A 52920-nucleotide genomic window follows, 5' to 3' on the forward strand; every position below is an offset into this window, starting at 1 on the left:
TCGCCGACCTGATCCACGGCTACCAAGTCATCGACGGAGGAACCGCGCTACCGTCAGGGCGATGACCACGACATCTCTCGCCCCCGAAGATGCCGCCCGGCAGGCCTGCGCCAAGCTGGACCTGCCCACACGAGGCCTCACGCCCGTACGGGCCCACGCCACCTCCGTCTACGCCCTGCCCGCCGCCCGGGCAGTCGTGCGAGTCAGCCGGGCGGACCAGCACGAACACATAGCCCGAGCCGTCACCCTGACCCGCTGGCTGGACGACCACGGCGTCCCCGTCACACAGCCCCTCGACGTCCCCCAGCCCGTCACCGTGCACGGCTTCACGGTCAGCTTCTGGCACCACTACCCGCAGCCCAGCGACGCCCCGGTACCTGACCCCGAACACCTGGCGCGGATCCTCCGCCAAGTCCACGCCCTGCCACCACCGCCCTGCACGCTGCCGACATACGAGCCCTTGTCCTCCCTGCGGACAACGGTCCGCGCCAGCACATCCCTCTCCCCCAGCGACCGCGCCTGGCTGCTCGACCGCACCGAGACACTCCTGGCGACCTACGCGGAGCTGGACTTCCCGCTGGGCCACGGCCTGATCCACGGGGACGCCTACCCCGGCAACACCCTGTGGGACGGCAAAGAGTCGCTGTCGCTGGCCCGTCTCGGCGACTGGGACGAGGCGGCCTACGGTCCACGCGAGCTGGACCTCGCGAACACCTTCCAGGGGGTGCGCTTCGGCCGCACTCCCGCCCAGCTCCGGGCGTTCTCGGCAGCGTACGGCTACGACCTCGCCCAGTGGCCGGGCACCACCACGCTCGTCGCGATCCGGGACCTGCACACGCTGGGGTCCTTCGTGCGCCGGGCCGACCGCGGGGATACGGAAGCGTCGGCTCAACTCGCCTATCGGCTGGGATCGTTGCAGACAGGGGATGCTGCGGCCAGCTGGCGCACATATTGAGCTTTGGTCATCAAAGACGCCGGAAATACTCCGGGTCCACGATCACGTCCTCGACCTGCCGGATGCGAGTCTCCACGCCCATGCCGTGCTGCTTGATCAGCTCGCACAACTGGTCCCCGTCGATGAGGTCGATGGGCGACGCACCAGCCCTGGTGGCCTCATCGCGCGCTTGCTGAGTGAAAGTCCCCGTCGTGATCAGCAGGCCCTTGTCACCCCGTCCTTGCATCGCTCCCCGGAAATTGCGCACGGCAGGGCTTCCGACACTCTCGCGATACCTCTTGCACTGAAAGAACACGGGGAAACTCAGCAACGAGAGCTGGTACACCCCGACACCATCGATCCCTTCGTCACCGCTTCTGCCCGTGACCTTGGTGTTCACGAAACCCGCCGCGCGCAGCAGCCGCTCCGCGAGCTGCTCGAAGGCGGCCGGTGTCATGCTCAGGAGCGTATCCAGGAGCACAGCGTGCCAGTCGGCGCCGTCTGCCGATGCCTCCGGTGAGTCATCTGGATCTGTGTCCGTTGGATCGGTGTCCGTATTCGGCTCGACCGTCGGCGTCCCGTCGGCTGACGGTTCACCGGAGTTCCGCCCTCGGCGCCCGCGCCCCGACCGGGAGGCGTAGTACTCCCGGTACAGGGGATCCATGTCCTCCGGCCGAGCCGTGATCCCGTCCTCGGTGACCGTCCAAGAACCGCGCTCCGGGTTGTCGATCAATCCGCCGTACTTCAGCACGGTCCGAGTCCACTCCAAGTGGTAGGCGATCTTCGTCTTGGGGCCATTGCCCTGGAGCACGCTCTGCTGCTCCTCCGAGTAACCCTCCCGCCGCACCGTTTCAGCGTAGATTTCTCTATTCGTGACGACACCGCCCAAGGCCCGCAGGCTGCAGAGCGTTGGCCACATGAGTTCCAGCACCCGGGGGATCGCGACCTTCGGGACTGTCGGTTCGACGGCGTCGTTGCGGGTCTCCCTCGCGGGGACATCATTCACGCTCATGCGGCTCGTACTCGTCTCCGGGTTCTCGCGCGGTGGTGAACGGCGCGGCAGCACTCGCCCTTCACGCCTGACCAATGGCGTTTCCGTCATCCCGCGGTCTGCCGATGCTTGACTCGCGAGGATGGGGCGAATCCCATCACGTCTTCCCGCCGAACGTCACTGGGGAGGTGGCTCACCAACTGCCCCGCGCAACTCCTCCGGCCCAGATCACCGAAGCCGCCCAAGCGCCCTGTCAGCGTTCGCGACGAAGCGAGATCCGTACGTTCTTGTCGTCGTCACGGGTGAGGAAGAGACCTGAGCCGTTCACGCCGGTATAGAAGGGAAAGTCGGTGCCAACGCCGAGGACCTTCGGCTCGCCGGTGGCGGTGGCGAGGTCGGCCTGGGCGACGACCGGCTCGGCGTCGCCAGCCGCGGAGTCCTCCTTGACCGCACCGTAGGCCGTGCCGTCGTCCTGGATGGAGGCGAGCACGATCGTCTTACGGTCCCCGTCACTCTGCAGGCAGATCCCCTTCTTCCGCTTCAGGTCGAAGGCGACAGGTCCGGCGGCGAGATAGCGGCCGGAGGGTGAGGTGATCACCGGGTAGTCACGTGTGGCGTCGGATTCGAACATGCCGGAGTCGGCTGTGCCCTTGTATCCGCAGCTCATGCTGGCCTGCGGGTTGCCCGTACGCAGGTCATGCACCGACCACATCGGGGCGACGTCCGCTCCATATGTTCCGCCCCGCTCCCACTGGGCCAGGAAGGAGCCGTCCGCGACGCCATACACCTCGCCGTTGGGTGAGTCGAGGACGCCGGTCTGTGCCGCGACCCCGGCGGGGCGCACGCCGTCGCTGAACCAGCGCCCCGGCACTCCGAAACCTCCCCCGCCCATCGCCACCAGCGGCCCGTCCGCGCCGACCGCCATGACCCGGCTGTCGGAGCAACCCGCCGCGTCCTCGCACTGGGGCAGCAGCTGGCCGGGCTCCTTGTACGCGGTGACCTTCCCGGTGACCACGTCCACCGCGTGCGAAGACTCCGGGTACATGCCCTCCTCGCCCCAGCCGACCAGCAGCCGCCCGCCGTGCGCGCTGACTTGCACCTCACCAGGGTCAGCGGACACCGGCACGTCGACCTCCCGCAGCGGCTTCACCGCGGAGCCCGAGGCATCCGCCGGATACACCGCGAGACGGACCACCTCCGTGCCCTCGTGCAGATCGTCCTTGCCGCGCATCCCGTGCGCATACGCAACGACATAGCCGCGCCCACCCTGCTCCACCCCCACCACGTCGAGGATCTCCGCGGCCTCCCCCTCGTCCGGGTCGCCCGCAGCGCCCTCCACCGGGGTCGGCGGGTTCCACGGGGCCGAGCTCCAGCGGACCTGACCGCCCCGCGCGTCCCTGGTCTTCACCATGTAACCGTCGGACGCGGCGTACATCATGGCAACCGACCCCGAGCGCGGCACCACCGCCACGGGCAGCGTGCCCACCGAATCCGGCACCCAGTTCAGGGTCTCGTCCCAGCCCTTCGCCCCGTCGTACGCCGCCGGCACGGCCAACTTGGCCAGCGGCTTCGCCGCGGAGTCCGCCTCAGGGGCCCCACCCTTGTCCTTGCCGTCAGAACCGCCCGAGCCTGAGCAGCCGACCACCATGGTGGCCACCACCACGACCCCAAGCATCGTTCTCGCCACCCGCATCTCCCGCACCCCTCCCCGACGATCAGTGTGCGCGGAGACTACCAACCACCAAGCCCTACAAAGGACTTGCGGCAGATTCCCTCACCTTTGCCGCCGTACACCCACCCTGTGCGCACCACCGGGTCGCGGCACACGGTTCCGGCCAGGTAACGGTCCCGAGCATGTCCGCCTCTTCGCCACCACCCTGCGCCACACCCCGACCGGGGCCAGGTCGGCTGGACTTCCCGCTGCACGGGCCCCGCCAGCCGTGGGCTGAATCACGCCACGCAGCCCTCAACCATGTTGCGCCTGCAACGCATTAAGGGAGAGTATGTTCGATACACTACGTGGCGTGAGTGGCGCATGTGGTTTCCGTGATGAGGGAACTTCCGCCGCGTACAACACAGTTCGGGGTTTCGGGGTGGGTTCATGAAGTTCGACATGGGGGACACGACCCTCGCGGTGCTGGGGAAGAGCACGACGGGATCGAGTGACGACCTGGGCACGCTGATCCATCTCCTTGTCCAGGCGGCCGAGCCGCTGGAGGGCAAGTTCAACGGGTCCGGCAAGGCGACCTTCGACTCGTTCAAGCTGCGTGCGGACGAGATCACCTCGGATCTGAACGGGGCACTGTCCTCGATCCTGGGCGGACAGTCGGGCATGGACACCGCGTTCGGCTCCGGCGATCAGGAACAGGCCGACAACGCCCACCAGAACATGGGCGCCGCCAACTTCGAGAGCGCCCGCTTCTCCGGCTGATCCGGCCGTTCACACCCGCTTCCCAGTTTTCCGTTTCAGGGGGATCTCTCGTCATGGCAGGAAACCAGGACCGCCGCTCCTACGACACCGGCGCCTCGGCCGACGTGCAGGGCGGACTGCAGATCATCATCGGCCAGCTGGAGCGCGTCCTCGGCGACCGCGACCGCGCGGTGAAGGCCGCGATGGCGGACTACCAGGCCGACGGCGTCTCGGACGAATACCACGGCAAGGAAGTCCGCTGGAACAAGGCCGCGAACGAGGTCCGCGACATCATCCGGCTCGTGCGCGACACGTTGGAGAAGAACGACGGCACCGCGCAGACGACCATCGCCAAGGCGCGGGCCGCGGTCGACAACATCGGCTGACCAGCACCGGGGGCCTGCAGGTGCGAAGCAACGGGGATTGGTAGGGGGTTTGGCATGCCTGCGTGGGACATCTCGCCGTCCGGGGTCGATTCGGTGACGTCGCTGGTGGGGCTCGCGATGGACGACGTGGCCAAGCACGTCAAGGCATACGGGACCGATGTGGAAAGTGCTGCCTCCTCGGCCGGCACCATCAGTTCCGGATACTGCGGGGCAGCCCCCGTCGGCCCGATCGGTGCGGCCCTCACATTGTTCGTGGAGAAGACCGCGGGCGACGTCCTCTTCCTTCGGGCACGGGCCGTCAAGTCGGTGAACGGCGCGATCGAGGCCACCAACCACTATGTGGCCGGGGATCTGGAACAGGCTGCGAACGCACAGGAACGGGCCGAGAAGGCGCCTGACGTGAAGGCTCTGCTGGCAGCGGCCCGCAAGAAGGGCGCCGACAAGTGAAGATGATCGAGCCCGGCGGGATACCTCAGTTCACCGGCAACTTCGAGCAGCTGGACAAGGACGTTTCCGGGCTGCGCGGCGACGCCATCGGAATCCGTAACGGCGGAGCCGATGTGCACTCCCGCTTCCAGATGCTGGGCGCCTACTACACCGCACCGGAAGCCGACGACCTGTTCGCCACCACGCAGCCGGTGATGGACAGGGCCGACACCTTCGCCACCGACCTGGAGACGGTGGCCGACGCCCTGGACACCTTCGCCGCCGAGGCGCGTCCGCTCGCCAAGAAGCTGGAGACGCTGAGGGACGACGCCCGCGCGTTCGCCGACAGTGTCGAAGGCGACGACGACTGGACGTACGACGGGGACAAGACCGACCGGAACAACGAGCTCGTCGACGGTGTGGCGGAGGCCGAGAGTGCCTTCCGCGCCGCCGAGCGCCGGGCCGCCAGCAAGATTTCGGCGATCGTGGGCGGTCCGAAGTTCATCGAGGACGACGGAAGCCACAAGTCGACCAAGAAGACCGTGATGTACGGATACGACGCCGACCTCCTCAAGAAGGCCAAAGAACTGCCCTGGGGCAGCCACGTCAGCGAGTCCATCCACGCATGGGAGATCCACCGGCACATCAAGCACTACGTGTGGGACGGCTTCATCATCGACGGCGGCCTCGCCACCCTCAAGGGCCTGGGCCCCCTGGTCGGCATCGGAGGCTCGGCCAAGGACGCCTGGAGCAACCTCGGGGACGTCGTCAGTGGCATCGGCCAGTACACGATGACCCCGATCGACTGGGCCCTGGACCACACGATCGGCCCGGACGACAGCTCCGGGGACAACAAGCAGAAGGCTGCCGCCCGCGAGTTCGGCAAGTCCCTGGTGGCCTGGGACCAATGGGACGAGAACCCGGTCCAGGCCGCGGGGACCACCACCTTCAACGTCCTCACACTGGGCGCCGGGCCACTGGGCGCGGCCGCCAAGGGGGGTGCCGCCGGCAAGGCAGGCATGGGCGCCAAGGCCGCCGGTATCGGCGCGAAGATCGGCACCTACGCCGACCCGCTCGCGGCCGGCCTCACGGTGGGAGGCAAGGCGATCAGCAAACTCCCGACCGTCGCCGACCTCACCGCACGGGTCCGGACCGGGGCCGGCGCCACACCCGATCTGCAGCGCGTACACAGCACCCTCGACTTCGAGGGTTCCAAGGTCGTCATCGAGGACGGCAAGTTCATCCGGGTCGACGCCGAGGGCAACCCGATCAAGGACACCGCCCCGAACGAGAAATCTGCCGCCGATCGGGCAACTCCCGAGGAAACCCCGTCCCGGCGGGAGGGCGACCTGGTCGGCGCCGGAGCCCGGACACCGGGGGCCAGCGCGCACGCAGGTGGGAACCTTCCGCCACAAGCTGGCCATGGAGTGCGCACCGATGGCGGTCGGGATTTCGGCGGCGGAGCGGAATCCAACGGCGTGGCGCGAGAGACTGGACATCATGGGGCAGGTGGCTCCGGCGCTGCGCACGGAGGTGACTCTGGGGCCCCGGCTTCCGATGCCAGTACAGGAGATACAACTGCGGGCGGTTCACACCACACCAGCCAACCGGATGGTGTCGGCACGGGCGGGGCCGACGGGCCTCCCTCCCGCGGGGCGGCAAGCAAATCCCACACGCAGGAAGTCATACGTCGACAGGTCGAGAAGGCCAATAATGACAAGGCCTGGTTCGAGAAGTACTACCGTCCTTCAGATGGGCACCGGCACAACGTCAAGGCACGAGACGAGAACGGAGACCTCCTCCCGGTCTTGCGTCATGTAGACCCCGATGATCCAACTAGCCCTTGGACAGCGGACAGAGCACCGAGAGAGCATGCAAAATACAAGTCCGAGGAACCGGTAATCGGGCGCCCGTCCACTGTTTCTCCGGCCTACATCGATGATCTGCAGGATGCCACCGCTCGTCGCGATACAGCGATCACGAAGGATCAGGCGGCACTCCACGATCTACTTGAAGCAAAAGAAGCCCACAAGGCGCTCAAATCACCTGAGACAGAAGCCGCCCTAGCTGAAGCCAGAGCAGCATACAAGCCTGCACACACGGAAATGCGTGACGCCGGCGAGGCGCTTGGTGAGAAATCTGCCGAGTTTCATGCAATTCGGGACCGATTCCCAGGTGCCAGGAAAGCGATACCCGATGAGTTGCTTCGCGGCAGCGGTCGATTGGACCAGATCTGGGACGTCGGCAAGGGAAGGATGGTCATAGTTGAAGCGAAGGCGTCTTCGGGCACCGAGTTGGGAGATCGCGCAATCTCCGGTGGACGTCGTGTCGAGCAAGGACATCCCGAGTATTTGGATTCGATCCTTGACGAAATGCGACAGCGTGGAGGCAAAGAAGCGCAAGTCGCGAGAGACATCAGAAGATCGCTGAGAGCCAAGAAGCTCACTTACATTTTGGTTAAAGCGAAGCCCAAGGGAGCCCAGTATGATGGCTATCTCATGTGGGACTTCAAGACAGCGGATTAGAGGAGCGGCAGAATGACTACGCAGGTGCCTCGACATGCACTAGCACGCGCCGACGATGATCTCGGCCTAGAGGCACTCGCTGAGGACGCCGACGAGTCGATCGACGACCTGGAAGAATCGCCGCGCATGTTCAACAGTGCACTCAGCGCGAATCTGACACTGGCCAAGGCGCGTTGCCAACTCGATTCGACAGCGGAACTCCTCCCCACCTGGGAGGCCTGGGTCGCAGCCATGCAGGTGGGGTCAGCCATGTTCGCGGCGGCGACAGCCACCGAGGAAACCGTGCAGTGCCGGATCGCCGACAAGGTACGGACGATCCCAGCGACAGGCCCCCAGTACTACACCGACGCCAACAAGTGGATCACCGCTTTCTGGCTCGCCATTATCTGCCGTGAGCAAGACCGGATGACCACCCTGGCCAACGTACCCATCAGCGCGCTGCGCGAGTCGGGGGCAGTGTTCGACGAGTACGTCTATGCATGGATTGAGACTCTGCAGACATGGTGGCTTCGCGGAGGCGATCTGAGTACCAGCCTCAAGGCGGCAATCGACGGAACGGCCCCTGAGGAACTGCACAACGCAGACCGCGAAGAGGTTCTACAGGTTCTTTACCCACCAATCAACCTGTTCTTCAGGTTTCTCCTGGGAGACCATCAACAATTCAACACAGAATTGCTGAAGACCCTCCAGTGGCACAAGGGCTACTGGACCAAGAACGAGGATCGAGCCAGCAGTAGCGCAGGGCTCGTCGCTCTCGGCCCTCTTGCCATCGCTTGCCTCGCCCACGATGCCGGGTTCCCCATCGAGGTTGAATCCGATTACCTCCCCGAGTGTCTGCTGAATCACAGCTGGCGGGGAGAGATCGACACGTGATCACCAGCACTTCCGCAGTGATCCGTGAGGCCAACTAGTGGCAGCCCAGGACTACGACAGCCAACTCCTGGAGTCGGTATCAGTCCGCCGCCGGCGCCTGCGCGACGCCCTGCTCTTCGGGGCGCAGCGGCAGCGGCGTTCTGTGGATGAGCGGTTGGGGAAGGTGTTCGCGGGGGTCGTGATCGCCGCGGTGTTGTGTGCCGGGTGTGTGGGGTGGTCGTTCATTTCCCACCGGCTCATCGGGAAGAGCCCGTACAGCTCTTCCGTGCCTTCGACCTCGCCGTCCGCGCCGTCTTCCTCGCCCTCCATGACCCCTTCTTCTCGATGATAGGTTCGAACGCGTGATATCTGCGGGGCCGTTGAGCCGCACGAGTGGGACGAGTCGTACGGCCTTGAGCCGGGTCACTCTGGTCGGCGAGCGGCGGAGGGTGGATCTCGTCCTCCCCTCCCAGGAACCCATCGGACTGCTGCTTCCCGAAGTGCTGCGGTTGCTGGACGACCACGTCGCCGCCCGGCCGATGGTGCGGCATCTGGTCACCGCGGACGGTTCGGCGCTCGCGCACGACAGCACGTTGGAGTCGGCCGGCGTGCCGGACGGCGCGGTGCTGCGGCTGGTGCGGGCGGAGGACGCGCCCTCGGCGCCGGTGGTGCATGACGTCACCGATGAGGCCGCGGGCGATCTGGACGTGCGGGCGTGGCGGTGGCGGCCTGCTGTTCGGCGGGTGGTGGCCGGGCTTGCCACCGTCGTCTGGGCGCTCGTCGCCGGAGTGTTGGCACGCGGTGAGTTCGAGCCGGTCACCGTAGGCAGTGCGCTGCTCGGCGCCGGTGCGGTGGCGTGCCTCGCCGGAGTTCTGCTGGGGTGGGCCCGGCGGTCGGGCCTTGCTGCCACTCTGATCGTGACGGCCGGGGGCCTTGGCGTACTGGGCACGTGGACGCTCGGCGATGCCCGTGCCCACGCCTGGTCGGGGGCCGTGCTGCTGGCGGGTACCGCCGTGAGTCTCGCGGTGGCGCTCCTGCTTCTGGGCTGGTTCTCCCCGCTGGGGCGCGGCGCCCTGATCGGTGCCGGAACCCTCGTGGGGTGCCTCGCGGCTTGGGAAACGGCCATTGCCCTGCAGAACGGCGCCTCGGCGGCGACGGAGCAGGCCCGGGTTGGCGCGTTGCTCGCTGTCGTGTCGGCGGTGGTTCTTGGTGTGCTGCCGCGGCTCGCGCTGATGGCTTCGGGGTTGTCCGGTCTTGATGACCGGCGTACGGGTGGAGCGTCGGTGAGCCGGTATCAGGTGGGTACCGCGCTGACCGCCACGCACCGCGGTCTGGCGATCGCCACCGTTGTCCTGGCGGTCTCAGCGGCTGCGGCCGGTGTGCTGGTGCTGCGTGACCCGACGGTGTGGACCGTGCTCCTCGCGGTCGTCACCGCGGTGGTGCTCTCGCTCCGGGCACGCGCTTTTCCTCTGGTTGCCGAGGTGGTCGGGCTGTTGGCCGCCGCCGCGGTCGTCACGGTCGCGTTGATGACGGTGTGGCTCGAGCGGTCGGCTGCCGTGGGTCCGCTGGCCGTGCTGGTCGGCCTTGCGCTGATTCCCCTGGTGGTGCTGGCGAATGAGCCTGCCGAGCATGTGCGGGTCCGGCTTCGTCGGATGGGGGACGTACTGGAGTCGGTGGGCGTGATCGCGATGCTCCCCCTGGCCATCGGGGTCTTCGGTGTGTACGGGCGACTGCTCGACACCTTCGCTTAGGGGTGCGCGGCATGGCTCAGGAAAGTGACTGGCAGCGGGATGTGCTGCGGGAGTTGGGGGCGAGCGACGGCACTGCGCTCGAACCGACGGCCGTACTGCGGGTGACGGACCCGGCCCCGGACGCGGCCGTGGACCCTGGAGCTCAGCGTCCGAGCATGCCTCAGCCCGCACCCGGCAGCGCCCACGACCCTCGTGTCCCCCTGCCGACCCCCGAGTCCGTACCGACCATCGATCCGCGCCTGGCCCACGCTCTGGGGCGTCCGCAGCACGGCGATTCCGCGGTGCGGCGCACCGGACGCTCCCTGCGCAGGCTGACCGCGTCGGCCGGACAGGAGGTGACCGAGCAGACGCGTCTCGCCCGTGAGGTGCAGCAGCCGGTCACCACCGGCCGCGTCATCGCCGTCACCTCGATCCGAGGTGGAGTGGGCAAGTCCACGGTCTCCGCACTGCTTGCCCGCACGTTCAACCACTACCGGCATGATCCGGTGCTCGCGCTGGAGGCCGACGCCGCCCTTGGCACGCTGCCGGTGCGTCTTGGTGCGGAGTCGGTGCGCTGGGCGTGTGCGGATCTGGCCCGGCTCCTCAGTCCAGCGATGCAGCTCACCGACGTCACCGGCTACCTGGTGCCGGTGGCCGACGGTGGGTGGCTGCTGCCCGCGGGACAGGGCCGGGTCGGCGCCCCGCTCGACGTGCCCACCTACCGGACCGTCACCCTCGCGCTGCGCCGCTACTTCGCGGTGACGGTGGTGGACTGCGAGACGTTGCCGGGCGAGGTGGCGCGCACCGCGATGGACACCGCCCACGCGCGCGTGGTGGTCGCCCCGATGACCGCCGAGGGCGTGAACGGCACCCGGGTGGTCCTTGACTGGCTGGCCCGGCTTCCGCATTCGGCGCTGGCCACCACGGTCGTCGCGCTGAGTGCGAACTCCCCCGATACGACGCTCGACTTGAAGACGGCCGCCGCACACCTGCGGGAGACGGGGGTCGCCGTAGTGCCTGTCCCCTACGACCGTCATCTGGCCCAGGGAGGCCCCATCCACACCGGCATGCTCGGCCAGGGCTCACGCGACGCGGCCGTCCACCTGGCTTCCGAAGCGATGCAGCGGGCGGTGCGTGTGCGATGACCCGACACCTCGTACACCGCCCGGCCCGCAGTACTCGCCCCCTTGCCACCACCCTCGAACGCACCATCGAGCCGCCGCCCAACCTGCCCGAGGGCAAGATGGGCAACGCGGCGACCGCCCTGCTGCCGATGGCCGGCGTCATGGGCTCGGTCGTCATGATGACGGTGATCCGCAACAGCCAGTTCGCCGCCGTCGGCGCGATCGTTCTCGTCTTCGCACTCCTTGGCGCGGTGGCGCTCTTCCTGTCCCAGCGCGGCAAGGCGCAGCGCACCCGGCGTGTCCAGCGCGAACGCTATCTGGAGTACGTGGAGGAACAGCGCGAGGAACTGGGCGCTGTGGAGCGGGAGTTGCGGCGGCGGGCGCGCATCCTCAATCCGCCTCCCGCAGCGTTGTACGACCTGGTGCGCGATCCGGCGCGGCTGTGGGAGCGGCGCCGCCTGGACGCCGACTTCCTGCACGTGCGGCTCGGCACCGGTGACGTACCCGTACAGACGCTGGCGATCGGCCAGAACTCGGCCGGTGGCGTGCTGACCCCGCCCGACCCGTTCATGCTCAACGAGGCACGCGCGCTGCAGCACCGCTTCACCACCGCGACCGACTTCCCCCTGCTGGCGCCGCTGGACCGGGCGGGCAACGTCAGCATCATCGGGGAGCGGGGCGACGTGCTGCGCGTGGCCCGCACCCTCCTGGTCCAAGCCGCGGTGACGCACGCGCCGGACGACGTCGCCGTCGCGCTGAGCGTGCCCGGCGACCGGCTGCCCGAGTGGGAGTGGGCCAAGTGGCTCCCCCACGTCCTCGACGCGCAGCAGGGCGACGGCCCGGTCGCCGCACGGCGAATCGCCGCGGACCTCGACGCGCTCGCCCGCCAGTGCGCCGCGGATCTGCGCCGCCGTGCCTCCTACGCGGCAGAGGTACGCCGCGGGCTCTCCGACCGGAACGCGCTGCGGATGTCCGACCGGCTGCTCGTCGTCAACGACTGCCACGGCCGTACGGCCGCCGAACTGCCGCGTCCGGACTTGGCTGTCGACCTCACCGGCATGGGCGTGACCGTGCTGCATCTGCTGGAGCAGCAGGTGCACGAGCCGGATCAAATCAGCATCCGCATCACCGTCGATGGTGACCAGGTCAGCGTCGAAGACCTCCGTGCCCCCGACGCACCGCCCGGCCACGGCGCCACCGACGCGATGAGCATCGCGAGCGCCGAAGGGCTTGCCCGCATGCTCGCCCCCCTGCGCCTGTCGGCCGAGTCCGCCGCCGAGGGCACCCCGATCTCCGGCCCGGTGGACTTCCCCGAGCTGCTCGGCATCGACGACCCGGCCGCGCTCGACCTGGAGAAGCTGTGGGCCCCGCGCGGCGAGCGTGACTTCCTGCGTGTGCCCATCGGGCTCGACGACCGGCACGAGCCCGTGCTCCTGGACCTGAAGGAGTCCTCCGAACTGGGCATGGGGCCACACGGGTTGTGCGTGGGCGCGACCGGCTCCGGCAAGAGCGAACTGCTGCGCACCCTCGTCCTGGCCCTCGCCGCCACACACTTCCCCCAAGACCTGGCACTCGTCCTGGTCGACTACAAGGGCGGCGCCACCTTCGCGCCGTTCACCGAGCTCCCTCACGTGGCGGGCGTCATCACCAATCTGGAGAACCAGGCCGGGCTCGTCGAGCGCGTCCACACCAGCCTGGCGGGTGAGGTCAAGCGCCGACAGCAGGTCCTCAAGGACGCCGGGAACATCGCCGACATCGGCCATTACGCCGCCCTACGCGAGACGCGCCCCGACCTTGAGGCCCTCCCCCACCTTTTCGTCGTCATCGACGAGTTCGGTGAACTCCTCACCGCAAAGCCCGACTTCATTGACCTGTTCCTCTCCATCGGCCGCATCGGGCGCTCGATCGGCGTCCATTTGCTGCTCTCCAGCCAGCGCATCGAATCCGGCAAGCTCAAGGGCCTGGAGACGTACCTCTCCTACCGGCTCGGCCTGCGTACCTTCTCCGCCGACGAGTCGCGCACGGTCCTGGACACGGTGGACGCCTTCCAACTTCCGCCACTGCCGGGCTTCGGGTATCTCAAGGTCGACACCTCTACGTACGAACGCTTCAAAGCCGGGTACGTGTCCGGCGCCTACCGCGGCCCGGCCCTCCGCGACCGGGCGGACGACGAGCCCCTCGCCTGGAGCTATCCCGCCTACAACGAGACGCCGGACGCGGAGGGCGCCGCGCCCGAGGAACCCGGCATGCGCGAGCGGGAGACCGGCCCGACCGTCCTGTCCACCATGGTCGAGCAGCTCTGCGCCGCCGCCCCTCCCGTCCGCCGGATCTGGCTGCCCCCGCTGCCCGACGCGATCACCCTCGCCACCGCCGCGGGCCCCGTCCAGGCATCCGAGCACGGCCTGCACCTCGCCCACCGGGACGAGGCGATGCGGGTCCCCTTGGGCGTCCTCGACGACCCGGCCAAGCAGTGGCAGGAACCCTGGATCCTCGACCTCACCGTCGCCGGTGGACACACCGCCGTCATCGGCGGCCCCCAGTCCGGCAAGACCACGCTGCTGCGCACCCTCGCGCTCTCCCTGGCCCTGACCCACACCCCGGCCGACGTCGCCGTCTACGGCCTCGACTTGGTGGGCGGCGGCCTCTCCGCCCTCTCAGGCCTGCCACACGTCGGCGGCATCGCGGGCCGCGCCGACCACGAGCGCGCCGCCCGCACCGTCGCCGAGGTCCGCACCCAACTCGCCCTGCGCGAAGAACTCTTCCGCGAACACGGCGTCGACTCCGTCGACCAGCTCCGCCGACTGCGCGCCCAGGGCCGACTGCCCGAGCTCGGCTCCACCGACATCGTGCTGCTCATCGACGGATTCGGCGCCCTGCGCGACGAGTTCACCGAACTCGACGACACCATCGCCGACCTCCTCAAGCGCGGCAGCGGCTACGGCATCCACATCGTGGCGGGCATGCTGCGCTGGAACGACGTACGCATCGCCACCCAGTCCATGTTCGGCACCCGCGTCGAACTGCGCCTCAACGACCCGTCCGACTCCAGCATCGACCGCAAACTCTCCGAGACGCTCTCCGCCGACACCCCGGGCCGGGTACTGACCGACGCCAAGCTCTTCGCGCAGGTGGCACTGCCCCGCATCGACAACCTCCCCGACGCCGACGACCTGGGCCCCGCCCTGGAACGCGCCGCGCGTACGTTGCGGGCCAGCTGGCACGGCGAACTCGCCGCCCCCGTACGGGTATTGCCCACCGCGCTCCCCGCCACCGACCTGCCCTCAGCCGCCGCCGAGCCGTCCCGCGTCCCTCTCGGCGTCGACCAGGACGCCCTCGCCCCCGCCCACCTCGACCTCTTCGGCACCGACCAGCACCTCCTCGTCCTCGGTGACAACGAATGCGGCAAGACCAACCTGCTCAAGCTGATCACCCAGCAGCTCATCGACCGCCACGGCGACAAGGAACTGGTCTTCGGCATCTTCGACCCGCGCCGAGGCCTGCGCGGCCACATCCCCGAGCCCTACCGCGGCGGCTACGCCCACAACGCCAAACTCGCCGCCGCCCTGGCCACCGGGATCGCGGGCGAGCTGGACAAGCGCCTGCCGGAAACCGCCGACCCCGACGCGCTCACCGACGGCCCCACCTTCAGCGGCCCGCGCATCGTCATCCTCGTCGACGACTACGACATCCTCACAACCGCGGGCCAACAGCCCCTGGCCCCTTTCCTCCCCTATATCTCCGCCGCCCAGGACATCGGCCTGCACTTCATCGTCACCCGCCGCGTCGCCGGATCCTCCCGCGCCCTGTACGAACCCTTCCTCACCACCCTGCGCGAAACCGGCACCACCGCCCTCCTCATGACCGGCGACCGCACCGAAGGCCAACTCTTCCCCGGCCTCTACGCCTCCCCGCAGCCACCGGGCCGCGGCACCCTGGTCCGCCGGGGGCGGCGGCACCAGCTCATCCAGACCGCGCTGGCCGACGAGGCCCCCACTCCGGAGAAGCCGCACCAATGACCACGGACGTCATCGCCTTCACCCCGAAGATGCCCGACATCAGGGCCGTGCTCGCCGGGCTGTTCGCGGGCGGCCCCGGTCTGGGTGTACGCAACGTGGCCGAGGGGGCCGTCGTCCAGCTCTGCGCAGCCGACGGCCGCCCTCTGGTATCCGTCGAGGCACCGCTCCTGGTGCATGTCCCCGGCGAACTGCAGCGCCTCCTGGGCCCTGAAGTACCCGCGCCCGACGGGCCGTTCTGGTGGACCGAGGCTCGCGCATCCACCAGAGCCGAGGAGGGTGAGCGGCTCGCGGGTTCCTTCGCCGGACGCCTTGCCGCGATCCTTGACGGCGGCGTCTGGCCCCCAGAGGTCGCCCACACGGAGGTCGTCCCTGTCGCCTCCGTCCCCCTCACCGTACTCACCGCCCCGGCTGCCGCACCCCCTGCCGTCGATGTCCTCACCGACAAGGCCGCAGTCATCATCCAGGACCGCCCCGTGGTCCCCATGTCGAGCTGGCTCGCCGATGCGCTGCGCGTGGCCACCGAGGAGGATCTGGCCCTGCAGATCGTCACTCCGCCCCACACCAGGCTCACCCTGCCCACCCGCACCGCCCTGCACGGACACCCCAACCGCTGGGTCGTCCAAGACCCTGACTGCGGGTACTACGACGGCCTCTCCGGCACCCAACTTCACTGGCAGGACGGACACTTCACGCCGGTGAAGTCCGCGGACGGCAACACCTGGGTGGCGGAAGCCTTCAGTCCTCAGCCCGCCCCGGACGTGCTGGGCGCACGGCAGTTGGGCCTCTCCGTGCACGCCACCCACCCCGCCGACGAACACCTCCTCCTCGGCGGCGCCCTGGAAGCCGCCTGGCAGACCCTCACCGGCACCCCGCCGACCGGATGGTCCACGGCCGAACCCATCTGCCTGCCCTGGTCCCGGCGCCAACTGACCGAACTGGCCCGCGCCCGCGCCCAGAAGTCCGCCCCCACATGGCTGACCACTGTCGGCACCCCCGGCCGCCCGGCCATCGCCACCACCCGCGTCACCCACAGCCCGGCGGGCATCGAGGAACACATCACCCTCACCCTCGGCTACGCCGCCGACGAGACCCCGCCCCTGGACGCCGTCGCCCCGCTGGCCGAGACCCTCGCCACCCAGCACGGCCTGACCACCATGCTCACCACACTCCGCGCCGCAGACCGGGACCTCACCGTCCCACCCCGGCTCGAAGCCCCGCCGATCCCCCTCTCCTTCACCCTGGGCGCAGACGCCGTGCACACCATCGGCCGCACCCACGCCCAGCACCCACCAGGCAACCTCCACCCCACCCAACTCGGCGCCACAGCACGCCCCGCACTCCACTACGCCCTGGGCGACGGCACCGACGCCGCTACCTGGACCACCCTCCAGCAACTCACCGATCACCTCCAGACCGCGACAGAAGACTCCTCACCCACCCAAGATGCATACCAATCCGGATGACTCCCCCTGCTCCACAGAGTGTCAACGGGCTTGCGTTCCAGAAGAGCATGAAGAGCGCGGCTCGAACCTCGATCGCCGTGCCCCGGCATGCGAACGTACTCGCACGGAGCCTCGGAGACACCCGACATGCTGATCGGCCACCTCAGTGAATTCGCCTGGCCGGTGAAACGGTTGTGCGTAGCCGCGGGCATCCCGTGTTCCCTAGCGTGCCCGCCATGTCGATCTTGGATATGCTTCCCGGCACTACGGGCCGCAGAAGTACCCAACGGGAATCCGAAGTTCTCCTGACCCTCGTGGCCTCCGGCCTGGTGGGTCTCTCCAGCTGGCAGGGGGAGGTGAATCTCCGCCGCCCCTACGACGACCGGTTGCAGCTGGGTCTTGACCGGTTGGCCGTCGCGTGTGCTCGCACTGGCAGCTCCACTCTCCCGACCGGGATCGCGGATCTCGTATGGGAGTGGTGTGCTACCAAGCCGATGCGGGACTGGCCGTTGGTGTTCGATCCGGACGCGGAGGCTGACGGCGAGTTGTTGCTCGTCGACGGTGAGCCGAGTGAGTTCTGCCGGGAGTGGGTGCGAGCCACTCCCGATGTCGTCGGCGATGTGCACGAGAGTGCTCTGGTCCGTCAGGTCAAGGACGTCGCGAAGGCTCTCGGGCGTCCCGAGCTGTATGCCCACTGGCGGCTGGAGCTGACGCGCAACACTCTGCTGTCACCCGCCGAGTTGATCCGGCTCAAGAATCGGTTTCTGGATGCGGCGCCGTGGGCCGAGTGGATCGATGAGTCCTACGAGCCCGTGCCGAGCGAAGGGATGGTCGACGGGCAGATCGCGGTCTGCCGCGGCTGTCGACAATGGATGACCGCAGAACGCGACGCATCGTGGAAGTGCCCGAGCTGGCGATGCGCGCAAGGCCGATTCGCGGACGATCCCGAGTTCCGGTCGGCGCAGGAGGCATTCCGGCTCAGGGCCGAGCTGGTGCGGTACATCGCACTGCCGGGTCTGCCCGAGCTGGAGCTGGCCGAGGCACTGGCTCGCCTCGGGGCCCGCGTGGTGCTGTATCCGGGGCTTGACGCACTCGACGTAGTAGCAATCTGGCCATCGGGCTTCGCGATCGGTGTCGATGTCAAGGACTGGCGCAACCCCTATCTGCTGGCCCGCTCGATCAAGCGGTTCCCGGAGTGGACGGGCGCCCATCCCTACGCCTACTCCCAGGGCTACATCGCCGTGCCGACGGACCGCACCCGCGGCAAGGACAGGTACCTGCGGATTCTGGGACGGCACAGCTCGGCGCTGAGCACGCAGCCGCAGCTGCAGGCCGTGACGATCGATGAGCTGATCAGCCGGTGCCCGGATGAGGGCGTACGAGGCGAGGTGACCTGTGGTCCGTGACCGTAGAGCCTGGCAGCAGGATGCGGCGAAGCTGCTCAAGGAGGCGAGCGCTCAGGCCGGGGTGGCCAAACAGGAACTTCGCGAGGCCCTGGAGATGGAGTTCGCGCTGTATGCGCTGTCCGTCTGGGAACCGCAGGCAGCCGCCCGCGACGGCTGGGCGCTGCTGCGGGGATTCGACTTTCGTCCGCACAGCGGCGATACGCCCGAGACGAACGGATCGGTGCGCTGGCTCCTCAGTTCGTCGAAGAAGGAAGAGGACTGGCAGGAGCGGCTCGCCACGTACGCGGAGTTCCCTGAGCATCTGCGGCTCTTCGAGGTGAAGGAACCCGCCGAACCGCCGGTCATGCGTGAGCTGTCCCTGTGCCGGGAGCGGCATTCCCTCTACGCCGAGGCCCTCGCAGGGATTCCCGCACACAAGACGAAGCAGGCGACACTGGCGGCTGCGGACGTCGCGTACACGTTCACCGCGGGTGGCACTACCCACAGAGTGCGGCTACCGGAATCGATCATCCCCTCCCCTGGGCTGCAGCACACGCCGCGGCAGCGGCGCCGCATGCGGCCCGACTGGCCCGCCCTACTGGCCACCGCCAAGGACATGGACGCCCTCGATCTCAAACAGGGCCGCAAGCCCTGCAACTGGTACGGACGCATCCGCGACCTCCAGCTGCATCTGCGCGGCCCACACGGTCTGCGCCGGGCACAGCGATTGCAGATCAAGGAGCTCGTGCACCTCGCAGGCATGCCGGCAGTGGGCAAAACGAGCGTCCTGACGGTGCTCGCGGTGTGGGCCGCCCAGCACGGACACACCATGACGCTGGTCCTGGGCGATGTGATCGCCGTGCTCAACATGGTCGGTGACCTGAACCGGTACGTACCCGAAGCCGCGGCTCCGATCCTGGGAGCTTCCACTCGTGGCCAGCATCTGCGAAAGCTGCACCGTCCGCCGAATCCAAGGACGCGAGGGGTGCAATTGCTGCGGGACGAGCGGCTGCTCTGGGTGTCCACCGCATGCACGGTGCAGGGCGCGATGCCGGACCTCACCACCCCCTTCCCCCTCGGGGACGCGCCGTGTTCTCGGAAGCTGCAGCGGGTTGCCGAGTCCCCAGACGGTGCGGCCGAGGGCAAGCAAGCGCAGGCGTACGCGGAGCTCTGCGCGTGCCCGATGTTCTTCAGCTGTGGGCGTCATGAGGCGGCGCGCGCTTTGGTGGACGCGCCCATCTGGGTTGCCACGGCGCCGGGCCTGGTGCACTGCCGCGTTCCAACTCAGCTGATGGACCGGGACATGCGGTACCTGGAGCTGGCCTGGGAACGCAGCGACGTCATCGCCTTCGACGAGGCGGACAATGTGCAGATTCAGCTGGACCGTGCCTTCAGCCCGTCTCAGACGCTGGCGGGGCCAGGCAAGGACGCCTATGTGGACGAGGTCCGCCCCTTGTTCGAGCAGCACACCCGCTCCACGCACTGTCAGCATCTGACGACGAGTTCGACCGTCCGGCAGTGGTCTCTCGCGGTCAACTCGGCCGGCATGCTCGTGGCTCGGCTGCGGGCCCTTCTCGGCGAGCATCATCATGTACGTGAGTGGCTTCGCACCGAGTACTTCAACGAGTGGCGACTTGCCGCGCAGCTCGCTCACGAGATCTCGCTGCGCCCGCCGCCGGACGCGGATGCCAACGTCGAGCGCAAGCGGTGGCGCAAGGACGAGGACGTCTATCAGCGCTGGTGGACGACGCTGAAGACCTGGCTCTTCGATCCCGCAGGCCGCTACCGCGGCAAGGACAAACGTGTCGGCGCGCTGCGAGGCTTCGCGGCCCGGGGATACGACGACACGGTCCGGGCCACACGGGAACTGGCCTACTGGCTGGAAGATGACCCCGACATCGTCGTCGGCTCGACCGCGGCCCGCAAACGTCTCGCCATCCGTTTCCAGGTGGTCATGACCGTCGCTCTGCTGACGCGGCAGCTGGACCATCTGACCCGCTACAGCTGGGAAGTTGAGGCGGAGACCGGCGCGGAGGGGATGTCCTCCAGTCTGGTGCACCGTCCGCCGGCGGAGTATCTGCCTCTGGTGCCCGAGAGCCCCATGGGCAACATGCTGGGCTTTCAGTACCGTGAGGACGAGGACGCCCCTGCGGACCGTCTGGGCACCATCAGCTTCTTCCGCTGCTCGGGTATCGGTCGATCACTGCTGCTCGACCTGCCCCGTCTGTTCACTTCCGCCGCCAACAATGGCGCCGATGAGCCGGTCGGCCCGGGGGTTCTGCTTCTGTCCGCGACCAGTTGGGCGGGCAACTCCCCCCGCTACGACGTCCAGGCCCCCGTCACCGGCATCCTCACCTCACGCGCCGCAGAATCCGTCCCCGTAACCGAACGCATCACCTGCGAGTACCTCCCCTCCCGGGGCACCGGACCCGACGGGCAGCCTTACGACCGCACCGTCTCCGGCAAACAGGGAGAAGAGCGCACCGCCGCGCTCACCGATCTCGTCGCCGACCTGTGCACCGCGCAGGTGAGCCTGCGCGGTGCTCGCCCCAGTTCGCTGGAGGCCATCCGCGGCGAGCTTGAACCAGGACGTCAGCGGCTCATGCTCCTGGTGGGCAACTATCAGGAGGCCAAGGCAGTACACCGCAAGCTGGTCGAACTGCGCCCCGAATGGGCGGGGCAGATCATGCACATGGTGCCCGACGACGAACGCGGTACCCATCACTGGCAGGGCGCACTCGCTCGTAGCCGGGTCTCCACGCTCGCCTCCCACGAGGACGTCTGGATCCTCATCACGCCGATGCTCGCCATCGAGCGGGGCCACAACATCCTCAACGACGACCACGTGGCCGCCCTCGGCGCAGCCCTGTATTTGGTACGCCCGCACCTGCACCCCGAGGACCTCAGCTACGACATCGAGTTCATGAACCGGTGGGGCATCGAACAGATCCGCGCCGGACTTCCCGCGGCCGGGCCAGCCAGTGCTCCCTTGGGGGCACGGGCCAAGGCGTTCCAGAACTACGCACACCGCCTGTGGATCGCCCGCCTCGAACAGTCCCTGCGCTACACCGACACCCTGCCCGGTTCGCTGGAGCGGAGGGGCCTGGACTGGACGGGCATCCCCCCGCTCAACCAGATCGCGGGCCGCATGCTGCGCGGCGCGGCACGCGCCCGCATCTACTTCTGCGACGGCGCCTTCGCGCCACACAGCGACGACAGCATCCTCCTGGGCATGTACCGCGCCCTGGAGGAGGCGATGTCCGGACCGCACGCGGACATCGCACGTCCCCTCTATCTGCCCTTGATGCACGGCCTGCACAACCTCCTGGAGAAGTACCGTGGCGACGTATGACCGACTGCAGCGCATGTCCCTCATCCTGCGCGCCTGCCTGGATGAGCCTCTGGGCTCCTACGAGAGATTCGAGTTTCCTCAGCGCCTGGCCCGCCAGCTGCGCTCACACGTCTTCCGCCGCTACGACGCCGACGGGGAGGAGCAGCTGCACGGGATCCCGCTGTGGGCCGTGTCCCACGGCATCGCCGGGCTCCTCCCCGATGGGCTGGTCACCGACAGCTCAGGGAAGCCCGGTAAGACCTGGCTGGCGTGGAACCGTCAGTTCGGCGCGCCGAGGCCCGACAAGGAGCTCATCGTCGAGCTGGTGCGCAGCGGACTGGTCGTGGCGGCCGAAGAGCGGAACAAGAAAGCCCGCCTGCGCGGCCGCCCCGAGCCCGTGGACATGGGTGAACTCGCCGCAGTCCTCGCCGACTTCGATGCCGACGACCTGCGCAGCGAGGTCCGCCGCCTCACCGTCAAGCCCAACCAGGCCCTCCAGGGCGAGGAGTACCGCGTGCTGCCGCACCTCGTGGCCGCGCACCTCGTCTCATCCAACTGGCAGGTAGAACACGTCGGCTGGAAGCGCGATGCGGAAGACGGGCCGCACCTCCCCTGGCGGTACGGCACTTCCCGATGGCGGCGTGTCGCCTGCGACGAGGGCGCCGAGCTCATCTCCTGGCCGCCGCAGACGTACGTGAGCGACGGCGGGACGGTCTATCCCTGGTCGTACACGTTGAGGCTCACCGCCCAGAACCACGCTCTGGGTCAGTCCCCCGAGAGTCTGCTGCACGCCAGGGTAGGGATCAGGCGCTGGGCTCGCAGCAACGTCTGGGACGGACAACGCGCCATCACCGCCTACCTCTTCACCCCGTCCCCCTGGTCCAACGACACCAGCCCGTTCGGCAGGGCCTCCCTTCGCTGGCACCCGGGCCCGCCGGGCAAGCGTGAGGGCAAGATGGTCTGGGACGATGTCTTGGCCGCGACGCTGGCCCGCTGCACCTCACAGCGCTACCTGCCCTCCGCCCCCGAACTGGCCGCCGATCCTCAGCAGTTCCTCCGGCCCGCTGAGGACGTCCTCGTCTCCGGAGTGGTCTTCCGTGACGGTCTTGGCCAGTACGCCAAGCACTCCGTCGGCACCGGAGCATCAGCCCGCGACCGATGGCAGATCTTCCGCCAGTTGCAAGCCGCTCTCTCCCGCATGGCCACGCCCGAGGAGCCCCTGCACCGCCTCCCCGTCCCCGTACGTCCCCGCCCGCCAGCCGATCAACTGCTGAACATCGACCTCGCGGCACTCGCTCAGGCAACAGGCCGCAGCATCGTGGTGGATGTTCTGGCCGACACCATCACCATGCGGGACGAGGTGCTCGCAACCCTCCACAAAGCCCTCGGACAGCCAGCACCCACTCCCCCAGGCCGCAACGCGCCCGCTCCTCACACCTACACGCTGCGCACCCCCCACCTCGACGTCATCATCCGCACCCAGCCGGTGGGCGAGCTCGCCGATCGACTCCCCGTCGACTACACCATCAAGAACCCCAAGGACCGTGCCCGCAAGGCAGCCGCCGAACGCCGCGCCCAGACCATCGCGCGCCTCCAGTCCCCGGAACTGACCGGCCTCCCGCGCTTCGCCATCATCGAGATGGCCGACGCCGACGCCTATCCCACCTCCGAGCACGACCCCAAAGAGGCGGTTAAGGCGGCGGCCGCCTCCCTCGGCATCCTCGTGCAGAACATCACCCCGCCGAAATCGGCCAACACCGACACGGGCAAGGAAACCGCGGCCACCCGCAGCCAGCGCATCGGCAAGTCCGTCATGGACCTCCTCGCCCGCCAGACCGGGCTGCTCACTCACCCCGAGAAGCCCGGCACGACGGCGAACCCGCTCCGCGACGTCACCACCGTCGGCCTGTGGGTCGTACGCCGCAACAAGAGCGTGAACGCCCTGCTCCCCCTCGCTGTCGCCCACACCCCCGACGAGCCCTTCGCCCGCATCCGGATGCCTCACACCGACACCTGGCTCCCCTTCCACCAGGGCCTGCTCACGCTGTCCGATATCGACTGCGAACGATGGCTACCCGACCAGCGGATCAGGGAGTTCTTCGGGCAGGTCGTCGAGGAGATCTGCGACGGCTCGGACATCGCGCTGGTGAGCCTGGCCCAGAACCTGCGCTCAAGCTGCCCCGCCCTCACCAATGGGCTCCTGCAACCCGACATCCTCGCCTTCGACGCCGCACACCCCATCCCACCCGAGCGCCGCAAGGGCCTACGCCACATCCGACTGCGCACCAACCTCCGCGACGAAACCGCCCAGCATTACAGCTACACCGAAGGCGCAGAAGACGGCGACGTCGGCGTCGGCTCCCACTTCTGGACGGACCCCCGCCTCCCCCGCCACTTCTTCAGCACCGCCAAGAAGCCCGCGACCGCAGGCAACGGCTCGCCCCAGGGATCACGCATCGAGGCCCACTGGGGCTGCACCGGCAAGGACGACGACGGCAACAAGACCTACGGCCAGAAGCACGACACCCGCCAGAACGTCTGGAACCCCCAACTCCTCGAACTCCTCGTCGCCGCCCACGCCCCCGACGACGGCCCTGCAGCCTGGGCCGCGCTCATCCACCAACAGCGCTACGAAGCCTCACACTTCTCCGACCCGCTGGCCCTCCCCACAGTCCTGCACCTGGCACACACCGTCGCCAAGCACATCCTCCCCGACCACCTGATCGAACCGATCACGGCCTCCGAGACATAGCGCCAGAGGGCCGTCACACGTGCCGTTACCCCTTACGCGCTCCCGCCCCCGCTCATCTCAACAGCCCCTTCCCTCGCCGGAACCACCAAGCCGATCGCCCGTCGGTCACCGGCAGGAAGGGGCACCAGGAGATTGGATCTTCACCACCACAGCCCCAGACCGACCGGCACGAGCCACGCCCACACCTCCACCCGACGCTTCTCACTTGAGCCGCACCACGGTCTGAACCACCAACACACCGACCCCACGCCGCGCTGTCCGCTGTTCCCATGTTCCGAGTGCCCCGCCGGGGCCTCGAACCTGCGGCCAACCCGACTACGCCAAGTCATGCGTGGCGGCGATCGTGACCTGCCCACCGCAAACCCGCAAGCGGGGAGGATCAAGTGGCCGTTGACAGCACGGTGGGAACGTCTTATCCCGGTATGGCAGCCGAGGCCGGACGAAGGCACCGGTCACCCTGCTGTCCGCGGAGACGGCCAATGCCTTCGTCACGTCCCGGTCCCGGTTTCCTGGTCAGCCCGCGTATGTCAGACCCATGCAGTACACCTGAGTACATGGCGACCGATGACGCGTATGGGATGAACGAAGATGAGACCTGCCGGACCTATATCCTTCCGGCCCTCGACCGGTCCGGGTGGACGACTGATCAGATCCGCCCCCAGTTCCAGATCAACGGCGGTCGCCTGACGCCCACCCCGAAGCGCCACATGCGGGACGACCCGCTCGTCGCCGACTACGTACTGGAGTACACGCCGGATCTGCCCATCGGAGTCATCGAGGCGAAGCGGTATCGCATCGACGCCCAGGACGGCGTGGAGCAGGTCCGGCGCTACGCGAAGAAGCTCCGCCTCCCCTTCGCCTATGCGACGAACGGCCGGGAGATCATCGAGCTGGACCTGCGCGGCGCCTCCCCTTCCATCCGGGAGATCGACCGTTTCCCCACGCCAGAGGAACTCTGGTCTCGCTTCCTCGACGCGGAGCAGGCCGATTCCGCCCTCGGTCGTGAACTCCTCACCACGCCGAACAACCACTCGTTGCGGAACTCGGACAACACCATCAAGCGGCCCCGCTACTACCAGCGGATCGCGGTCAACCGCACGCTGGCAGCCATCGCCCGAGGCCAGGAACGCATTCTGCTCGTCCTCGCCACTGGTACGGGCAAGACGATGGTCGCCCTGCAGACCGTCGCCAAGCTGTACAACTCCCAGTGGACTCCGGGCCGCAAGCCCAGAGTGCTGTACCTGTCCGACCGCAACATGCTGGTCGACAACCCGAAGGACGAGTACTTCCTCAAGGCGTTCGGTGTGGACGACGTCACCAAGCTCGGCGGCGGAAAGGTCGTGAAGGGCCGCAAGGTCTACTTCGCGCTGTACCAGTCCCTGGAACAGCGGGATCAGGTCGAGGACAAGCCCTTGTACGAACGCTACGAGCGTGACTACTTCGACCTCATCATCGTGGACGAGTGCCATCGGGGCAGCGCACGCGACGACTCGCAGTGGCGCCGAATCCTCGACCACTTCTCCCCGGCCACACAGATCGGGCTGACCGCGACACCCATCAGCCGCAAGGACGCGGACTCGGTCGACTACTTCGGCGACCCGGTCTACACGTACTCCTTGGCAGACGGCATCGGCGATGGATTCCTGGCCCCCTACCGGGTGCGCAGGGTACGGCTCAACGTGGACGTCGAGGGTTACGTACCCGAGCCCGGCCAGCGCGACAAGTACGACAACGAGATCCCCGAGGGCGTGTACGGCCCCAGGGACTACGAACGCGTGATGGTCATCCTTGAGCGCACCGAGGCTGCGGCCCAGTACGTGATCGACTATCTGCGGTCCACCGCCGAGGACGGCAAACACGGCAAGACGATCGTGTTCTGCGAGAACAACAACCATGCCGGGCGCATGCGCAACGCGCTCTACAACGCCGCGTCCCAGGAGGTGAACAAGCACTCCGACTACGTGGTCCGTATCACCGACGCCGACCGCGACGTCGGCATGGCGCACCTCGACGAGTTCCGCAAAGACGACTCCGACGAGCCCGTGATCGCCGTGACGTCGAAACTGCTGAACACCGGCATCGACCTGCCGGCGGTCCGCAACATCGTGCTGTTCCGGCGCATCGCGTCGATGCCCGAGTTCAAGCAGACCATCGGCCGCGGCACCCGGCTGTGCCCCGAGATCGGCAAGGCATCGTTCGACATCATCGACTTCGTGGAAGCGACCCGCCTCTTCGACGATCCCAACTTCGACGGCCCTCCGCTGCGCGTGGTGCGGGACACTGCGGACGAGCAGGGCCACGTCATCGACACGGTGGGCGAGACCCCGGACGGGCAGGAGATCGACCCGGAGACCGTCGCCGAGCCGGACTCCGCGTACGAGCAGCAGGACGGTGGGGCGTTCGACTCAGCGTCCCAGGCCGGGGTCATCGACGACCCGGACGAGATCGACCGCATCCGCGCGCGTGGTCGCAAGTACGTGGTGGACGGCGTCGAGGTCTACAAGTGGGGCGAGAGCCGCTATCAGCTCGACTCCGACGGCCGGACGATGCGCCTGGTCTCCATCCGGCAGTGGGTCCGGGGCCGTGTGCTCGAACTCGACCTGGCCCCAGCCTCGTTGCGATCCCAGTGGGCCTCGGCTAAGTCCCGCGGCGCCCTAATGTCCATCCTCAAGAAGGCCGACGTGGACGCCGAGGAGCTCCCCGACGCCTTCGACGTCCCCGACGTGGATCCAGTGGATCTGCTCCTCAACGTGGCGTGGGGCTTGCCCCTGGTCAGCAGGGAGGAGCGGTTCAACCGCTTCCTGCACGAGCACCAGGAGTTCCTGAAGTCCTTCCAGCCGCAGGCCCGCGAGGTACTGGAGGAGATGCTGCTCAAGTTCGTCGAGCATGGGTCGACGCAGCTGAAGCCGGAGACGCTACAGGTTCAGCCATTCACGAAGATGGGCTCGGTCCTCGAGCTCACGGGCCGGTTCAGTGGCGACGGGTTGCCCCTGCACGCCGCCATCGATGAGCTGGGACGGCGGTTGCTGGAGGCTTCGTAGGGTGGGGCTGTGGAGGCTCGGTCGGATGTGATAGCGGCCCCTGTCACATCCGACGGGGGCCGCGTACGTGGATGCACTCCGGGGTTACGAGGGGACTTCCCCCCCTTGACGGCCACGACGAATCGGTCCAACCGGTTGCGGGGCTGAGCAGGGCGGAGCCGTGGGAGGGGAGCGGAGTCGCGGGCACGGGCACGGCGGGGGCGGGGAAGACGTCGAGGACTTCGAGGCAGCTACCCTGGTCGGCTCCGCTGCAGCTGGACTTACGTCAGCCGTGCAGCTCGGAAGCGCAGGGTTTCCAGGTCTGCTTTAGTTTGGCGCGCTGCCCCTTGCATCAAACTAAAGCAGACTTTGAGGACTGTGCATTTGCTAAGGTGACCCCGTGCTCACAGACCGTACGGACACCCGGGCCACCCTGTGGCGCGTGGCGAGCGGCCAGCACGGCTACTTCACCGCTGCCCAGGCCCTGAAGGCTGGGTACTCCTACCAGGCGCAGCGCTACCACGCGCAGCGCGGGAACTGGCTGCCGGTCGACCGGGGTATCTACCGGTTCCGTGAGTTCACGGACCTGCCCGCCAGCGAGGATGCCCACCTGGTGCGCTGGTGCCTGTGGAGCAGAGGCCGGGCGGTCGCCTCGCATACCACCGCCCTGTCCATCCACGACCTGGGCATAGCGAACCCCTCCCAGATCCACCTCACGGTGCCGCGTAACTTCCGCCAGAAGGACGCAGCGGTGATCCTGCACCGCGCTGAACTCACCCCCGATGAGATCGAGGACCGTGCGGGCTACCGCGTGACGGCCCCGGTCCGGGCTATCGCCGAGTGCGCCGCGGCGGGAACCGAGCAGGACCTATTGGACTCGGCAGTCGCGGAAGTACTGGAGCGCGGTGTGGCCATGAGGCGCCAACTCCTTCACGCAGCAGAGACTCTGGGCCCAAGAGCCGAACTCGGGGTCGAGCGCGCCCTTGCGACCCGCACGAAGCACGGCGTCCACGATACCGGCAGCCCCTCCAACTCCCGTACAACGAAAGAACACTGACATGCCACCCCGCAAGAAGAAGCAAGAGCCGTCCGCCCCCCTCTGGGAGGAGAAGGAGGCGGACAAGAAGCAATCTGCCGCCCAATCCCGGGCCAAGCTCCAGTCGCTGGTGAAATCCGCGCGGGACATCATGCGCAAGGACGCGGGGCTCAACGGCGACCTCGACCGGCTCCCCCAACTGTCATGGCTGCTGTTCCTCAAGGCGTTCGACGAGCGCGTCGAGCAGACCGGCGCGGCACTCGACCCCGACTACCGACCCGCGATCGAGGAGCCGTACCGCTGGCAGGACTGGGCGCCGAAGCGGGATTTCAGCGGAGACGACCTGCGTGCCTTCGTCAACGGTGACCTCATCCCCCACCTCGCGGGACTTGAGGGAAGTGGCGCCGACGATCCTCGGAACATCCTCTCGGCGGTCTTCGCGGACGTCACCAACCGCATGATGTCCGGCACGCTCCTTCGCGACCTGGTGGACGTGGTCGACCAGATCCACTTCACGTCGTCGGACGACATCCACACGATGGCGTTCGTCTATGAGTCGATCCTCAAGGAAATGCGGGACGCGGCCGGTGACTCCGGCGAGTTCTACACCCCGCGGCCGGTCAACCGGTTCATGGTTCAGCAGTCGTTCCTCGAACTCGGCGAATCCATCCTCGACCCGGCCTGCGGCACAGGCGGCTTCCTCGTCCAAGCGTACGAGGACCTGAAGGACAAGGTCGAGACTGACGAGCAGCGCAAGCAGCTGGCCGGCGACCTGCGCGGCATCGAGAAGAAGTCTCAGCCGTACCTGTTGGCCAGCATGAACCTGCTACTCCACGGCATTAATGCCCCCCAGCTCATCCACGACAATGCCCTCAAGCGAATGCGTCAGTCCACCGCGGCCGAGCGCGTGAACGTCGTCCTCACCAACCCTCCCTTCGGCGGAGAGGAAGAGCAATCGATCGTCAAGCAGTTCCCATCGGGCTTCCAAACCCAGGAAACTGCCTGGCTCTTCGTCCACGCGATCCTGGACCAGCTGAAGAAAGGCGGGCGGTGCGCGGTCGTCCTGCCCAACGGCAGTTTGTTCGCCGGCGGGGTGGGTGCCCGTATCAAGGAGAAGCTGATGAAGGAGTGCAACCTGCATACCATCGTCCGCCTCCCGCAAGGCGTCTTCGCGCCGTACACCCAAATCCCGTCGAACCTGCTCTTCTTCGAGAAGATCGGGCCGACGAAGGAAACCTGGTTCTACGAAATCCCTTTGCCAGAGGGGCGACGGGGCTATACGAAGACGAAGCCAATGCGGATCGAGGAGTTCGAGCAATGCGTTCAGTGGTGGGGTGGTAAGGAGCGGAAAGGGCGCGAGGCCGGACAGCAGGCGTGGCTGGTTCCTGTTGAGGACGTCAAGAAGGCGGGCTACGACCTCGACATCACCAACCCGCATGTGGGCGATGCCATTGAGCACCAGACGCCTGCTGAACTCGTGGACGAGCTGATCAAGGTAGAGGGCGAGATTCTGGGACTGTTGGAAGAGCTGCGAGCCGGGTTGGGAGAGGGTAAGTGAACACGCAGCTCGTGCGACTCGGCGATGTACTCACTCTGGAACGTATCCCCCTTGACGTACAGGAAGACGAAACCTACACGCAAATCGGTATCCGGTCCTTCGGCAATGGAATCTTCCACAAGGACCCCTGTCTGGGCAGTGAGCTGAGCAAACTCAAGTACTTCAAAATTCACCCCGGGCGCCTGATCGTCAGCAACATCATGGCGTGGGAAGGGGCGATCGGACTATCGACGGACCGAGAAGAGGGGCTCGTTGGTTCAGCTCGCTTCTTGAGCTACAGGCCAGCCGAAACCGTTGATGCCAGGTACCTGAATTACTACTTCCAGAGCCCCGCCGGACGTGAGTTGGCCCGCTCTGCATCGACTGGCACGGTTTCCCGAAACCAGACCTTGTCTCCGAAGAACTTCGAGCGGGCAACCATTCCGCTGCCCGAGCTGCCCGAACAGCGCCGCATCGCCGACAAACTAGACGCCACGCTGGCAACAGTCGCAACCACCACCACCGCAGCCCCGCAACAGGAGTCAGCCCGGCTCCTCGCCATCGGCGGCCTAGACCGCGCCCTGACTCGCTGGTCACAGGGCACCGTTCGCGTTGACGCCACATGTAAGCAGATCAACGACACAGTCCACCCGGGCGACGATCCAAGCCCGGCAAAGCAATTCGTCGGCCTTGAGCACATCGCCCCACACTTTGGACAGCGCATTGGAGCGCGCCCTCTCGGCGACGAGAAGGGCCGCAAGTTCCGCTTCCAGCCTGGCGATGTCCTCTACGGCTACCTGCGCCCGTATCTCAACAAGGTCTGGGTGGCTGACCGAGACGGGTTGTGCAGCGTAGAGCAATATGTGCTTCGCCCCAACGGACACATGCCCGCCGAGCTGATTGCCGCAGGGCTACGTGCCAAGGCGACGCTGGATACCGTCAAGGAGCACACACACAACCTCCAACTCCCGCGCCTCCGGTCGGGCCTGCTCATGGCCATAGAGATTCCGGACATCCCACAGGAGCACCACGAAGCAGCTTTGGTCGATGTCCGCACCTGGGAACAGAAGGCACATGCCCTCAACTCCCTTCAGCGGCAGCGCGACGACCTCCTGGCCGCCCTCCGCCCCACCCTCCTCAACGCAGCCTTCTCGGGTCAGCTGTAATCCACCCTCCCCCACTCCCCCTCCCCCACGACCACATGGTCCAGAAACCGCACCCCGACCGTCTCTGCCCCCGTCACCAGCCGGGCCGTAGCAAGGCGGTCGGGCTCGCTCGGGGTCACACGCCCCGAGGGGTGGTTGTGGGCAACCCCGAACGCCGCGCCCCCGCTCGCCAGGACCAGTGCCAGCACATCCCGCACCGGCAACAGACACCGATCCGACGCCCCCTCCGTCAACACTGCCGTACGCAGCACCCGGCCTCCCCCGTCGCAGACCACCACCACGACCCGCTCATGCCGCAACCCGCGCAACAGTGGCCCCGCGACCATTGCCAAGTCCCTTGATCCACCCACCCGTTGGACCTCAGACCGCTCCGCCCCCACCCTGCGCCCGAGCTCGAACGCCGCCGCCACCCGCGCCGCCTTCGCCGGACCCACCCCACCCATGTCCACGGCCAGTTCACGAGCATCGGCTCGCGACAGAGCACGTAACCCGCCGTGCCGCGCGATCAACCGCCCAGCCAGCTCCACCGCGTCGCACCCGCCCGTCCCCGAGCCGAGTAGCAAGGCCAGCAACTCGCGGTCCGAAAGTACCTCCGCGCCCCGCGCGAGCAGCCGTTCACGCGGCCGGTCCTCGACTGGGACTTCCCTGATCCTCATCCCGATCCGCCCCTCGTCCAGACGCCCAAGAACAGCCAAAACCGCCCCGTCAGTCCGCCGAATCCCGATCCAGCGGCTCGTCCGCCCCCTCAGGCTCCTCAGAGTCGGATTCGTCGTCAATGCTCCCCACCATCGAAGCCAGCGCGGCAGGCGCGACCGCCGACCCTCCCGCCGCCGTACCGATCAGCTGCATCAGCCGCCGGTGCAGCGTCTCGGACCTGGCCAGCAGGAAGCCCTCGTAGTCGTCCCGCAGTGCCGCCTGATACGCGTCCTCCTCCACCAGGCAGGACTGCAGCCGCTTGCGGAGCGCATCCTCACCCTCAAGGTCCCGCAGGTCGCGGAGATAGCGGGACGGCGACCGGTCCGAGATCCAGATGTTCGTGTTCGAGGTGATCATGACCAGGTTGCCGCAGACGTTCGCCCCCTTAATCCCCTGGTCACGCAGGAAGGCGCGAGGGAAGAAGTGGTGGAACTCCTTGTCGTTCTGCCAGGAGAGAGCCTTTCCCGCGTCGACGCGCCGACCGATCAGCAGGTCCAACGGATCCTCGTACGAAAGCAGGAGACCGAGAAGCTTGCTCGGCGCGTTCCTCTTCGAGAACGGGCTGCGACGCCAGAGAGTGCTGCGAGGCAGAGCCGCGCCCGTGTCGATCTCTTCCGTCTCGCCCCGGGCGAACGCGGAGACAGCCGCCAGGTCGGGGCCCATCTGGCTCTCGCTCCAGTTCTTGAAGTACTCGCCGCTCGCGGTCAGCCAGAACCACCGCTCAAGCGCCTCGTACTGCGCAGCACTTGGCTTGGGCAGCTGCCGGAAGATCTCCACCAGGACCGCGAACTGGTTGTAGTAGGGCAACGCCTCCGCCCGTGGCGTACGGATCTGGGTGCAAAGGAAGTCCACGGCCCGCTCGGCCGCCTTCCCTGCCTCGGCTCCCGCCTCCCTCAACTCGTCCTTACTCAGATCCCGCAAGCGGTTGATATCGCTGCGGGAGAAACCGAAGCGGGCCGAGGCCGCGATGGTCCGCAGCATCGTCTTTGTGTCGACCCGGCCGTAATTCTTCGCGTCGAGGACACCGAGCAGCTTCTCGATCTCCTCCTTCAGGTCGAAGTCCGGGCTCCACGTGGCCGCCCTCATCAGGTCGACGATGTTCATCGCGGTGCCCGTGCTGTTGATCCGCTCGAAGATCCTCGAAGAATCGGATTCAGTCAGCTCGTGCAGGGTCACGACCGGGATCTGGTAGTTGGTGAACTGCTCGTACAGCACCTCCATGCGGTCGCGCAGTTCAGGCCGCAAGTCGGCTACCTGGCCGAACAGCGACGCCGCCGATCCCACCCGGCGCATAGGGATCACGTGGGCCGGTATCGGTGTGCCGTCCGGCAGTTCATCAAGGTGGAGGAAGCGCTCCTCCTCCAAGTCGTACCCGAACTGCCAGCCCTGGCTGTCACCGTGGAGCGCCCCGACAAGGCTCGCGATGCGCTGCTGCCCGTCGATGATGTAGTTGACGGGGTAGCCGCGCCTGGGCTCATCGACGTCGAGACCGGCCACCTCACTCTCACTGCCGAGTTCCTGCGTCGTCTGCCACAGCAGCAGGCTGCCGATCGGATAGTTGCGGTGAACCGAATCGAGCAGATACAGGACCTGCTGCCTGGTCCACACGAACCCCCGCTGGTACTTCGGCAGCACGATGTCCCCACACAGCACCCGGTCCGCCAGCCTCGTCACCGGAACAGCCGTCGGCTCCGGCCCCGGAACCCGCCGCCCCGAAACTGGTGACTTCACCACGTCCGCCCCCTCGTGTCGCTGCCACGTACAACCTCAGAACCGATCGTAAGTGGCACCACTGACAACGCGGTTCGGCCGGACAGAGGAGCAGAGCCCGATCGCACAGGACACAGTATGTGCACGGGTCTTGGGTGCGGCCTGGGATCGAAAGATGGCTATCGAAGTTCCCCAGGACCTGCTGGATGCTGAGGCTGAGGCGTGGGAGCACATCCAGGCCGGGGCGCCGACCGCCGAGATGGCTGTTGCGGTGCACGAGAAGATCGTGGTGTTCGCCGAGGCGTCCAGCGCATCTCGCATGGAGGTCCAGGTGGCTGCAAGTTCCCTGATCGTGTGGCGAGTTCGGGTTGCGGCTGGTGGAGGTGGGCAGCGGTGCAGGCACGAGCTTCGTGATCATCGCGGTGTCTTACGCCGTTGATCATGAGGTGCCGTGCCTTCTGCTGCATCCTCCGCAATCCCTGCTGTCCTGCTGACGCTGGGGCCGCTGGACGCCGATCGGGGCGTTGACGTGCGCCCGTACCTCGATGCCCACCAGGCCGGCCCGGCCGAGCTAGCCACCCTGATCCGCGGGCACTGGACAGTAGAGGCCCTGCACCACATTCGAGACCGGACCTTCGCCAAGGACGCCTCCACCATCCGCGCCGGCACCACACCCCGCACTATGGCCAGCTCCGTAACCTCGCCATCGGCACGCCGAAGACCCTCGGAGCCAGCAACATCGCCAAGACCACCCTCGCCATCCGCCACCAACCCGAACAAGCACGCCGGATCCTGGGCATCACCGACGAGCCAGATCTCAACGGAACTTGATCACACCCTGGCCTCTCCTGCCCTCGAAAACCGGCCTGGTCGATTCCCGCAAGCGCACCCACCCTTGCAGCAGGCGCCATTGGCGCTGCGGCGCCGCGAGTCCGCGTGGTAGAAGTCTGATGCTGCCTCCACACTCTGCCTGCTTCCACCGACCAGCCGCCCTCGGACATTAGGAGCACTTGGCTGTGCCACCCACTCTGTACCGCGACACGGGTTACACACTTCGGCACCTGATCGAGAACATCGAAGGCGGACGGATCGGGCTCCCCGATATCCAGCGACCATTCGTATGGTCCGCGGCGAAGACCCGAGACCTCTTCGACTCGATGTATCGCGGCTACCCGATCGGCACCCTGATGTTCTGGGAGACCGGCGCCGAGGTGGGGACGCGGCAGATCGGGACGGAAGCCAGCGATCGGGCACCCCAGCTGTTGGTCGTTGACGGGCAGCAGCGGCTCACCGCCCTCTTCGCCGTCCTGACCGGACGCAAGATCGTGACCAAGTCCTTTGACGAGATCAACGTGCGCATCGCATTTCATCCGGAGGACCAGACGTTCGAGGTCGCGGACGCGGCGATAGAGCGTGACGCCCACTTCATCCCGGATATCACCGCACTCTGGGCCCGAGGCGGCTACAAGCCCACCGTCCGGAAGTTCTTCCAACGGCTGGAACATGCAAGCGGACAGGCCCTGTCAGACGCCGCCAAGGATGAACTCGAAGAACGAATAGACCGAGTCCGGGACCTGCACGAGTTTCGCTTCCAGGTAGTGGAACTGGGCGCTTCGGCCGACGAAGAGCAGGTGGCCGACATCTTCGTTCGCATCAACTCCGAAGGCGTGAAGCTCAACCAGTCCGACTTCATCCTCACCCTGATGTCGGTGCACTGGGAGAAGGGTCGGCGCCAGCTCGAGGACTTCAGCCGGGCCGCGGTGATCGCGGGACTCCCCGGCTCGAGCCCTCGCAACGCCTTTCTGGATCCCAGGCCGGACCAACTCCTGCGCGTCGCTGTCGCCGTCGCCTTCAGGCGAGCCCGACTGCAGCATGTCTACAGCGTTCTACGGGGCAAGGACCTCGAAACCGGCAAGGTCACCGTCGCACGGCGACAGGAGCAGTTCGACCGGCTGGCCCAAGCGCACACGAAGGTCCTGGACCTGACCAGCTGGCACGAGTTCTTTCAGTGCGTCACAACGGCCGGCTTCCGAAGCCGCAAGATGATCACCTCCGACAATGCCCTGCTGTACAGCTATACGATCTGGCTGATCGGGCGCCACGACTTCGGCTTGGCGGCCGACGAACTGCGTCCAGTGATCGCTCGGTGGTTCTTCATGGCGCACGCTACCGGCCGGTACTCCAACTCTCCTGAGTCACAGATGGAGTTCGATCTGGGGCGGATCGGCAGTCTGCCGCACGGCGACGGCCGAGCCTTCGCCGTGGAACTCGACCGGATCATCGCAGCGAACTTCACTGGCGACTACTGGGACATTTCGCTGCCGAACCGGCTGGACACCTCCTCGTCGCGTTCACCGGTGCTGTTTGCCTACCAGGCAGCCCTGAACATCCTCGACGCCGAAATACTCTGCGGCAACCAACGAATCCGTGAGCTTCTGGACCCCTCGGTCAAACCCGCCAAGGGCATCGATCGAGACAACCTGTTCCACCCCAAGACTCTCGCCGGGCTGGGCACCACCGACCGGCGCCAAGTCAACGCCATCGCCAACATGGCCTACGTGACGTGGCCGGCAACTGAGATGACCAACACCGACGCACCACACGACTACTGGCCCAGGATCACCGACGCGATGGACCCGGCGGTACTCGAGCGACAAGTACGGTGGCACGCGCTCCCGGTCGGCTGGGAGCAGCTTGACTACCCGACCTTCCTGGAACGGCGCCGCCAACTGATAGCCCGGGTGGTGCGGGAAGCGTTCGAGAGCCTTACCGAGGAACAGCCTGCGTATATCCCCACCGCCCCGGCTGACATCATCGCCGCAGGAGAGTCCCAAAGCACCGAGTTCAAGGCCAGCGCCCGCTGGAACGTATACACCCAGCAAGCCGACAAGTCCCTACGGCACAACATCGTCAAGGCTGTCTGTGGTTTCCTGAACGGCGAAGGCGGCAATCTGTTCATCGGTGTCGCCGACGACTCGACCGTCCTCGGCATCGAGAACGATCTCACCACCCTTGAGCGGCAGGCCAGCGTCGACGGGTATGAGCTTTTCGTGCGCCAACTCCTCGACAGCAGCCTGTCCACCCCGACAGCAAGCACCGTCCGCGTCCGCTTCCCTGAAGTCTCCGCCCGCATCGTCTGTCAGATCAGTGTTGCCGGGGCGGGTCGGCCGGTGTTCGCCAAGCCCACGAAGGGCAGCAACGAGGCAACCGACTTCTGGGTCCGGGTCGGCAACGCCACCAAGCAACTCCACGGCGACGACCTCCTGCGCTACCAGGAGGAACATTGGGGGTGAGCGTCTGTGCCCTTCGAGGAAAGCCCCAGTTCACACCCGTTCCTATCTGCATCACGCGTCGTCGAGGACTCAAGCCTGCGGCAGTCTCCCGGGCCCCGCGAAGGATTGGCCCTGCCCGGCCATGGCCACCCACCCGCCCCGCCAACGCACACTCGACGCCTCTGGGAAACGCCAGATCAGCCCGCCCGCCGGGTTCAGAACGACACTGCCGCCGTGAGTACCAGCACCCCGCGCCGGGCTGGGGAAAATCCCGCTTCCCATGTTCTGTGGCTCCCGCCAGGGACTCGGACCTGCGGCCAACTCAACTACGCCAAGTCGTACACAGCAGTGACCGTGACCCGCCCACCGCAAACCCGCACGTCACGCCCGTTCCCATCTGTTGGCGACCCCGTCGAGGGTTCGAACCCGCGCCTCCCGTCTCGGCGCCCCACCCAACAAGCCACAACGCTCCCGCCCACCGATCCCCCATTGCACATCCGTTGTACAAATACGCGGGAACTCCCGGGAACCCCCAGGTCAGCCGGGCACATCCGCCACGACACCGAACGGCCCTGCCCCCGGGAAAACCCCAGTTCAGGGCCGTAAAAGCAGACGAGCCGAGCTATACGCCGGGTTCAGAACGACACAGCCCCCGCGACTACAACTCGCACCCGGACTTCCTCGTCCGTAAGGCGATCGGCTGGTGTCTGCGGGAGTACGCCAAGACCGATCCGGCGGCCGTACGCGCCTTCGTCGAGCGGGAGCGGGACCGGCTCGCGCCGCTATCGGTGCGGGAAGCGTTGAAGAACCTCTGAGCAACTCGGCTCGCGGAACGCGTCGTTCGGGATAAAACCATTCGACGTGGGCGCTTCCTTCGGTGAGGATCAGTGGCATGTTCCGGTACGCCTTCCTCGCAGCCACGCCCGCAGTCGCGGGCGCTGCGAAGGCTGCCGTCCTCGCCTCTGACGTCCTCGCACCCGACGTCCTCGCACCCGACGCCTTCGACGGCGCCCGAAGCTGACCCTCCCCGGACATTCCGGCGGACCCCCCAGGGGGAGGGTCGGTCAGGCCCCGGGGTCCCCGTCCCGCACCGCGCGCCGAGCGCGGTCCCGGGACAACAGCTTCGAGTTCCGGAGAAGGAACAGCCATGTCCAAGACGGCATACGTACGCACCAAGCCGCACCTCAACATCGGCACCATGGGCCACGTCGACCACGGCAAGACCACCCTGACCGCCGCCATCACCAAGGTCCTCAGCGAGCGAGGCACCGGCACGTTCGTGCCCTTCGACCGCATCGACCGGGCGCCGGAGGAGGCGCAGCGCGGCATCACCATCAACATCGCGCACGTCGAGTACGAGACCGACACCCGGCACTACGCGCACGTCGACATGCCAGGCCACGCCGACTACGTCAAGAACATGGTCACCGGAGCCGCGCAGCTCGACGGGGCGATCCTCGTCGTCTCCGCGCTCGACGGGATCATGCCGCAGACGGCCGAGCACGTGCTGCTCGCCCGCCAGGTCGGCGTCGACCACATCGTCGTAGCCCTCAACAAGGCGGACGCGGGGGACGAGGAACTCACCGACCTCGTCGAGCTGGAGGTCCGCGACCTGCTCTCCGCGCACGGGTACGGCGGGGACTCCGTCCCTGTCGTACGCGTCTCCGGGCTCAAGGCCCTGGAGGGCGAGCCGCGTTGGACGGCCGCGATCGAGGCGCTGCTCGACGCCGTCGACACCTATGTGCCGATGCCCGAGCGGTACCTCGACGCGCCCTTCCTGCTGCCCGTCGAGAACACCTTCACGATCACTGGGCGCGGCACCGTCGTCACCGGCGCCGTCGAGCGCGGCACCGTCAAGGTCGGCGACCGCGTGCAGGTGCTTGGCGCGGACACGGAGACGGTCGTCACCGGCCTGGAGACCTTCGGCAAGCCGATGGACTCCGCGCAGGCCGGGGACAACGTCGCACTGCTGCTGCGCGGCGTACCCCGCGACGCGGTGCGCCGCGGGCACGTCGTCGCGGCGCCCGGCAGCGTCACACCGAGCCGTCGCTTCTCCGCGCAGGTGTACGTCCTGTCGGCGGGCGAGGGCGGCCGCTCGACGCCTGTCACGACCGGGTACCGGCCGCAGTTCTACATCCGCACCGCGGACGTGGTCGGCGACGTCGACCTCGGCGAAACGGCCGTCGCCCGCCCCGGCGACACCGTCACGATGACCGTCGAGCTCGGCCGTGAGCTACCTCTGGAACCGGGCCTCGGCTTCGCGATCCGCGAGGGCGGCCGCACCGTCGGCGCGGGCACCGTGACCGAGGTCTTCAGCTAGACCGACCGTCGCACCTCACGAAACCGGCACCCCGGTACTGCATGAGAGTGCAAGACCACCGCCGGTGGGCCAGAACCTGATGGTCCTGGCCCACCGGCGGTGCGGGGACACTGAGAAGGCTCGTTCCGTACTTGATCTATTGATCGTCGCTAGTCAGGTATGAAATCCAGTCGCCAGTAGGAGAGTCGGGGGCACTGCTCGTACCATTCGCAGAGGTGGTGGCCATTTCGTCGGCGCTTCACCTGCTCCGATGACCTGATCGCGGTGGCGAAAGTTCCGTCCGAGGAACCTTCTGAGGCCAGCAGTCAGTTCGGGAATCTTGTTGCAGAGCCTTCGCTTGGCCAGTTCCACCAGGATCTTCGGGTCACCTCTGCGGGCAGTGAGGGCTCCTAGGCATCGCCCAGTCGGCGACGTCCATGATGTCGAAGGTGACCGCGGAGAGTCTGATGTCGATGTCTTTCAGCTCCAGACTCGGGTACCACCCGTGGCGTTCGGGTGACGGCGGTGCGGACCCAGGTCAGATCCCGCAATTCGCACACCGGGCTGGGATGGCATGAAGGAGGGCCTGCCCATGCCATGGACGCCGAAATGGTTGGTCAGGCAGCAAGATGCTCCGCATCACCACCCCAAGAGCCGCACTTCAATCGAAACGTAAACCCACCCCTCTCCCCCACCCCGGTGATGGTGAGCACGTTCTCGACGGGCAGCAGAAAGGGCGCGTCGAGATAGCGCTCGGGCATCGGCACATAGGTGTCGACGGCGTCGAGCAGCGCCTCGATCGCGGCCGTCCAACGCGGCTCGCCCTCAAGGGCCTTGAGTCCCGAGACGCGTACGACAGGGACGGAGTCCCCGCCGTACCCGTGCGCGGAGAGCAGGTCGCGGACCTCCAACTCGACGAGGTCGGTGAGTGCAGCGTCCTCACCGTCGTCGACGGCGTCGGCCTTGTTCAGGGCCACGACGATGTGGTCGACGCCGACCTGGCGGGCGAGCAGCACGTGCTCGGCGGTCTGCGGCATGATCCCGTCGAGTGCGGAGACGACGAGGATCGCCCCGTCGAGCTGGGCGGCGCCGGTGACCATGTTCTTGACGTAGTCGGCGTGGCCCGGCATGTCGACGTGCGCGTAGTGCCGGGTGTCCGTCTCGTACTCGACGTGCGCGATGTTGATGGTGATGCCGCGCTGCGCCTCCTCCGGCGCCCGGTCGATGCGGTCGAAGGGCACGAACGTGCCGGTGCCGCGCTCGCTGAGGACCTTGGTGATGGCGGCGGTCAGGGTGGTCTTGCCGTGGTCGACGTGGCCCATGGTGCCGATGTTGAGGTGCGGCTTGGTGCGCACGTATGCCGTCTTGGGCATGGCTGTTCCTTCTCCGGAACTCGAAGCTGTTGTCCCGTACCGGCTCTGTTCGCGGTCGGGACGGGGACCCCGGGGCCCTACCGACCCTCCCCCTCGGGGGTCCGCCGGAATGTCCGGGGAGGGTCAGCTTCGGGCGCCGTAGAAGGCGTCGGGTGCGAGGGCGTCGGATGCGAGGACGGCAGCCTTCGCAGCGCCCGCGACTGCGGGCGTGGCTGCGGGGAAGGCGTACCGGAACATGGGACTGATCCTCACCGAAGGAAGCGCCCACGTCGAATGGTTTTATCCCGAACGACGCGTTCCACGAGCCGAGTTGCCGTGCCGGGCCCACAGGCCGGGCCACGTGCCGGGCTCAGGGGTTCTTCAGCGCCTCACGCACGGACAGCGGCGCGAGCCTGCCCCGCTCCCGCTCGACGAAGGCGCGCACGGCGTCCGGGTCGGTCTTGGCGTACTCCCGAAGACACCAGCCGATCGCCTTGCGGATGAAGAAGTCCGGGTGCCCCGCCCTGCGCGCGCAGTACCCGAAGAGCCGCTCGGCGTCCGTGTCCTCCTTGTAGCGGAGCTGATGGAGGAGGGCGGTGCGGGCCACCCACAGGTCCTCGTCCTCGATCCACTCGTCCATGGCGGCCCGCAGCCCCGGATCGGCCGCGACCAGACCGCCGACCACGTGCGCGGCGAGCGCGTCGACCGTGTCCCACCAGGAGCGCGTCGTCACGAGATGGCGGGCGACCGGCAGGAAACCGGACGAGCACCGCTTGACATGGCGGCGCAGCAGGTCGACGGCGAAGTAGGCGTACTCGCGCTCGGGCAGTTCCCAGCAGCGCAGGGCGATCGCCGTGCAGTCCCGCTCGTCGGGGCGCGGGGTCCCGGCGAGGACGGTGCGGGCCAGCTCGCGGCGCACGGGCGAGGTCAGGCCGAGGAAGGGGGCGATGTCCTTCATGTACGCACGCATCTGCGCGGCCCGCGCCGGGTCGGCCGCCGCGGAGTAGCTCGCGACGAGCCTGTCGAGCACGGTGTCCGCCAGGTCACTCCTCGGGACTGTGACGCTCATGAGACGCACCATACGGCGATCAGACACATGAGGCGGTTACTCTTCCCGGATGCTCGAGACCGCCGCCGCCACCCGCCCGCAGGGCTTCGCCGTGCGCTGCACCAGGGCGCTGCTCTCGCCGTGGTCCCGGCTCTCCCTGCTGGTGGTGCTGCTCGCGGCGGCCGGGACGTGCGTCCTGCTGTTCGAGCCGCAGCGGCTGATCGCCGACGGCTGGCCCGCCCAGCTGAGCGGTGCCACGGCGGTGGCCCTGTTCGCGGTCGCGTACGGGGCGTGCACCGCCGCGTTCGTGCCGCGTCCGCTCCTGAACCTCGCGGCGGGCGCCCTCTTCGGCACCTCGGCGGGGCTCGGCGCGGCGATCGCCGGCACGGTGTTCGGCGCCGGGATCGCCTTCGGGCTCGGCCGGATGCTCGGCCAGGACGCGCTGCGGCCCCTGCTGCGGGGCCGCTGGCTCAAGGCCGCGGACGGCCAGCTCAGCAGGCACGGCTTCCGGTCGATGCTGGCGGTCAGGCTCTTTCCCGGCATCCCGTTCGCCGCGGCCAACTACTGCGCGGCGGTGTCCCGCATGGGCTGGCTGCCGTTCCTCCTCGCCACCGGCCTCGGGTCGATCCCGAACACGGCGGCGTACGTCGTCGCGGGTGCCCGCGCGTCGACGCCGACGTCGCCCGTCTTTCTGATCGCGATGGGGTTCATCGCGGTGACCGGGCTCGGCGGTGCGGTGGTGGCCTGGTTCAAGCGCCACCACCTGCGCGGCCGCTGACGGCCCTGTCCCGCAGAGTCCCGCAGAGTCCCTCGAAAGTCCCGCAGAGTCCCTCAGAGCGCTTCGAGGACCGTCGCGTTGGCGAGCCCGCCCGCCTCGCACATGGTCTGCAGCGCGTAACGGGCGCCGCGCGCACGCATCGCGTGGACGAGCGTGGTCATCAGCCGGGTGCCGCTCGCGCCCAGCGGGTGCCCGAGCGCGATGGCGCCGCCGTGCACGTTGACCTTCCGCGGATCGGCGCCGGTCTCCTGCAGCCAGGCGAGTACGACGCTGGCGAAGGCCTCGTTGACCTCGAAGAGGTCGATGTCGTCGAGGCTCAATGAGGCCTTGCGCAGCACCTTCTCGGTGGCGGGCAGGACGCCGGTCAGCATGAGGAGCGGGTCGGAACCCGTGACGGCGAAGCTGTGCAGCCTGGCGAGCGGGCGCAGGCCGAGCCGGGCGGCGTGCTCGCTGGTGGTGATGAGGACGGCGGACGCCCCGTCGTTGACGGGGCTGGTGTTGCCCGCCGTGACGGACCAGTCGATCTGCGGGAAGCGCTCGCCGAAGCCGGGGTCGTAGTAGGCGGGCTTGAGGCCCGCGAGGACCTCGGGGGTGGTGGCGGGGCGGACGGACTCGTCGCGCGTGAGGCCCGCGATCGGGGCGGTCTCGGCGTCGAAGAGACCCGCCTCCCAGGCACGCGCGGCACGCTGGTGCGAGGTCGTCGCGAAGGCGTCCATCCGCTCGCGCCCGATGGACCACTTGGCCGCGATGAGCTCGGCGCTGATGCCCTGCGGGACGAGCCCTTCCGGATACCGCTCGGCGACACCGGGCCCGAACGGATCGGCACCGGCGGGCACGTTCGACCACATCGGTACGCGGCTCATCGACTCCACACCGCAGGCCACGACCATGTCGTACGCACCCGACATGACGCCCTGCGCCGCGAAGTGCACGGCCTGCTGCGAGGAGCCGCACTGCCGGTCGACGGTCGTCGCGGGCACGGACTCGGGGAACCCGGCGGACAGGACGGCGTAGCGGGTGGTGTTCATGGCCTGCTCGGCGACCTGGTCGACGGTGCCGCCGATCACGTCGTCGATCAGGGCGGGGTCGATGCCGGTGCGCTCGACGAGGGAGCGCAGGGTGTGGGCGAGGAGCTCGACCGGGTGCACACCGGCGAGGGCCCCGTTCGGCTTGCCCTTGCCTACGGGGGTGCGTACGGCTTCGACGATGACGGCGTCACGCATGGTGCGGTCCTCTTTCGGCTACCAGTGAGTAGGAAATCCAAACTCACGATAGCCGGGCGAGTTGGAAATTCAAACCCTCTCCTTCAAGCCCCCTAGACTGCCCGCATGAAGGATCCGCGCCCCTGCTCCATCGCCGACGCCCTCGCCCTCGTCGGCGAGAAGTACTCCCTGCTCGTCCTGCGCGAGGTGTGCCTCGGCAACGAACGCTTCGACCAGCTGGTGCGCAACATCGGCGCCCCGCGCGACGTCCTCGCGACGCGCCTGCGCCGCCTGGTGGAGGCAGGCGTCCTGGAGAAGGTCGCCTACAGCGAGCGCCCCCAGCGCTTCCTGTACCGGCCCACTCCGGCGGGCCTCGAACTGGAGCCGGTCCTGATGACCCTCATGGCCTGGGGCGACCGCCATCTGCGCGGCGACGACGGCCGCCCGATGGTCCTCGAGCACTCCTGCGGCCACGAACTGGTCCCGGTCGTGACCTGCTCCGCCTGCGGCGACGCGGTCCGCCACGACGACCTCACCGCCCATCCCCAGACGCCGGGTTGGTCGACGACGGGCCCGACGGCGGCCTGAATGGCACCCGCCCGCGCCACGCGCGGCGGCCCTCCCGCCACCCCGTTCACCCAAGGCGGTTACGCTGCCCCCGTCGAGGGGCGTGATCCCCCCTCGCGCCCCGGCATTCCGCCGCAGCCCCGCCTCTCGTTGACCGCTATCACCGCATCCACCCGCGGCCTGATGATCAGTACTTGGACGGCGCAGTTTTCATGTCTTGGCTTGAATCCTTCATCCTCGGGCTCGTCCAGGGACTGACCGAGTTCCTCCCGATCTCCTCCAGCGCGCACCTGCGGCTGACCGCGGCGTTCGCGGGCTGGCACGATCCCGGGGCCGCGTTCACGGCGATCACCCAGATCGGCACCGAGGCCGCCGTGCTCATCTACTTCCGCAAGGACATCGTCCGGATCATCTCCGCATGGTTCGGCTCGCTCTTCGGCAAGGTGCCGCGCTCCGACCACGACGCCCAGATGGGCTGGCTGGTCATCGTCGGCTCGATCCCGATCGGCGTCCTCGGCGTCACCTTCAAGGACCAGATCGAGGGCCCCTTCCGCGACCTGCGCCTGATCGCCACGACGCTCATCGTGATGGGCATCGTCCTCGGCATCGCCGACCGCCTCGCGGCCCGCGACGAAACGGGCGGCAAGCACCGCGCCGTACGCCACCGCAAGGACCTCAAGGAACTGGGCGTCAAGGACGGCCTGATCTACGGCATCTGCCAGGCCATGGCCCTCATCCCCGGCGTCTCCCGCTCCGGCGCCACCATCAGCGGCGGCCTCCTCATGGGCTACACCCGCGAGGCCGCGGCCCGCTACTCCTTCCTCCTCGCCATCCCCGCCGTCCTCGCCTCCGGCGCCTTCGAACTGAAGGACGCGGGCGAGGGCCACGTCTCCTGGGGCCCGACGATCTTCGCCACCATCGTCGCCTTCGTGGTCGGCTACGCGGTCATCGCCTGGTTCATGAAGTTCATTACGACCAAGTCCTTCATGCCCTTCGTGTACTACCGGGTCCTGCTCGGCATCGTCCTGATCGCCCTCGTCGCGACGGGCGCGCTCAGCCCGCACGCGGGGGAATCGGCGGGCTGAGGCCGGGCGGTCCGTCGGGACGAGACTCAGGCGCAGGCGGGGCCCAAGCCCGGGCCCCCGGCCCACCCGGAGCGCGCCCACTCCCGACCCCCGGCCCTCAGCGCGACGGCAGGGTCCGCAGGAATCCCCCGAGGATCTCGTTGAAGGTGCCCGGCCGCTCCATGTTCGGGTAGTGGGCCACGCCGTCGACGGTCACCGCGCGCCCGCCCGGAATGGAGTGCACGAGCCGCTCGGCCATCCCGATGCAGTCGGCCGAGTCGACACCGCCGTTGATGGCGAAGGCCGGAAGCGTGAGCTGCGCGGCGCGGGCCCAGGTGTCGGCCACCGGCAGGAGCTCCGCGGGCACCGCCCCCGTGTGCTTCGCGACGGTGTTCGCGGTCATCTCCCTCAGCAGCCGTACGACGTCCTGGTCGACCTCGTCGAGCGCGCGGCGCGGACCGGGCGCGTACTGCGTGAACGCCTCCACGTAGCCGTCCGCGTCGCCCTCCGTGAACGCGCGGGTCAGCTCGGCCTGGATGCCCTTGACCCAGGGGTCGCGGAAGTCGGGCTCGCTGGTCCCGGCACCGCTGACCACCAACGCGCTGACCAGATCCGGGTGTTCGAGCGCGGTGTCGACGGCGGTCGCGCCGCCCATCGAGAGGCCGACCAGGATCGCCGGGCCCGTGCCGAGGTGGCGCAACAGCGCGGCGAGGTCGTCGGTGTGCCGAAAGGCGGCGCGGGCGACCGACGATCCGCCGTGGCCGCGCGCGTCCGGCGCGATCACCCGGTGGTCCCGCACCAGGAAGGGAATCTGATCGCGCCACATGCGGTGGTCGAGGAAGCCGCCGTGGAGCAGGACCAGCGGTCGGCCCTCTCCGGTGTCGCGGTAGACGAGGCTGCCGCCGTCGAACTCGAAGGTGGACAGGTCGGACCCGTGGGTGACATCAGTGGCATCAGTCATGACAACCAAGGTGTCAAACTTTCCTGCGGGTTGGCAACCAAGGTGTCATGATGACGTGGTGACGAACGCGATCTCCGGCCCCAACGCGACCCCCGACCCCTCCGCCCCAGCTGCCTCCTCCGCGCCCTTCGCCCCCTCCGCCCCCTTGGCGCCCGACGACCTCGCCGACCGGCTCACCGGGGTCTTCGACCTGGTCGGCCCGCTCTACCGGCGCGTGCAGCGCAAGGTGGAGGAGGCCGCGCCCATCGAGGGGATCTCCGTCGGCGTGCGCGCCGTCCTGGTCCAGCTCCGGGAGCACGGGCCCATGACCGTCCCGCAGATGGGCCGCGCGCAGGCGCTGAGCCGCCAGTTCGTCCAGCGCATGGTCAATGACGCCGCGGCGCGGCGGCTCGTGGAGACCATCCCCAACCCGGCGCACCAGCGGTCCTCACTGATCCGCCTGACGGCAGCGGGCGACGCCGCGATCAACGCGGTCGTCGCCCGTGAACACGCGCTCCTCCGCCAGGTGGACGGCGACCTGACCGAGGCCGACGTGGCGACCTGCGTGCACGTCCTGACACGCATGCTCGCGATCTTCGACCACGTCGACGTGAACTAGGACGGCCTGCCCTCAGGACTGCGGTCGGCTGCCGTGGTTGGCCGCGTGCTTGCGGCGGGCCTTCTTCTTCCGGCGTCGCTTCGAGGACATCTCGCCACCTCTTTCGGCAGAGCATCGGGACGGGAATCGGCGCTTTGCGGCCTTTCTGCCGCTTGGGCCGAGTTCTACCGTTCCACACCGCCTTGGCGGCGGCGACCTGACGCCAGCCGCCAGCCGCCGACCAGGGCCAGCACCGGATAGGCGCCGAGGGCGAGCCCGCCCGCCCCCGCCAGCAGCCGCTCCCACCACGACCAGCCAAGGCCGCCCAACGCGCCGGCGATCAGCAGCGCGGGCGCGAGAAGGAAGAACATGACCGTCTTGAAGGGATCAACGCCCCACGACCACTTCCGCGCCACCCGCTCCGGCAGCCCCTGCCCGTCGTCGGACAGCTTCCATCGCGGCGCCCGACCCCTCCTGTGCTTCATGTGTTTCGAGCGTACGTGGAGCCACTGACAGGCGCGAACGCCGCCCGTCGGACGCGACGCACACCCCCTGTGCGACCGGCCCTGCGATCACCGGGCGGAGGTGTGCGGTAGCTGACAGTTCCGATTGTCGTAGCCATCCCCTAGGCTTGACTGCATGCCCTTAACCCCACCACCCCATGGTTCCGCGCGGTCTTCCGTCGAACTGAACGACCGGATCCGCGGCCTGTGGCTGCGCGCCGGCGGGCGCCTCTCCGCCGAACAGCGCCGGGAGTACGAGCAGTTGGTGACCGAGTGGGCCGCAGCGGTCCGCGAGGAGATCGTGAAGGCCGCCTAGGGCCCGCACGACGGATCAGCACCTCGGACCGACGGATCAGCACCTGAGAACCTGTACGACGGAACGGCGCCCAGGACCTGTCCGGCGGAACCGGGCCGGACAGGCCCTCGGCCGCGAGGGCCCCGCCCCTGCGCAGGGATCCGGCCGCTTGCCCCCTGCACACCTCTTGGCTCCCCACCTCCCGTGCCCAACACTGAGCCGATGACGCAGCGCGTGGAACTCGCCGCAGTGATGGACCGGTTGGCCATCGACGCCCTCATCACCGAGTACGCGGTGGCCGTCGACGACGGCGACTGGGACGCCTACCGCCGCCTCTTCGCCCCCGGAGGCCGCGCCGACTACCGGTCCGCGGGCGGCATCGAGGGCTCGGCCTCCGACGTCGCCGCCTGGCTGACCGACAGGATGCGCATGTTCCCGATGCGCCAGCATCTGATCGTGAACCGGAGACTGCAGTTCGGGACCCTCGACCAGGACGTCGGGGACACCGCGCGCGTGCGCGCCGACTATGTGAATCCCATGGCGTTCGCGGCGAACGAGGGACAGGCCGGGACCCCGGCCCCGGACTTCGTCTGCGGGGGCCGCTACTCCTTCGCACTGCTGCGTACGCACGGTGGCTGGCGGTTGCGCGAGGTGGTCGTCGAGGAGAAGTGGCGCAGGATCCAGGAACGGACCGGCGACGCCCCGGCCGAGGCCTGACGCGCGCCGCGCCGCATCACCACCTCGCCGCATCCCCTCACACCACGGCGAACGCCCACTGTCGTAGATCGTCTTCGGCGCGCACACTGGAACCACGACCGGGCGTCGGGGACCGAGGGAGGCGCTGCATGGATCTGTTCGGCGACGGCCGAAGGGAGCGGACCGGGCAGCGTGTGCGGCTGCTGCTCGCGTCGCCCTGGTGGCGCGGTGGCACCGCCGTCCTGGCCGGGGCACTGCCCGCGCTCGCCTTCCCCGCCCCGTCGCTGTGGTGGTTCGCGTACGTCGCGCTGGTGCCGTGGATCCTGCTGGCCCGATCGGCCCCGACCGCGCGCCGTGCCGCGCTCGACGGCTGGCTCGGGGGCCTCGGCTTCATGGTGGCCGTCCACCACTGGCTGCTGCCGAGCCTGCATGTCTTCACGGTCGTCATCGCGGCGCTGCTCGGCCTGTTGTGGGCCCCGTGGGGCTGGCTGGTGCGGCGGCTGCTCGGCCACGCGCCGCCACCGGGGCGTGCCGCGACCGCCCTCGTCGTACTGCCCTCGGCCTGGCTGATGGTCGAACTGGTCAGGTCCTGGGAGGGATTGGGCGGCCCGTGGGGTCTGCTCGGCTCCAGCCAGTGGCAGGTGGAGCCCGCGCTGCGGCTCGCGTCCGTGGGCGGGGTGTGGCTGGTCAGCGCGCTGGTCGTGGTCGTGAACACCGCGGTCGCGCTGCTCGTCGTCGCCCTGACGGCGGGCCGGTCCGCCGAGGCGACGCCGACCGGGGGCCGCTCCCGCACGGGCAGTCGGGGAGGCGCGTTCCTCGCGGGTCCCCGGGGAGCCGTGTTCTCCGCCGCCCCCGGCGCCCCCGCCGTCGCCGGCATCGTCGCCGTGGCCGCCGTGACCACCGCCGCCTGGACCTGGGCCCCACGCCCGGAACCCGCGGGCCGGACCCGGGTCGCCGTCGTACAGCCCGGTGTCATCGACGGCATCGGGGGCCCCGAGAAGCGATTCGCCCGCGAGGAGGCGCTGACCAGGACCTTGGCGGGCCGGGACCTCGACCTCGTCGTGTGGGGCGAGAGCAGCGTCGGCTTCGACCTCACCGACAGGCCCGACATCGCGCGCAGGATCGCCGCGCTCTCCCGTGAGGTCGGCGCGGACATCCTCGTGAACGTCGACGCGCGCCGCTCCGACCGGCCCGGCATCTTCAAGAGTTCCGTCCTGGTGGGGCCGGAAGGACCGACCGGGGACCGCTACGACAAGATGCGGCTCGTGCCGTTCGGCGAGTACGTCCCCGCGCGCTCCCTGCTCGGCTGGGCGACATCGGTCGGCAAGGCCGCGGGCGAGGACCGCAGGCGCGGCGAACGACAGGTGGTGATGGACGCCGGGCACGGCCTGCGGGTCGGGCCGCTGGTCTGCTTCGAGTCGGCGTTTCCCGACATGAGCCGTCAACTCACCCGCGACGGCGCGCAGGTGCTGCTCGCCCAGTCCGCCACGTCGTCGTTCCAGGCCAGCTGGGCGCCCCGGCAGCACGCCTCGCTCGCGGCGGTGCGGGCCGCCGAGACGGGCCGCCCCATGGTGCACGCGACGCTCACGGGTGTCTCCGCGGTCTACGGCCCCGACGGCTCCCGCGTCGGCAGCCCGCTCGGCACATCGGCGAGCGCCGCGGCGGTGTACGACATTCCGCTCGCCACGGGCGTGACGGCGTACGTCAGGTGGGGCGACTGGCCCGTGCACGCCGCCCTGGTCGTCCTCGCGCTGCTGTGCGCGGCCGAGGGCGCGCGGTCCCTCAGGCGCCCTGCCCCTGAGCGGCAAGGACAACCCGCTCGCACAGCTCATGGGTCGCCAGCGCATCACGGGCGCTGAGCACCTTGCCCGCGCGCACGGCGTCGAGGAAGGAGAGCACCACCTGCTCGATGCCGCGCTGCCGGGCCACCGGCACCCAGTCGCCGCGCCGCCGCACCGTCGGCTGACCCTTGTGGTCGACGACCTCGGCGAGGTTGAGCACCTGCCGCTTGGTGTCCTGACCCGAGACCTCGAGGATCTCCTCGGTCGAACCGCTCAGCCGGTTCATCACGCCGAGCGCCGTGAAGCCGTCGCCCGCCAACTGCAGCACGACGTGCTCCATGAGGCCGTCCTGGAGCCGGGCGCGCACGCCGACGTGGTCGATGGGGCCCGGCGCCAGGAAGCGCAGCGTGTCCACGACGTGGATGAAGTCGTCCAGGACGAGCGTGCGCGGGTCCTCGGGCAGGCCGACGCGGTTCTTCTGCATCAGGATCAGCTCGCGCGGGTGCTCGGCACACTGGGCGTAACCGGGCGCGAAACGCCGGTTGAAGCCGACGGCGAGGCTCACGTCACGGTCCTCGGCGAGGCGCACCAGCCGCTCGGATTCGGCGAGTTCGTACGCGATGGGCTTGTCGACATAGGTCGCCACGCCCGCTTCGAGCAGCCGCGTGACGATCTCGGGGTGCACGGCGGTCGGGGCGTGCACGAAGGCCGCGTCGAGATCCTGGGCGAGCAGTGCGTCCAGGTCGGTGTGGAGCCGCGCGTCCGGGATGTGATGGACGCCCCCGACCCTGGCGAGGGTGGCGGGCGTACGCGTCTGCAGGTGCAGCTCGACCCCCGGCTGGGTGGTGAGGACAGGCAGGTACGCCTTCTGCGCGATGTCCCCGAGTCCGATGCAGCCGACCTTCACCACTGTCTCCCTCACCGCCGCTACCACTGCTGCTGTACCGGCTCGTACACCTACCGCTGTGCCGGTTCGCGTCCCGCTGTCCGCGCGGTGTGCGCGGACGTTCCGGTCGCTGTTCCCGCAGCATACGGGGCCTGCGGGGGACGCCAGTCGGCGATGGAGGAGAAACCGCGCAGGATGAGGTTCGGGCCGAGCCGCGACGCCGCCGACACAAGGGCATTGCGTATGGCAATGAGCGGGGCGCTCCTCGGATGCGTGACCCGCGATGCGCGGGCGGCCCTGCGGACGATCTCGTTGGTACGGGGGACGCGCGCCGCGCTGTAGGCGGCGAGCCCCGCGAAGAGGTCCGCGCCGGGCGCCGTGTGGTGGGCCAGGACGACGCCGTCCTCGATGGCCTGGTTGCCGCCCTGGCCGAGGCTCGGCGTCATGGCGTGCGCCGCGTCGCCGACGAGGACGACGCGGCCGCGGTGGTGGACGGTCAGCGGTGTGGCCAGATGGCGGACGTCGTTGCGCAGGATGTCCTCGGGCCGCGCGGCGGCGACGACGGCGGGGATCGGGTCGTGCCAGTCGGCGAAACGCCGCGCCAGCTCGGCCTTCTCCCCGCCGGACGCACGCTGCCCCTCGGGCACGCGCGCCGTCGCATACGCGTACACCCTGCCGTCCTTCAGCGGCTGCGTACCCCACACCCCGCCACGCCCCCAGGTCTCGTGCGGCGCGAAGGGCTCGGCGGGCGCGGGGATGACGAACCGCCAGGCGGTGAATCCGGCGTAGACGGGCCGGGGGTGGCCGGGGAAGAGGACGTCACGCACGGCGGAGTTGATGCCGTCGGCGCCGACGACGAGGGCTGCTTCGATGCGGTCCGTGACGGGGTGTTCCGTGCTGGGGGCGTTGGCGGCGGGGTGGTCGAGGGCTTGGCCGGCGGCACCCTCGGCGGCCCCGTCGAGGGTGACGACGGCCGGCCGGCCGGTCGCGCCCGGGTCCGTGAGGCGGGCGCGCGTGCCGGTACGCAGTGTGCCCGCGGGCAGCTCGGAGACGAGCAGGTCGACGAGGGTCGCGCGATGCAGCATCACGAGGCTGCCGCCGTACGCCCCTTCGGCCTCGGCCGAACTCGTGCGCACCAGCCAACGGCCGCTCTGGGCCCGCATGCCGCCGAGGCCCTGCCAGGCGGCGAGCGCGCGGACCCGGTCGCCGAGTCCCAGGACGTCGAGCGCGCGCTGGGCGTTCGGGGCCAGGCCGATGCCCGCACCGACGGGCTCCAGGGAGGCGGCGCGCTCCAGGACGGTGACGCGCCACCCCGCGCGGTGCAGGCCGATGGCCGCGGCGAGTCCGCCGATACCGGCGCCGATGACGACTGCGTGGGGCTGCTGCATGGCTCCTCCTTCGCGGCGCGGTGCGCACACCGTCGCGGCATGCGCACGCACCATCCACCTTCACTACACCTGTAGTGAGCGATGTCCAGACCGTACTACAGGTGTAGTCGCGGGCGATAGAGTGCCCCCATGTCCGCACACAGCGCGGGGGCGTCCCGCACCGAACTCATCGCCGACACGGCGCTCGCCCTCCTCGCCGAACGCGGCATGCGCGGCCTCACCCACCGGGCCGTCGACGAGGCGGCGGGCCTCCCGCAGGGCTCCACCTCGAACCACGCACGCACCCGGCTCGCCCTCCTGGAGGCGGCGGTGCGGCGCCAGGCGGAACGCGAGGCGGTGGTCCTGACCCCCACCGAAATGCCGGACCCCACGGCCGGCCGCCCCGCCCTGGCCACCGCTCTGGCCCGGGCCCTGCACCGCTACTTGACCGGCGACTCCCGTCACCTGCTGGTCTCCCGTTACGAGTTGGCCCTCGAAGCCACCCGTAGGCCAGAACTCCGCGCGTACTACGACGCGACGGGCAAACAATTCCGCGAACCCCTCGAAGCCCTGCTCCGCGCAGCAGGCTCACCGACCCCCGAACGGCACACCCTCTCCCTGGTGGCCTGGTGCGACGGCCTGATGTTCTCGTGCGTGGCGGGCTCGTTCCACGCGACGGTCCCGACGGAGGAGGAGCTGCGGGCGGGGGTGGCGGAGCTGTTGCGGGGGATGTTGGACGGGTGAGGGTGCCCCGGGGGGGGGCGGGCCGAGGAGGCGGGGCAGGCCCCGGGGCAGGCCGTGGA

Annotated in this window: 40 protein-coding genes and 2 pseudogenes; 31 read left to right on the forward strand and 11 right to left on the reverse strand. The window is 68.5% G+C overall.

The features are described from left to right. Positions 1-61 precede the first annotated feature (61 nt). Positions 62-955 carry a phosphotransferase enzyme family protein gene (locus ACFWZ2_RS36985; RefSeq protein ID WP_384553415.1) on the forward strand — a complete coding sequence of 298 codons (894 nt, stop codon included), beginning with the start codon at positions 62-64 and terminating at the stop codon, positions 953-955. 10 nt (positions 956-965) lie between these two features. Here ACFWZ2_RS36985 and ACFWZ2_RS36990 read toward each other — a convergent pair whose 3' ends face one another. Both ACFWZ2_RS36990 and ACFWZ2_RS36995 read right to left on the reverse strand, forming a co-directional pair. After that, on the reverse strand, positions 966-1946 hold the full coding sequence (locus tag ACFWZ2_RS36990) for a restriction endonuclease (protein WP_384553417.1): 981 nt from the start codon (positions 1944-1946) through the stop codon (positions 966-968). A 232-nt stretch (positions 1947-2178) separates the two neighbouring features. Then, on the reverse strand, positions 2179-3612 hold the full coding sequence (locus ACFWZ2_RS36995; RefSeq protein ID WP_384553419.1) for a hypothetical protein: 1434 nt from the start codon (positions 3610-3612) through the stop codon (positions 2179-2181). A 414-nt stretch (positions 3613-4026) separates the two neighbouring features. Between ACFWZ2_RS36995 and ACFWZ2_RS37000 the strand changes: the two genes are divergently transcribed. The 17 genes from ACFWZ2_RS37000 to ACFWZ2_RS37080 all read left to right on the forward strand — a co-directional run bounded on the left by ACFWZ2_RS37000 (position 4027) and on the right by ACFWZ2_RS37080 (position 31063). Further along, on the forward strand, positions 4027-4356 hold the full coding sequence (locus tag ACFWZ2_RS37000) for a hypothetical protein (RefSeq protein WP_384553421.1): 330 nt from the start codon (positions 4027-4029) through the stop codon (positions 4354-4356). A 53-nt stretch (positions 4357-4409) separates the two neighbouring features. After that, positions 4410-4721: a pore-forming ESAT-6 family protein gene (locus ACFWZ2_RS37005; RefSeq protein ID WP_384553423.1), complete on the forward strand. Its 312-nt coding sequence runs from the start codon at positions 4410-4412 to the stop codon at positions 4719-4721. A gap of 54 nt (positions 4722-4775) precedes the next feature. Then, positions 4776-5168, forward strand: a complete 393-nt coding sequence (locus ACFWZ2_RS37010) for a DUF6507 family protein (RefSeq protein WP_384553424.1) — start codon at positions 4776-4778, stop codon at positions 5166-5168. Beyond that, positions 5165-7672 carry a hypothetical protein gene (locus ACFWZ2_RS37015; RefSeq protein WP_384553426.1) on the forward strand — a complete coding sequence of 836 codons (2508 nt, stop codon included), beginning with the start codon at positions 5165-5167 and terminating at the stop codon, positions 7670-7672. The genes ACFWZ2_RS37010 and ACFWZ2_RS37015 overlap by 4 nt, the downstream gene beginning before the upstream one ends. A gap of 12 nt (positions 7673-7684) precedes the next feature. Then, positions 7685-8545 (forward strand): immunity 49 family protein, encoded by an 861-nt coding sequence (locus ACFWZ2_RS37020; protein ID WP_384553428.1) that lies wholly within the window; start codon positions 7685-7687, stop codon positions 8543-8545. Positions 8546-8582: 37 nt separating this feature from the next. Further along, entirely contained in the window at positions 8583-8873 is a 291-nt protein-coding gene (locus ACFWZ2_RS37025; RefSeq protein ID WP_384553430.1) for a hypothetical protein, read from the forward strand. 31 nt (positions 8874-8904) lie between these two features. Further along, entirely contained in the window at positions 8905-10275 is a 1371-nt protein-coding gene (gene eccD, locus ACFWZ2_RS37030; RefSeq protein WP_384553486.1) for a type VII secretion integral membrane protein EccD, read from the forward strand. 11 nt (positions 10276-10286) lie between these two features. Next, positions 10287-11399, forward strand: coding sequence for a hypothetical protein (locus ACFWZ2_RS37035; RefSeq protein WP_384553432.1), 1113 nt, complete (start codon positions 10287-10289; stop codon positions 11397-11399). Further along, positions 11396-15394, forward strand: coding sequence for a type VII secretion protein EccCa (gene eccCa / locus ACFWZ2_RS37040; RefSeq protein ID WP_384553433.1), 3999 nt, complete (start codon positions 11396-11398; stop codon positions 15392-15394). The genes ACFWZ2_RS37035 and eccCa overlap by 4 nt, the downstream gene beginning before the upstream one ends. After that, a complete protein-coding gene (locus ACFWZ2_RS37045) occupies positions 15391-16857 on the forward strand; it encodes a DUF6177 family protein (protein WP_384553435.1) in 1467 nt (488 codons plus the stop codon). Before eccCa ends, ACFWZ2_RS37045 begins: the two co-directional genes overlap by 4 nt. Before the next feature lie 215 nt (positions 16858-17072). After that, the gene (locus tag ACFWZ2_RS37050) at positions 17073-18242 is read left to right on the forward strand and encodes a hypothetical protein (protein WP_384553437.1); all 1170 of its coding nucleotides are present in this window, start codon (positions 17073-17075) and stop codon (positions 18240-18242) included. Further along, a complete protein-coding gene (locus ACFWZ2_RS37055; RefSeq protein ID WP_384553438.1) occupies positions 18232-21573 on the forward strand; it encodes a hypothetical protein in 3342 nt (1113 codons plus the stop codon). Before ACFWZ2_RS37050 ends, ACFWZ2_RS37055 begins: the two co-directional genes overlap by 11 nt. Then, positions 21560-24304, forward strand: coding sequence for an RNaseH domain-containing protein (locus ACFWZ2_RS37060; protein ID WP_384553440.1), 2745 nt, complete (start codon positions 21560-21562; stop codon positions 24302-24304). Before ACFWZ2_RS37055 ends, ACFWZ2_RS37060 begins: the two co-directional genes overlap by 14 nt. A 554-nt stretch (positions 24305-24858) precedes the next feature. Continuing rightward, positions 24859-27345 (forward strand): EcoAI/FtnUII family type I restriction enzme subunit R, encoded by a 2487-nt coding sequence (gene hsdR / locus ACFWZ2_RS37065; RefSeq protein WP_384553442.1) that lies wholly within the window; start codon positions 24859-24861, stop codon positions 27343-27345. Between the two features lie 379 nt (positions 27346-27724). Further along, positions 27725-28381, forward strand: coding sequence for a type IV toxin-antitoxin system AbiEi family antitoxin domain-containing protein (locus ACFWZ2_RS37070; RefSeq protein WP_384553444.1), 657 nt, complete (start codon positions 27725-27727; stop codon positions 28379-28381). 1 nt (position 28382) lies between these two features. Continuing rightward, the gene (locus ACFWZ2_RS37075) at positions 28383-29918 is read left to right on the forward strand and encodes an N-6 DNA methylase (RefSeq protein WP_384553446.1); all 1536 of its coding nucleotides are present in this window, start codon (positions 28383-28385) and stop codon (positions 29916-29918) included. Further along, entirely contained in the window at positions 29915-31063 is a 1149-nt protein-coding gene (locus ACFWZ2_RS37080; protein ID WP_384553447.1) for a restriction endonuclease subunit S, read from the forward strand. The genes ACFWZ2_RS37075 and ACFWZ2_RS37080 overlap by 4 nt, the downstream gene beginning before the upstream one ends. On the opposite strand, the gene ACFWZ2_RS37085 is transcribed toward ACFWZ2_RS37080, so the two are convergent. Beyond that, positions 31054-31719, reverse strand: coding sequence for a RadC family protein (locus tag ACFWZ2_RS37085; RefSeq protein WP_384553449.1), 666 nt, complete (start codon positions 31717-31719; stop codon positions 31054-31056). The genes ACFWZ2_RS37080 and ACFWZ2_RS37085 overlap by 10 nt on opposite strands. Positions 31720-31768: 49 nt before the next feature. Further along, positions 31769-33493: a DUF262 domain-containing protein gene (locus tag ACFWZ2_RS37090; RefSeq protein WP_384553451.1), complete on the reverse strand. Its 1725-nt coding sequence runs from the start codon at positions 33491-33493 to the stop codon at positions 31769-31771. Positions 33494-33644: 151 nt separating this feature from the next. Here ACFWZ2_RS37090 and ACFWZ2_RS37095 point away from each other — a divergent pair, with 151 nt between their 5' ends. The 5 genes and pseudogenes from ACFWZ2_RS37095 to tuf all read left to right on the forward strand — a co-directional run bounded on the left by ACFWZ2_RS37095 (position 33645) and on the right by tuf (position 39061). Next, positions 33645-33908 carry a hypothetical protein gene (locus ACFWZ2_RS37095; RefSeq protein ID WP_384553453.1) on the forward strand — a complete coding sequence of 88 codons (264 nt, stop codon included), beginning with the start codon at positions 33645-33647 and terminating at the stop codon, positions 33906-33908. A 577-nt stretch (positions 33909-34485) separates the two neighbouring features. After that, positions 34486-36762 carry a DUF262 domain-containing protein gene (locus ACFWZ2_RS37100; RefSeq protein WP_384553455.1) on the forward strand — a complete coding sequence of 759 codons (2277 nt, stop codon included), beginning with the start codon at positions 34486-34488 and terminating at the stop codon, positions 36760-36762. 647 nt (positions 36763-37409) lie between these two features. Next, positions 37410-37556: pseudogene (locus ACFWZ2_RS37105) on the forward strand (DNA alkylation repair protein); the annotation flags it as partial. Positions 37557-37633: 77 nt separating this feature from the next. Beyond that, entirely contained in the window at positions 37634-37762 is a 129-nt protein-coding gene (locus tag ACFWZ2_RS37110; RefSeq protein WP_384553457.1) for a hypothetical protein, read from the forward strand. A gap of 126 nt (positions 37763-37888) precedes the next feature. Then, the gene (tuf, locus tag ACFWZ2_RS37115; protein ID WP_384553459.1) at positions 37889-39061 is read left to right on the forward strand and encodes an elongation factor Tu; all 1173 of its coding nucleotides are present in this window, start codon (positions 37889-37891) and stop codon (positions 39059-39061) included. A gap of 668 nt (positions 39062-39729) precedes the next feature. Here the strand turns inward: tuf and ACFWZ2_RS37120 are convergent. Then, positions 39730-40413 (reverse strand): annotated as a pseudogene (locus tag ACFWZ2_RS37120) (GTP-binding protein); the annotation flags it as partial. A 349-nt stretch (positions 40414-40762) separates the two neighbouring features. Next, the gene (locus tag ACFWZ2_RS37125) at positions 40763-41461 is read right to left on the reverse strand and encodes a DNA alkylation repair protein (RefSeq protein WP_384553461.1); all 699 of its coding nucleotides are present in this window, start codon (positions 41459-41461) and stop codon (positions 40763-40765) included. Positions 41462-41510: 49 nt separating this feature from the next. On the opposite strand from ACFWZ2_RS37125, the gene ACFWZ2_RS37130 reads away from it, so the two are divergent. Continuing rightward, complete coding sequence (locus ACFWZ2_RS37130) at positions 41511-42218, forward strand: TVP38/TMEM64 family protein (protein WP_384553463.1); 708 nt, start codon at positions 41511-41513, stop codon at positions 42216-42218. Between the two features lie 53 nt (positions 42219-42271). Here the strand turns inward: ACFWZ2_RS37130 and ACFWZ2_RS37135 are convergent, their stop codons facing one another. After that, positions 42272-43441 (reverse strand): thiolase family protein, encoded by a 1170-nt coding sequence (locus ACFWZ2_RS37135; protein ID WP_384553465.1) that lies wholly within the window; start codon positions 43439-43441, stop codon positions 42272-42274. Between the two features lie 105 nt (positions 43442-43546). On the opposite strand from ACFWZ2_RS37135, the gene ACFWZ2_RS37140 reads away from it, so the two are divergent. Then, positions 43547-44008, forward strand: coding sequence for a winged helix-turn-helix transcriptional regulator (locus ACFWZ2_RS37140; protein ID WP_384553466.1), 462 nt, complete (start codon positions 43547-43549; stop codon positions 44006-44008). Positions 44009-44199: 191 nt separating this feature from the next. Beyond that, positions 44200-45072 carry an undecaprenyl-diphosphate phosphatase gene (locus tag ACFWZ2_RS37145; RefSeq protein WP_384553468.1) on the forward strand — a complete coding sequence of 291 codons (873 nt, stop codon included), beginning with the start codon at positions 44200-44202 and terminating at the stop codon, positions 45070-45072. A 97-nt stretch (positions 45073-45169) separates the two neighbouring features. On the opposite strand, the gene ACFWZ2_RS37150 is transcribed toward ACFWZ2_RS37145, so the two are convergent. After that, positions 45170-46012, reverse strand: coding sequence for an alpha/beta fold hydrolase (locus ACFWZ2_RS37150; RefSeq protein WP_384553471.1), 843 nt, complete (start codon positions 46010-46012; stop codon positions 45170-45172). Between the two features lie 58 nt (positions 46013-46070). On the opposite strand from ACFWZ2_RS37150, the gene ACFWZ2_RS37155 reads away from it, so the two are divergent. Continuing rightward, positions 46071-46610, forward strand: coding sequence for a MarR family winged helix-turn-helix transcriptional regulator (locus tag ACFWZ2_RS37155; protein WP_384553473.1), 540 nt, complete (start codon positions 46071-46073; stop codon positions 46608-46610). Positions 46611-46774: 164 nt separating this feature from the next. Here ACFWZ2_RS37155 and ACFWZ2_RS37160 read toward each other — a convergent pair whose 3' ends face one another. Then, complete coding sequence (locus ACFWZ2_RS37160; protein WP_384553475.1) at positions 46775-47074, reverse strand: hypothetical protein; 300 nt, start codon at positions 47072-47074, stop codon at positions 46775-46777. A gap of 154 nt (positions 47075-47228) precedes the next feature. On the opposite strand from ACFWZ2_RS37160, the gene ACFWZ2_RS37165 reads away from it, so the two are divergent. The 3 genes from ACFWZ2_RS37165 (at position 47229) to lnt (ending at position 49942) form a co-directional block, all read left to right on the forward strand. Beyond that, positions 47229-47408 (forward strand): hypothetical protein, encoded by a 180-nt coding sequence (locus ACFWZ2_RS37165; RefSeq protein ID WP_384553477.1) that lies wholly within the window; start codon positions 47229-47231, stop codon positions 47406-47408. A gap of 201 nt (positions 47409-47609) precedes the next feature. Beyond that, positions 47610-48104, forward strand: coding sequence for a nuclear transport factor 2 family protein (locus tag ACFWZ2_RS37170; RefSeq protein ID WP_384553479.1), 495 nt, complete (start codon positions 47610-47612; stop codon positions 48102-48104). 128 nt (positions 48105-48232) lie between these two features. Then, the gene (gene lnt, locus ACFWZ2_RS37175) at positions 48233-49942 is read left to right on the forward strand and encodes an apolipoprotein N-acyltransferase (protein WP_384553481.1); all 1710 of its coding nucleotides are present in this window, start codon (positions 48233-48235) and stop codon (positions 49940-49942) included. Here the strand turns inward: lnt and ACFWZ2_RS37180 are convergent. After that, positions 49866-50771 (reverse strand): Gfo/Idh/MocA family protein, encoded by a 906-nt coding sequence (locus ACFWZ2_RS37180; RefSeq protein WP_384553487.1) that lies wholly within the window; start codon positions 50769-50771, stop codon positions 49866-49868. The two genes, lnt and ACFWZ2_RS37180, sit on opposite strands and share 77 nt — an antisense overlap. A gap of 50 nt (positions 50772-50821) precedes the next feature. Beyond that, positions 50822-52138: an FAD-dependent monooxygenase gene (locus ACFWZ2_RS37185; protein ID WP_384553483.1), complete on the reverse strand. Its 1317-nt coding sequence runs from the start codon at positions 52136-52138 to the stop codon at positions 50822-50824. Positions 52139-52267: 129 nt separating this feature from the next. Between ACFWZ2_RS37185 and ACFWZ2_RS37190 the strand changes: the two genes are divergently transcribed. Beyond that, on the forward strand, positions 52268-52861 hold the full coding sequence (locus ACFWZ2_RS37190) for a TetR/AcrR family transcriptional regulator (protein WP_384553484.1): 594 nt from the start codon (positions 52268-52270) through the stop codon (positions 52859-52861). Positions 52862-52920 lie beyond the last annotated feature (59 nt).

This window comes from Streptomyces sp. NPDC059002 (assembly GCF_042740435.1).
In the GTDB taxonomy this organism is placed as follows: Bacteria; Actinomycetota; Actinomycetes; order Streptomycetales; family Streptomycetaceae; genus Streptomyces.

Coding starts and splice junctions, on each gene's coding strand:
- ACFWZ2_RS36985 (WP_384553415.1), top strand. CDS start 62: ATGACCACGACATCTCTCGCCCCCGAAGATGCCGCCCGGCAGGCCTGC.
- ACFWZ2_RS36990 (WP_384553417.1), bottom strand. CDS start 1,946: ATGAGCGTGAATGATGTCCCCGCGAGGGAGACCCGCAACGACGCCGTC.
- ACFWZ2_RS37000 (WP_384553421.1), top strand. CDS start 4,027: ATGAAGTTCGACATGGGGGACACGACCCTCGCGGTGCTGGGGAAGAGC.
- ACFWZ2_RS37005 (WP_384553423.1), top strand. CDS start 4,410: ATGGCAGGAAACCAGGACCGCCGCTCCTACGACACCGGCGCCTCGGCC.
- ACFWZ2_RS37010 (WP_384553424.1), top strand. CDS start 4,776: ATGCCTGCGTGGGACATCTCGCCGTCCGGGGTCGATTCGGTGACGTCG.
- ACFWZ2_RS37020 (WP_384553428.1), top strand. CDS start 7,685: ATGACTACGCAGGTGCCTCGACATGCACTAGCACGCGCCGACGATGAT.
- ACFWZ2_RS37035 (WP_384553432.1), top strand. CDS start 10,287: ATGGCTCAGGAAAGTGACTGGCAGCGGGATGTGCTGCGGGAGTTGGGG.
- eccCa (WP_384553433.1), top strand. CDS start 11,396: ATGACCCGACACCTCGTACACCGCCCGGCCCGCAGTACTCGCCCCCTT.
- ACFWZ2_RS37045 (WP_384553435.1), top strand. CDS start 15,391: ATGACCACGGACGTCATCGCCTTCACCCCGAAGATGCCCGACATCAGG.
- ACFWZ2_RS37050 (WP_384553437.1), top strand. CDS start 17,073: ATGTCGATCTTGGATATGCTTCCCGGCACTACGGGCCGCAGAAGTACC.
- hsdR (WP_384553442.1), top strand. CDS start 24,859: ATGGCGACCGATGACGCGTATGGGATGAACGAAGATGAGACCTGCCGG.
- ACFWZ2_RS37075 (WP_384553446.1), top strand. CDS start 28,383: ATGCCACCCCGCAAGAAGAAGCAAGAGCCGTCCGCCCCCCTCTGGGAG.
- ACFWZ2_RS37085 (WP_384553449.1), bottom strand. CDS start 31,719: ATGAGGATCAGGGAAGTCCCAGTCGAGGACCGGCCGCGTGAACGGCTG.
- ACFWZ2_RS37095 (WP_384553453.1), top strand. CDS start 33,645: ATGGCTATCGAAGTTCCCCAGGACCTGCTGGATGCTGAGGCTGAGGCG.
- ACFWZ2_RS37110 (WP_384553457.1), top strand. CDS start 37,634: ATGTTCCGGTACGCCTTCCTCGCAGCCACGCCCGCAGTCGCGGGCGCT.
- tuf (WP_384553459.1), top strand. CDS start 37,889: ATGTCCAAGACGGCATACGTACGCACCAAGCCGCACCTCAACATCGGC.
- ACFWZ2_RS37125 (WP_384553461.1), bottom strand. CDS start 41,461: ATGAGCGTCACAGTCCCGAGGAGTGACCTGGCGGACACCGTGCTCGAC.
- ACFWZ2_RS37130 (WP_384553463.1), top strand. CDS start 41,511: ATGCTCGAGACCGCCGCCGCCACCCGCCCGCAGGGCTTCGCCGTGCGC.
- ACFWZ2_RS37135 (WP_384553465.1), bottom strand. CDS start 43,441: ATGCGTGACGCCGTCATCGTCGAAGCCGTACGCACCCCCGTAGGCAAG.
- ACFWZ2_RS37140 (WP_384553466.1), top strand. CDS start 43,547: ATGAAGGATCCGCGCCCCTGCTCCATCGCCGACGCCCTCGCCCTCGTC.
- ACFWZ2_RS37145 (WP_384553468.1), top strand. CDS start 44,200: ATGTCTTGGCTTGAATCCTTCATCCTCGGGCTCGTCCAGGGACTGACC.
- ACFWZ2_RS37150 (WP_384553471.1), bottom strand. CDS start 46,012: ATGACTGATGCCACTGATGTCACCCACGGGTCCGACCTGTCCACCTTC.
- ACFWZ2_RS37160 (WP_384553475.1), bottom strand. CDS start 47,074: ATGAAGCACAGGAGGGGTCGGGCGCCGCGATGGAAGCTGTCCGACGAC.
- ACFWZ2_RS37165 (WP_384553477.1), top strand. CDS start 47,229: ATGCCCTTAACCCCACCACCCCATGGTTCCGCGCGGTCTTCCGTCGAA.
- ACFWZ2_RS37170 (WP_384553479.1), top strand. CDS start 47,610: ATGACGCAGCGCGTGGAACTCGCCGCAGTGATGGACCGGTTGGCCATC.
- lnt (WP_384553481.1), top strand. CDS start 48,233: ATGGATCTGTTCGGCGACGGCCGAAGGGAGCGGACCGGGCAGCGTGTG.
- ACFWZ2_RS37185 (WP_384553483.1), bottom strand. CDS start 52,138: ATGCAGCAGCCCCACGCAGTCGTCATCGGCGCCGGTATCGGCGGACTC.
- ACFWZ2_RS37190 (WP_384553484.1), top strand. CDS start 52,268: ATGTCCGCACACAGCGCGGGGGCGTCCCGCACCGAACTCATCGCCGAC.